A 57,671-nucleotide genomic window follows, 5' to 3' on the forward strand; every position below is an offset into this window, starting at 1 on the left:
ACAAAATAATACGTGACATATGCTGTTTAATTCCGGCTGGGTTAGCTCAGGAAGATGAATCAATGTTCCTCCACCATAACCGCCAACACCAACAGACTCAATAAAAAAGCACTGTGCACAAAAACAACAAGAGGTTGCTAAGTTATCCAATTTATTATTGGCATAGTTATTATCAAGGTTAATCACCTCTTGAAATAAGCGTGCTTGAAATCCACAAAATATACAAGTATATCTATCTCTTTGAAATACTTTTTGCTCAAACGCTTTAAATCGTTCGTCTACCTTCCTGGCTGAATATAAACGCCATGACCCCGGCGTAGCCATTAATTTTAATTTATGTTGTTGTTGATTAACTGCCATCTTCTCGGCTCGCATTTACAATAAAGTTTATTGGCAATTATTTATTTAATACCTATTAAAAGATCCTCTACCCTTTAGCAGGGAGAGGATCATAAATGAATCTTACCATTTTTGTTATACAGGCAACTTCTATGCTATTAGCTGCCGCTTGTATAAACTGTTCCTGTAGGTCCAGCAGTTGTACCACCACTGCCTCCGAACATTGTTACCCCAGTTACTCCTAAAATAGAAGGTAGGAACAATAAGGCCGCAGCGATAAAAACTAAAGCAATTGGTGTACCTATTGGAATTTGGGTCGGGTTATCTTTGTGCTGTTTAAATTTCATAATAGCACCAATTGAGAAACCCAATCCGGCCAAGTAAGAACCCGCAGTGATTAATTTTGTCAAATTTGTAAATGACGCGGTAATCGTTGATGCCATCGTTCCTACGGATATTCCTCCTGCAGCAGCATCTTGACTCACCAATGCCAATAAACTTAAACAAACAAAACTGCTTAACCAATATTTGTAACTAGATTTACTAATGACTTTGCTCTTCACCTTTTTCTCCCCAATTTAAATTACAGAAATTAACTAAAATCAAAATCGTGCCCTGCCTTGTCTCACGATGTCCCATATAAAGTATTATTAATCATCTCAAGTGTACCTACAATGTTGATTGCTAATATTCCTCCAAAAACATGCATTAAACCTTTTCCCGTTCCTCCTGGTGGCTGTCCTTGCGAAGCAGAACGCGCAATCAACACCCATCCTCTTACGAAGGCAATTAAACCGATGACCTGAATAATAATTGTCAAAGGCCTCCCCACCACACTTCCAGTACCAAATAAAGTATCAAGTGTTGGATTGCTACTACTTACTGGAGCATATTGGAGAACATTTTGATAACCAAAAGTACTCACCATTAATGATGAAAACGCCGTTGGAAAATAAATAAATATCGCGCCGACTAACAAATATACAATTGGTTCCTTCATACTAGTATTACTTGACATCATAGTCCGGGATTCACCATATGTCTTTAAACTATAGACTGCTTTGAATAAAAATGCACAGCCGATTAGGTATGCGCCTCCTGTAATCATGCGTTCTACAGGAATCAACGAATTTGCGACATTAGTTAATATATTAACTTGACCCGATATCCAGCAAGCAACTGTTCCGCCCGTACATGTTTCAGCCATACAAACACCTCAAATATCTTCTTGACTAAACCTAATTACTCGCCCTGAGCTCGTTAAAACACGACCCTGCATAGAGTCAATAAGCTTAACTACCCCATATCCTGCGATTTTTGATCCTTCTCTTACTGTAAGTGTAGAACCATTTGTGCCAATTAGCCAAGCCCGACCAGGAATTACTGCATTTATATAGTAAATTATTTGCGGAGATGCTGGTTTAATATGAATTACTCGCTTAACAGGTTTAGGTTTTGTCCGCTCTATTAATACATTAATTACTTCTGATTGCTTCACAACCTGATTATTCAAATTGCTAATCACCTGATTTAGTTTTGCAATTTGTGCGTTTAATGCGTTTACATTATTATTGATGTTGCTTACTTGCTGATTCATCGAGCTCACCTCTGACTGAACCGTTTGCTGGCTCGACTCAATAGATGCCACTTTCTGTTGTAACGCTGAACTCTCTTGAATCACTGGAGGTGGAGTCTGTTGGACTATGGGTTGTTGCACTACAGGTTGTTGCTGAATTGGTTCAGGTGGAATTTCAGGTTGAACTTCTTTCGGCTGTGGTGGTATTTCCGCTATAGGAGCAGGAGCTTCGCTCTCTTTAGGAGCAGGGGTGGGTTTAGAGAACATCCCACCGATAAATTGATACATCAACATAGCAAAAATAATTATACCCACCGCAATTAAAGCATTGCGTTTGATATTTTTTGGAGGCTCCCTTCTCCCTGCTCCCACTGGAGCAGCGCTTTTCGAATCAAACTCTGAAGTCTCCAGTGGTTCGTTCTCAAGAGAATCTAATTCAGCGAATTTATACTCATCATTTTGATCATTATCTGCCATTTTTACCTACCATCAAATTAAATAGATTTTACATCCTGAGTAAATAAAACCCCCACAGGAGTTCCTGCATAGACCTCAACAGTTGTAGGTGTATTAAATAATACTTGTGCTTGCTGCCCCCATGTCTTACCCACTGTAGCCAAACCAATTACAGCATTTTCCAGTGTAGAACGGCCCACTCCATTAGCGACAGTTACGTTATTGCCGCCACCTGTACCTCCAATGGTAACCGTGGTATTAGCAGACTGGAATGCGTTACCAAACCCTTCTAAAAACGAGGAAGCAAACAATGAACCGTATCTCAGTAAATAATGGTGATTTGTTTTACTCGAAAGAGCCGTTCTTGCCGTATTGGGATCAATTGCATAAGCAGAAATTGGAATTGTTTTTGGCGCACCCGGAATTGACATCGTATTAAATGTAATAACCATCTTATTAGCATTCGACGGTAAATTAAAACTACCAATAAGCTTGGTACCTTTAAGTCTCCCTGAAACAATACTCGCAAGAATAGGGCCTGGCTCATCACTATTAACTGAAGTATCAATTACAGCGAAAAGCACGTCACCTGTTTTAATCATATTTACTTGCGTAGTAGATACCGTAGTTGTTGAAGATTGAACACCGCCTGGCCCTCCAGGACCAGCTCCTGCAGCAGCTAGCGCTTTCTCATCTTCCTTATTTCCTGCAGTATAACTTTGTGTAGGTACGTTTTTCCATTCTGCTATTAGTTGGTTCGCAGCAGTTAGCATATCAGAAGTTTTTTGTTGAATTTTTTGTTGATATTTTTGCTCCGCTTGCTGTTGATTTTGTTTGTTGATAATGGATTGTAACTGTTGGTTACTCTCAGCAGATCCTGGCAGCAGTGCTGCAGCAGCTCCTCCTTGACCTACTGTAGGCACTCCACCAATGTTAAATGCACCTTGCTGAATATTCGGTGCTCCCAAGCCTGCAACTTGTGAACCTTCAGGAGCAGTTTGAATGTTCTGCAATTCTGCTGCACTAAATCCTGCATTTTTTAAATCAGCAGCCCCAAACCCTGCATCAGCCAACTCTTTAGCACCAAAACCAGCCGCCTTCATCTCTGCAGCTGTAAATCCTGCATCTTTTAACTCTTTGGCGCTAAATCCTGCATCTTTTAATTCTTTTGGATTAAAACCAGCGTCTTTTAAGTCTTTAGCACTAAAACCCGCATCTTTTAAATCTTTAGCACTAAAACCCGCATCTTTTAACTCTTTGGCGCTAAAGCCAGCATCTTTTAAGTCTTTAGCACTAAAGCCCGCTGCTTTTAGTTGCGCGGCTGTAAATCCGGCATCTTTCAAATCCTTAGCACTAAAACCTGCATCTTTTAAGTCTTTAGCACTAAATCCAGCGTCTTTTAATTCTTTGGCGCTAAAGCCAGCATCTTTTAACTCTTTAGCACTGAACCCCGCATCTTTTAAATCTTTGGCACTAAAACCCGCAGCCTTGAGTTCAGCCGCTGTAAACCCGGCATCTTTGAGCTCTTTAGCTGTATAACCCGCATCCTTTAGCGCCTTCGCAGAACATCCAAGCGTTTTCTTAATTGTCAACGCACTAATTCCTGCGGCGCGTGCTTTCTTCAATGCATCAACACTGCAATCTGCAACACGTGCTGCTGCAATTACCTCTGCAGGACTTAGTCCAGCATTTTGCAATTCCTGGGGAGTAAATCCTGCCGCAAGAAGTTGCGATGGAGTATAGCCAGCATCAATTAAAGATTGCGCATTATAACCCGCATTTTTTAATGCCTCCGCGCTACATCCGTTTAATTCTTTAATGCGTTTGGCAGAAACACCTGCCGTAAAGAGTTTTTTCAGGTTTTCTGGGTTACAATCTGCGGCTTTAATTTGAGCATCAGTCAATGGAGATGCAACACTAAGTCCCGCATTTTGCAATTCCTGGGGAGTAAATCCTGCCGCAAGAAGTTGCGATGGAGTATAGCCAGCATCAAGTAACGATTTCGCGTCATAACCTGCATTCTTTAACGCTTCAGCACTACATCCATTTAATTCTTTAATGCGCTTGGCCGGAACACCTGCTGCGAAAAGCTTCTTCAGATTTTCTGGATCACAACCAGCTGCTTTAATTTGTGCATCAGTAAGCGGGCTTGCAGAACCAATTTGCTGTGGAGTAAATCCAGCATTCGCTAAATCCGCATCAGTAAAGCCAGCTGCTTTTAATGCTTGGGCGCTACATCCTGCATATCTTTTAATTAACGTTGCACTAACACCCGCAAGTCTTTCCTTTTTTAACACATCAACATCACAACCCGCTTTTTTAACATCATCAGGATTAATACCCGGCGGCAATTCATTCTCTGCTGCTTTTATATCTGCTGCAGAATAGCCTGCCTTAGCAAGATCATCTGGGGTGAATCCAGCATTTAATAAATCTCTGGCAGTGAACCCTGCCGCTCTTAATTCTTCGGGAGTAAAGCCCGCTCTTTTTAGATCCGCTGCGCTAAATCCTGCATCGCGCAATTCTTTAGCAGTAAAACCAGCCGCTTTTAATTGTTCTACGCTGCATCCACTTATCCGTCTAATTGCAGAAGCAGAAACCCCTGCTTTGCGTAACTTAACCAATGCATCAACACTACATCCAGCTTTTCGTACATCTGCAGCACTTATTCCATTCGGTAAACCACTGGCTCGAGCTATCTCCTCTGGAGTATATCCAGCACCTTTCAATTCATCATCAGAAAAACCAGCATCCTTCATTTCCTGAGCAGTAAAACCTGCATTACGTAGTTCGCAAGCATTAAAACCACAATCTCTTAGCCTTGAGGCTGTATATCCTGCATCTTTAAGCTGTCTTGCATTAAATCCTGCAGCCTTTAATTCTTTACAGGGGCAAACCAGATTAAGCTCCTTTAAAGTATAACCATTATCTTTTAATTGTGCGCAGCTACATGCTCCTTTTAAATCAGTTAATTGTGCCCCTTGGCTAATAACCTGATTCATAGCAGTCTTAGAACAACCAGCGTTTTGTAGTGTTTGCAACCAAAGACTTTTTTGTGACCCCTCTTCATTCTCACGTGCTAAAGTTGCAAAACCTACTCCAGTTTGTCCACCTTGAGAACCAATAACGCCCACACCCTCACCCAAAGCTTGAGTTCTGATAATTGTTGGAATTGCGCTTCCACCAGTTTGCTCAGCTTTTTGTGCCTGGTTAATATTTTGTTCTTCTTGTAATTTGGCATATTGAGCCGTTGGGTTAAGAACACCGGGAATGGATTGAATAGCACCTGGAGTATGCCCAACAGTTGCAACTGCTGAAGGCCCGCTATTAATCGATCTTAATTTTATATACCCTACCACTATGGCAATTACGATTAATACTATTGTAAAAATGATAATAACTCGTGTCCGAGTATTAGAAAAAAGCGATTTTATATTTTCTTTTCTGCCAGCCATTTATAACCCTTCTACCTTGAGCTGCATGACCTTCCCATGCCAGGAAACTAATAACACCGGTGATTTTTGCATTTCATAAGCATGCGTCCCATCTGCGCTGGTCATACTTGCCAACCAGCCCGGTGACAATATTGTAAGATTGGTTCTAACATACATTCTGTCATTAGCTAACCATGCACGTGCATCTCCTCCAGTAATACTTAGCCGTTTACTTCCAGGAGGAGGCACACCATCTAAAACATGAAGAAGTAATTCACTAGCGGATGGTGGGATTCCGGTTTCTAGAGGCATGGTTTTAGCATTGGGTCCAAAACCTTGAACCCGCAAATCAACTCGGTAATCTACTGCTTTTTGTCCTGGTATAAGTGTTAGCATCACTGGGGTATTTAAACCTCTCAAACGGACAGCCAAATTACCATAATTGTATAATTTCATTGCTTGAATCATTATTGTATTACTTGTTTTATCCCATTGAATATTAAATGAATTTGGATCACCTAAATCATAAGCAGCAATCGGCCATGGCGCTCCGGATGAATCAAGAAAAACTAATGAAGAAACAAATCCTTGTGCCAAACGAATAACAGGGGGAGTCGAGCCAGGAGATAAATTCACAAATTGAGAAGTTGCTGTAGGCTTTGGTGGGGTTCCAGCAGGTGAGGCCTTAGCATACTCCATAGTTTCGCTTATTTGTCTTAAATGAACAATTTGTTCCGTACTCAATGGATAGATGCTTCTTGTCATATCTTTAAATGCTTTATTGTCAATGACCTCTTCATCATTTTGGCTTATTACCTGCGGTGCATTAGGATTAGGTGCTGCAGCCGGTGGAGGAGTTTGAACCGGTGGTTTATAAATATTATTTGCAAGGGGAATAGGAATATTTTGCCCTTGATTTTGGGCCGGTGGAGGAGTTTGACCGGGAACTGGGGCGGGGGCTTGTCCTGGTGGCTGATTTTGCCCTGCTGGTTGATTTTGCGATAAACGTTGTTGCAATAAGCGTAACTGTTGTAAGGCTTGCTGGGCACTATCAGTCTGATCCTGCGCATAGGAAGAACCAGGAATCCAATAGGCTATTCCATACATCAAACAAAACTTTAAAAACCAGTTCAGCTTTTTCATTAAGACACTCCACCTGCGGCAGGTCCTACAACAAATTGCGATATACCTATTCCCCTAGGAGAATTTAAGGTAGAAACACGAGTGATTAACATAGTAACCACATTATTTTGCTGACTAAATTCGCTGGCACTCTGGTATGTTACTAATATAGGCATTTGTACTCGCCATGAAAAACTTCCGTTCAATACACCTTTTTGCAAGATAATGGGAGCTCGTGTTGCTACAGCAGAAACAATCAGTTTCTTAGCTTTTACTGCATCCAGGTTATTTGATTGTTGTAAAGCGTTTAGAAATTGATCCCAACCTTCAGGTGTAAAAAACCCAGAGGAGGCTTGCAATTCATCTCTATAGTTAACGAAATTATAAGTAAATGCAGCAATAGCAGCCTGATTTGCCCATTGCAATACTGCAGAATCTGATTGGTTTGGCTCATTTAGAGGAAATAAAGGGGTAATACGACCATTAATACTCGTAGCAAAATATTTAGGGGCTGGAGGATGAGTAATCATATACACTAATAGTGCAGCTAGAATTATATTGACAATAAGAGCAATTAACAACGCAAGTATCACTTTACGTTGACTGTCTTTATAAAATTTATTTCTTAGTGCAACAACTGTCAAGGCGTCTTCAGCCATAATATCCTCTATTTATTGCTTATTGTGGTATCAATTTATCTTCCTCATTCTCTGCAGGTGGGTCAGGAGGAAGTAACGCGTTCAATGAATAATTCGGAGCAAGAAGAGGTTGCAGCTGGATAGGGGGAGCTACCCCACTTGTTGCATAAAAATCTCGCTCAGGCTCTGTTAAATGAATGTAAGCGATTAGTAATCCAAAAATGCAATTCATCAATAGAGAAATAATTAACGCGATTATCCCGCGTCTGTAAGAATTCACATAGAAATTCTTGCTACTTTTTATTACTTCCCACGCTTCACGACTCATTCTTTCCCCTATGCCACAGCTCTTCTGAAAGTAATTTCTACTCGTGCATTTATTGAATTATCACCACCTTTAGTGTATCCAATAATAGGTTTATCACTACCTAATCCTTGTGTAAAGATAAAACGACTATCTACTCCTTGAGACCAAAGGTATTCACTAACGACTCGCGATCTGGCTAAAGTCAATGCATGCTCTCTTCTTGGCGATACATATTTATTACTGTAACTGGCTACATTAATGGCAATTTTACGAAATTGTATTAGAAATGCGGCAATTTCATTTAATAATGGATAAGATTTCCATTTTAGATGTGGTGTTTCTGGTTCAAACAAATAACTAGCAGGAATGCTGATCATATAATCTTGACCGATAGTAATAACTTTCACCCCTTTTCTATTTAGTTTTTTAGCAAGCTTCATGATGGTAGCATCACAGGCACCAAGAACTTTACATGGATACTTCGGCTCGTCTTTCTCCAATGCCCAATAATCACCGTTACAGGAGGTCAACGTCAATAAGGCAATCAATCCAACAGCCTGAATTAGATTAATACGTACTGATCTCACTCACATTCCTCATATTTCAAATGACCAAAATGATTCTGACTGTAGTTCTATTATGTGTTCCATCTTTAAGAAAAGGATACAAATTATTACGTTACAATGAATTCAATAAAATAGCTATTTTTTTAAAAATTTATTTATTTCTTTACATTTTTTTGAATAAAAACAAAGCGCTAAGGTTTATTTTTTCACAATGGTAAAAAAGAACGCAACGCGGTTAAGTTACTGATTCTAACGCACGTTGCCTTTACAATAAAAGTGAGTTTTTCTTAATGGCTGTAGAAATATTAGCCATGAACATACATGGCTAAATTTCTGAGGGATACAAAGGGTTTTGACGAGAAAAAATATACTGTGAAGTCGTAGTGAGTATTGATTATTCTTCACCTTTATTCTTCGCATTTTCACGTTCACTCGCAATTTTTTCTGATAAGGTTTTTACTAAATCAGTTAATTCATCAGGAGCAATAAAATCTCTCTCTTCAGGAGGATAACTGGTTGCCAATTGGAAGTCCTTAATAAGCTCATTTGCGACCGTACCCGCATATTTATCCTTGGCACCGGCCAAACGCTCAATATTCATCATCTGATTGCGTGTTTCATTAATAGGCAGCAAGGACTCAGAAAATGCGGCTTTATCGCTCACCAAAACTGGGGGATCCCCTGGTCGTTCTCGCAAAGGACTAAATATCGTTAATGCACCTTCAACTTCTTCTTCAATTAAATCTTCAACAGGTTCAGGTTCATTATGACCATGGAACGCAATTAAAGCAGAAACACCCCGTTCTATAGGCTCCTCTATGGGTGATTCACGCAATAACTTGGAAATAAGAGTAATTTCTTCACTTTCTGTTGTTTTATTAATTGATAAATCGCCGCTTTCCAAAATTGTCTGAAATGAAGCTAATTGTTTTTGTAACCTCATTAAATAATCATCTGGTGGCGCTTCTACTTTTAAAAATTGATTTAATTTTAATTTCTTAACCGGTTTAGGGTTCGCATAAAACATACGGGCACGAACAATTTTTGACTTGAAAAATATATGCGCCTCACCTTCTGTTTGTTCTTTTAAATCCAATAGGTCAACACGAGCTCTCTTTTCAAACGAAGAACTTTTACTGTCCATGTAAGTATTGGCAATACTGGAGTCTTTAGCTTGAAATGAATCCACTTTAGTTACATAAGCCTCACCAGCTGTTTTGGTGAAGAAATCCCATGTTTCTGTAGGATCTTCCAATTTCATACAGATTTTAATGTTTGTGTTTGCACCGATGGATGCAGCTTCCTCTTTAGAAGCTTTTTGGAATGCAGGTAAATCTTGTCCAGCAAAAATCGCTGAGAATCCAAGAGAACGCGCTTGCGCAGGTACCACGGCAAACCCTTGAACTGCATAATATCCATACTCGTCCAGGATGCACATATAAGGTGTAGGTGCATTTGTTGGCTTTCTCAAGATTACATCTCGATAATCCCCTTCGACATCTTCCCCCAAACCTGCTGCCATCATTGCTTTTAATGAAGAAACGATAATTTTACCAAGGTTAGACAACTCATCGGGAGATTTTTCTAAAGCGGGTAATAATACGACCAATATCCTTCGATTCAATACCACGTCTTTAAAATCTACCTCAGCCAGATTCGTACGGACAATATGCCCATAAGTATCCGCCAAGGATGAAAACGCTCTTACCAGCTGCATGGTAATAAAACCGTGTTGCTCCAAAACTTGCGACACTTGCTTTCCTTTTTTCTCCTTGTTGTAACCTGGCAAGGTGCCTAAGTAGTTACGTAAAGGGTCCGTAACCAATTTTGGAATCTGTTCGATATTAACACTTTCCTGGTTATCACGGGGAAAGACTTTATCAACGACAATGGTTTCTAATCGAGTTAAATCAAAGTAATTACGGATGGTATCCGCATCCAAAAGGATCGCCCCCTCATCACGCATATAAACCAGAAGACGCATCAAGGCTTCTACGAAGGCGATAGCACGACCTTTCCACATGTCTCCATCACCGCCTCCTTTTGAATCACCCATCAAACTCACTACAAGCTGGGTTAACATACTGGAAGAACCTTGGGAAAAGGGATTAAACGTATTAGACAATCTTCTTTCTTGTGGGCCAATAATATCCCGCGCACCAGTCATAAAGTTAATCAGAAGCAAATCGTCTTCACGTCCCATGCTCCTGACCATGGAAAAAACTTTAGCATAAAGTGAGTTATCGCCTTTACCGTCAACATAAATAAAACCACTTCCTTGTACCAAAGCATTAAACGCGAGGGAGACCAAACATTCTGTTTTACCACTACCGGTGGATCCAAAGATTAATGCATGAGTACGCATGTCATCGTTAGCAAACCATAACTCATGTCCCGTTTTACGATCATTACCAAAAAATGCAATTCCACGAGCCATATTGGGCTTGTTAACGCCTGGTTTCATATCGTTATAATCTTTTACTCGAGAAATTAAAGGAAGGCGGAAAGGTAATTTTTGTTTGCGTGTATAGCTATAAAGAAAAGTTCCACCTCCTAAAAGCAACAGGAATGTTGCAACCTCAGAGAAATAATATGACATTGCTGATAAGGTAAAAAGTATAATTGAAATATTCGTGGGATCAGCGAAGAAATCAGCCAATCTCTGGGTGAATGTCCGGGTATCCCTTAGTAAGAGGGTAGGATCTAACTCATGACGTGAGTCAATACCGCGCATCATGGCTCTAACTCCTGCATTTGTCGGGGTGTTAACTTAACTTCTTTTATGGCGATTTCCAGAGCTTTAATCGCCTCGTCTATCATAGGCACCAAAGAACGCCGTCCCATTTCTTTCTCTGCTTTCCAATGAGCGAAAGGACCTGCGACCTCTGAAAAAGGTGTTTGTCTACCAACACAATTGAGCATATACCATAAACGCCTATCAACGGGCCTTAGCCATAAAAACTCAGAACTCGGAACAACCCCATCGTCTCGAGCTTTTTCAAGTAATGAAGCCATTACACTTAAAGTATAGGCGTGTTTTGTAACAACTTCCTGGATAATTTCTGTGTTTTTATATTTTTCTATTACGGGCCTAGCTACACTATAATCAGGCTTTCCCGCAACATAAGATTTGTCTAACGTTGATAAAATAGTGCTGGCTGCATCTCTGTCTCGGTTAATACGCGCAAGAAACACAGCTGCTAAAGCATAAGCCTGTGGTGAACAATGTTCAAAACCATCCCAATAAGGGCCTAATTGTAAAGTAAAAACTCGTTTTGCATCGCCTCGACGAACCCCTGCCGTCATCTCTTGTCCGGGTACAGGATCGTCTAATAAAATATCTTCTTTTTTTAATAAATGGTATTTACGCGCAAATTCCATTGGCGTCAGCGCCATTGCCCAAGGACCCTGATTTATATCTTGCTCTACCAAATCTTCTTTGACTATAGGCATAATTGCAGGCCAGTTAAACTGTTCCTGTTCCCGTAATTTTTTCATATCATAAACTTTACGAAATTTTAGGGTAATATTTGACTGATACAGTAAAACTGCCAAAACAAGCAGGACGAGAACCACGGGATAACGCATAAAATCACCAACAGCACGTGTTGTTTCTAACAGCTGATCCCAATTTACTGCATTGGGATCTATTGTTTGCATGATTTGAATCAAGCTTGCCAGCTGATCGCTGTGAACAAATAAATTAACAAGTTTTGCTTGCCAAATGTTGATTTGAAAAACAAACATCACGATATACTGATGTCCCATTTTCCAGATAAGAAACACAGTAATAAACAATAGTACCATAACCCATATGGGGCCCATGCCACTATCTTGACCTTGTTGTTGCGGTTGTTGTGCCATTAGCGATTACTTCAAAATAGTTTGTTTCTTTCTAAGTATATACTGCTCTAGGATAATTTTGCGAGAGATTCGCAAGTAATACTGTACGAGGCATATTAAAAAAATCATTGTTCTTTAATCAAACGGCCACGTGAATATTTATAAACACCGCTTAGATGAACAAAACGGCTAATGTTGTCTACATTTAAAGACCTATCTTTTAACGTGAGTAAGGGGCTACCTAATTTGTCAGATAGCGTTTTATCAGCAGAAAGATTAATTATATCCGTTTTATTAATGAAAATACCGACATAAGCCTCATTTTGTTTGTTTTCTTTTGATTTGATCAAAGCTTCTACCTGATCTTCATTTGCATAGATGGGGCGAGAAATCATTTGCCGAGGCAAATTAATGATTATCCTTTCCCAAGACTGAAGATTGGACCCATCTGAAGAATATAAAGAAACGAAAACCTCTTGCTGACCACTTCTTAAAGCAAGACGATTGGCTAAATGTGTATCTGATCGAATTTGTGCTTGGCTGCGCTCATTAATTTTTTTGACAAAACCATCACGAATTCCAATTAAACGATTACCAATTGACCGTAGAAAATTCGATTTATCCCAAGGGCCATTTTGAATTGCATAATCCAATGCTTTCAGAATTGCATCATTATGCTCTTTAGTGAACGTATTTTTTTCCATAAATCCAGATTAAATTTAACAATAAAACGTTCTGCAAAAAACCAATGCAGTATAATGGAGTATAACAGTAATTTCGATTATATAAAAAAGATAAAATTCACAAAGAGCTAGGAGTCTCTTTGTGAATGCGACAAAAAATGATTAATTTTTACTCGATGATTCCTAAACTCAACTACCTGAACCCATTCCAAGGCCAGTTCTCTCTTCAGCAACCTGTTCACTTTCTTGGGTGGTTTGTTCTTGTTTAGCTGCTTTAAGTTGTTCTTTAACTCCAAGAGGTTGTGGCTTCGCTTCTTGAACTTGCTGGAGCGCTTTTTCTGGTAACGCAACAACGCCATTGACTATTACTTTATCTATAATATTCAAAAAGTCGGTTGCTTCCTGAAGATCACTTGTATTCCCACCTCTTTGATCTATCGCAAATTGCATTTTTCCAACGGGCTCTATGCATTCTTTACTAAGCTTGCTCTTTATGTCTTGTTCACCGTGTTGTTCACGTTCCTTAAAAAATGCCATAACTTTACCCCTAAAACATAAAATCTTTAATTAACCTAAGTCTATCAAAATCAATTATAAATGCATCTAAAATTACCATTACTTACGATTTCTTTACAATATACGTTAATAAAACACATCTAGTCGTACATCAACTCATCCAAGGGGGTATAATCACGGCTTGGACCACCTTGAATTAATTCATTCAACACGTCAGTCATACATAACAAACGTAATACATTAGGCGTTACTTCATCAAAAACGACTCTGAGTCCTAACAGGGCTCCTTCTGCCTCATCAAATGTAGCTCCTAAACCATAGCCAAGGCATAAAGAACACAATTGATCCGCTCGTTTCGCAATTGCTGGTAACAAACCGGTATCTGCAAAAACCTCCTCATAACTTACAAATCTATCATTAAGATAGAATTTGGCATTTAAACTTGCGGCTATAACGGACATGCATTTACTAATATCACGTTCCATACTAACGCCACCACGGTTTTGAAGACTTAATCGACCCTGCCAAAGTACTCCTTATCCACCTTAAAAAAACCGGGACTGTAAAACCGTAATGTTCAATGATGCCAAAAAAAACTGCAGAGATTAAAACCAGTATCCCTGTCCAAATCCTAATATGCATTAGAAATAAAAAAATAGGAAACGCAGCTCGGGCATCAACTATAAAAAAACGAGCGCTGCGAGCTGAATCCCTCCAATGTGCAGTTTCAGAAAATCCTGCCATATTCAAGCCTCAAAAATAATACTTCTTTCTAAAAAGTATATACCTAAATTTGGGCTTTAGCATCGTTGTTTTTAGTAAAAATTAATAATATTTTTATGCCGATTTGTTCTTTTAATAAGTATTATGTTTATGAATTAGCATTTAAAACATAGTCCTCTCCAGTTGGAGAGGACTAAATGACTACGGATGATTGCTTATTTTTAATACGGATGACCACTAAATTACTTTTTATCCATAGGAGAATATCCTTTTGTCAAGGACGGTCCTAAAATGTTGCTCAGGACATTTTTCATTTCTAATTCCTCAGATGGTTTTGCAGATGGGACTAATTGAGGTACAGCAAACTCTTGTCCAACTTCCTCTATTTCCTGCGAGACTTCCTTATGACGGGAATTACTCTGTCCAGCAGCTAGTTTTCCTAACATTTTAGAAGTACTGTATTGACTCATCTGAACTCCTCTTATTACACCTATAATACTAAATTAGCATATCCAACTTAAGGAATTATTAACACAATTATTTTTTTTATAAAAAATACTATTGAGTAGTGAGTCTGTTTTACGTTATGTTAAAACTGCCTATAAGAAAATAGGTTCAATTGTCATTTATGGATGAATGCAATTGCTCACCTGACAGAAAAAGTCAGAGCGATTGAGAAACGATGGAGTCTAGGTCATGAGACTCCGGAAAAGGAGGAAATATGGCTAAAGGTGAAGTAAAATGGTTTAATAATGCCAAAGGTTGGGGATTTATTATTCCAGAAAATGGTGGCGATGATATTTTTGTTCATTTCTCATCGATTCATGGTACAGGCTATAAAACATTAGTTCCCGGACAAGTAGTCAATTATGATGTGGAACAAGGTGACAAAGGCCTACACGCAGCTAATGTAATTGTGCTCAATGAAAATGCTGAGGCTGAAACGGCTTGATTAAATTAACGCAGTATCATCGTGGTGCTGCGTCCATAAAAGCCATTTTAGACTAAATTTTGAACAAGTACTGAATTAAAAACCGTCTTCATGTATGATGGCCATATTCTATTTAAGGTCAGTAATTCCTGATGAAGCGTGGTTTATTACTTATAAATCTTGGGACCCCTAATAGTACAGATACTTCATCTGTCAGGAGTTATTTGCGCGAATTTCTTACCGATAAGCGAGTCATCGATCTTTCCCCCTTGCTTCGCTATATATTGGTTTATCTGTTTATTTTACCTTTCCGTTCAAAGCGTTCTGCCCAAGCTTATCAATCCATATGGACTGAACAGGGTTCTCCCTTACTATTATATAGCCAGAATTTAGTAAACGAGGTACAAAAAGAAGTTGGATCAGAATACATAATTGCTCTGGGTATGCGTTATGGGAACCCTTCTATCACCACGGCTTTAAATCAGTTAAAGCAATGCGAATCCATTACTATTTTGCCTTTATATCCACAATATTCATCAGCGGCTAATGGATCATCCATTGCTGAGGCCATGCGTGTTCTCGGCTCCTGGGATCTGTTCCCCTCAATCAAAATCATAAGTGATTTTTTTCAACATCCAGCGTACCTTAAAGCGCAAGCTCAAACTATTAAAACTTATCTCCGAGAGCAAACACATGTTCTTTTTAGTTATCACGGAATTCCTGAACGCCAAATTACAAAAAGTAGTTGCAAATCAATTTGTACAGAAGCTTGTCCCACTTTAACAGATAGTATCCAGAAATGTTATAGGGCTCAATGTCATCAGAGCAGTCGTTTATTAGCATGCGAACTGGGCTTATCTACGAATAGTTACAGTACAGCTTTTCAATCAAGATTGGGTAAAACACCATGGATAAAACCATATACCGATCACATTCTTGCTGAATTGATTGCTAAAGGGATTAAAAAACTAGTTATTGTTTGTCCTTCTTTTGTTGCTGATTGTTTGGAAACACTGGAAGAAATAGGCATACGTCTTAAAAAACAATGGCTAACAATTGGCGGTGAAGAATTAATTATTGTTCCTAGTATGAATAGTGAGCCTTTATGGATCAAAGCCATAATCACAATAGCACAAATGCAATCCGATTCCCAATTTAGGAGTATTTCGTGAATCTGCAATTAATCATCTCCCAAATAAGGAATACTCTATGCTCGAAATATAAGATTATTGGATTATCGAGTATACTTCTTACCGCCTTAGGCATTTATTATCTTTTTTATTATCACGCAAAATCCTCCCCTCCTCCAGCCCCTAAAATAGTCGAAACAGTGACTGTAACACCGACTACAATTGAAAAAACAATAAAACTCATAGGAACCATCCGTCCCAAACATGCAACTGTCCTTGTTGCTAAAGGGTCTGGAATGCTTGATACACTCATCAGTTCAGGGCAAACAGTCGAAAAAGGAGATTTAATTGCTAAAATAATTAATCCAGACATTGAAAAAAGCTACCAACTCTCTAAAGAAACAGAACAGCTGGAAAACACTCAATACCAACGTCTTAAAAACTTGCAAAAACCAGGATTTGTGAGTGCAAGAGAGGTAGAAGAGAAAAAAAGAATCTGGATCGACTCACAAAAAGAAAAATCCAGAACCAAAATCGAACTCAAAAACATGCGTTTTTATGCGCCATTTAACGGAGTAATTGGTGCATTTAAAATTAAGGAAGGAGCTCAAGTCACCGAAGGCGCGCCGGTAGTGAGCATTTATGATCCTAACTCATTAACAGTTGAAATTGATGTACCCTGCACTAATAATCATTCAATTAAAGAAAACCAACCAATTTATATATTGAACCAACTTTATCATTTAAATCATGTACAAAAAATGATAGATGATGAAACACATATGTGTCCTGCGGACGTCGATATCCAATGCACTCGCTGTTTAGTTGGTGCAAATGTATCCGGTCTGCTCGTAGTGAATAGAAAAACAGGAGCATTGGTCATTCCAACACAGGCCTTATTTCTCAAACAAGGCAAAACACATGTTTATAAGGTAGTTAATAAAAAAATAGAACTTGTTGCTGTCAAAACAGGGATACAAGAAAAAGATAAAGTAGAAATTATTTCGGGATTAAAATCCGGAGAGCAGATAGTGAGTAAGAACCCGGAACGATTATATCCAGGTCTGGAAGTATCAATTTATAAAGGTTAGCCGCCCTCTTATGAAATTTACAAGCTATTTTTTAAAACATCCAGTGATTGCCATTATTCTCAATAGCATGATCCTGCTCTTGGGAATATTATGCTTTCATTCATTATCCCTGAGAGAATATCCCGATATCAGTTTTCCAGTCATTACGGTGAATACTCATTATCCTAATGCCAGCCCTGAATTAGTTGAATCTGTGGTCACGAATGTACTTGAGGATCAACTTGCTGGTGTAGAAGGATTGGAGTTAATGACTTCACGCTCTAATCCAGGAAAGTCACACATTACCTTACGCTTTCGTCCAGGAACTTCCATGGACAAAGCCCTAAATGCCACGCATGAAGCAGCACGCTTAGCACAACTTCCAACAACAGTAGAAGCACCCTTAATTGAACGACAAAGGCAAGCGGATGGCTTACCTTTTATAGGCATTGCTTTGGAATCTTCTTCTTTAAACTTCGGTGAACTGACCCATTATGCCAATTTGAATTTAAAAAATGTGTTCCGGAGTCTTAAAGGAGTTGCCTCAGTTGATGTATGGGGACAGCCCTTTACTTATTCCATTCAATTAGATCAAAAGAAATTATATGCATTTGGAATTAATGTGGATGAAGTCGCCAATGCAATTGCCAATAACCGCTTATCTTTGCCTGCAGGTAATTATCAAAACAAAATCCCAACGACACTTGATTTTGAATTAAAAACTCCTGAAGACTATGAAAATTTGATTATCAAAACCCACAACCATTATCCTGTCTTTCTTAAATCTTTAGCTCAAATTCAACTAACTACAGACAATAACCAATTCCGAGTGAAGGTCAATGGCCATTCAGGTTTGGTGCTTGCGATTAACCGTGCGAATGATGCAAATCCCATCGAGGTATCCCAAAGTGTGCGCAAGGAACTGAATGCTTTAAAAAAAGGTTTGCCCGATGACATTAAAACGAAAATTATTATTGACCAATCCGAATTCATTAAAGCATCTCTTAAAAACATCCAATCTTCTATTCTCGAATCTATTTTCTTAGTCTTAGTCATTATTTTTATCTTTTTGCGGAATATACGCGCCACAATCATTCCATTAATTGCAATTCCGATTTCACTTTTAGGTTCTTTATTATTTTTGAAAATTGCAGGCTTTACTATAAATCAAATGACTCTTCTGGCGATGGTATTGGCTGTTGGTTTGGTAGTAGACGATGCAATTATTGTTCTTGAGAATATATGGCGTCATATCGAAGATGATTTATCCCCCATGGACGCAGCACTTAAAGGATCAAAACAAATAGGTTTTGCTATCGTTGCCATGACCTTAACTTTAACCAGCGTTTATGCACCTATCGCTTTAATTGATGGCATGATTGGTCAATTATTTATAGAATTTGCAGTTGCCCTGGCAGGTAGTGTGTTCATTTCAGGAGTAGTTGCCCTGACACTTTCTCCTTTGATGTGCGCTACATTCCTGCATAAAAATACAAAACATTTATGGCCTGCCATAGATAGATTCCTGAGTAAACTAACACAGTATTACTATAAGTTGCTGAGTATAATTATTTATCGAAAAAAAACCACCCTTCTCCTACTCATACTATCTTTAAGCCTAAGCCTGCTCTTTTATAAAGTAATGCCTGGTGAAACAGCACCAAAAGAAGATCGCGGTTTAGTAGGAATCTATACTCCACCTTTATCTGGAGATAACTTAGATACGCTAGAAGCCAATACAAAACGCGTGCAACAGTCCATAGGAAAAGTCCCCGAAGCCAAAAATACGTTAACCTTTTTAGGAAATTGGGGTAGTAGTATCGTCATGCCTTTGGAAGCTCATAAGCAAAGAAATCGTTCTGCAGAGCAAATTGTAAATTCATTAAAACCCAAAACAGAGCAATTACCTTCAGTCGATGCCTCAGTCTGGAGCTGGGACTCCGGATTACCTGGAGTAGAGGATGCCCGCAACAATTCGGAATTGGAGCTTGTCATTTCTACCACTGAAAATTTCCGGCAATTATTTGATGCAACAGAACATTTTAAAAAAATACTGGATCAAAGCAAAGAATTTGCCTCTACGCACTATGACTTACGCCTTGACTCCATGGGGTACTCTATAAATATAGATAAGAATGCCTTAGCTCAGTTAGGATTAACTCCCGCGCAATTAGCTAAAACAATCGAAGTTTTTTTCAGTGGTGATAAATCCATGTCTTTTCAAAAAGATGGCGTATCTTATAACCTAACATTAGAAGGTTCTTCTAAGCCCTGGACTTTAAACGAGCTTTATCTTACAACCCCTTCTGGAAAACGCATTTCTTTAGGTGCAGTGGCTCAAATGAAAAGACGTGCACAACCAACTGCATTAGAGCATGTTAACCAAATGCGTTCTACCACTTTATATGCCCAGTTACCTGAAAAACAATCCTTTAAGAAAGGAATGAATAGACTCTTAAAACTGGCAAAAGAAAACTTTCCCAACCAATATAAATTGAGTTGGGCAGGCGCTGCTAAAGCATATACTGAATCATCGTACACAATGGTATTGTTATTCACCTTATCAATACTCTTTATTTACGCTATTCTTGCAGCACAATTTGAGAACTTCGTTTACCCGTTTATTATTTTGTTCACAGTACCCTTAGCTTGTTTTGGGGCCTTACTTTTTGCTTACTTATTTGGCCAATCCTTAAATATTTTTACTCAAATTGGCCTGGTTACTTTAGTAGGGTTAATCAGTAAGCATGGTATTTTAATTGTAGAGTTTGCCAACCAATTGCAAAAAGAAGGCTTTACCTTAGCTGAGGCGATAAAAAAATCGTGTTCATTAAGGTTACGTCCTATTCTCATGACTACCGGTGCCATGGTTTTTGGTGCCATTCCCTTAGTGCTCTCGCATGATGCTGGAGCCGAAGCAAGGCATGCTATAGGTACTGTGCTTATTGGGGGCTTATGCATTGGTACATTGTTTACTTTATTTGTACTGCCTGCCGTTTATTTTATGATCTCGAAAATAATAAACAGGACTGGGAAAGCCTAGTCCCTAGCCATTGTAGCTTCGCTGTACTCAGACTACATATTTCTTAATAAATACTTCTTGAAATTTCCTATACTCTGCTCACCTAATTTGAGGTACTATGAAAAAGTTTGTCTTTTTTATAGGGAGATTACGTTGAAAAGGATATGTTTTTTAATGATTTTTTTTGTTTCTCAAGCAATAAGTTCTGTATTTAGTTTAGAGGATGTACAAAAGCTGCGACAGCATTTTTTTGCAAATATTCAATCGAATGGCGCAATAGTTGCCGCGCCCTCCAAACAAAATCCAGATTATTATTATGACTGGATTCGTGATTCTGCAATTGCCATGGATTTGATTGAAACATGGTATGAATCCTCAGAGGCCTTTGGATACAAAGAACGCTTATTTAATTATGTTTCCTGGACACGAAAGCTTCAGCATCAGCATGATCCATCACCTGGCCAAGATATATTGGGAGAGCCTAAATTTTATATGGATGGTTATCCTTTCGAAGGCCCTTGGGGAAGACCACAAAATGATGGCCCGGCTCTAAGAGCCTCGGTTCTGATTCGTTTTGCCCAGCACTTATTAGATAATAATGAAACAGAGTATGTTCAAGCTAATCTGTATAATAATAATCTGGATCCGCATTCAATGGGCGTAATTAAAATGGATTTGGAATACACTGCCCATCATTGGTCTGATAAAAATTATGATCTTTGGGAAGAGGTTTTTGGAGATCATTTTTTTACCGCGATGGCACAACAGAAAGCACTCTTTGAAGGTGCTGCTCTTGCTCGTCGTCTCAACGATAATGAGGCGGCAGTTTATTATGAACGCCAAGCAAGATTAATCAATACACGTTTGAATCAGCATTTTGATTCAGATCATAAGACAATTCAAGCAACGCTTTCACCCCATCCTGGTCCTCAAAAAACTTTAGAACTTGATTCCTCAGTAATTTTGGGAATTTTATTTAATCCACAAAAGAATGGGGATTTGTCTCCCAGTAGTACTTATGTCAAAAACACAGTAAAAGCTTTATACGATCAGTTCAATTCAATGTTCCCAATCAATAATAAGCACTCGGGAGAAATTTTGTTCGGTCGCTATCCTGGAGACACTTATGATGGATATCAAACCAACAGCATAGGCAACCCCTGGTTTATTTTAACTGCAACCATGGCTGAATATCACTATACACTCGCTGATCACTTACCTTTAATAAATCAAAGTGAAATAACAAAAAATATTCAAACTGGGGATAACTATTTAAAACTTATAAAAAAATATGCTCCCGATATGAAATTAAGCGAACAAATTAATTTAAATACAGGAGTCCAACAAGGAGCCCCTTCGCTTACCTGGAGTTATGTAGCTGTTTTACGTGCTATTGAGCTAAGAGATAAACTAACAAGTAAATTAAACCATTCTTCACGAGAAATGGTTAACTAGACTTCCATCCCCCTTTGCAACCCCTATGATTGTTCGAGGGGTTGTCTACTTGTTCCAAAGCTCTTCTGTGGATATGGCTCTGGCAGGCAAGCCCTGGGTAATGTAACTTAGGTAGATGCTAAACAGGATGATTCTTTTTTACTAATGTCTTCGGTAGAAGATATCTCTTCACGGCCTAATAAACGTAACGATTTACCAGACATAATGTAATTCTCTATTTGTTCCAGACTGATGCCCTTTGTCTCAGGCATATAAAAATAGGCGTAGATGAGTCCTAAAAGACAGATCACTGCATATAGAGCAAAGGTATATTCAATACCCATCATTTTCTCCAAAAGCGGGAAACTAAAAATGACTACTGTATTAAAAGTCCAGTTACTCATCGCAGAGAATCCCATGCCGGCACCCCGCACATGCAAAGGAAATATTTCTGCCATTGCAATATGCGGTATTGGTCCCACACTCACTGCGAAAGAACAGATATAAAGGATCAAACAAGCAACCGATAGAAACGGAAGCCAAACAACTTGATATAATGAAAACACACATAAAGCCAGTAAACTAAAAAACATTCCAGAAAAACCATACAGCAAAAGGTTACGACGTCCTACTTTATCAACACTAAGTATCGCAATAACCGTCACCAATAAATTAACCATACCAATGCCGATCGTTGCCAATATTTGTCCTGTAATACTGTTCATCCCTAAATTTTTAAAAATTTCAGGTGCGAAGTAGATAATTACATTAATTCCACTCAATTGTTGCAAACAAAATAACACTGTACCGAGCAGCAAAACTGGCAATAAAGGACTCTTAAATAACAACAGCCAACTTCCCTTTTTAGGTTCATTTGCCAATGTCCTTTCAATATCTGTCAACTCATGTTGGATTGAATGGCTTTTACGCAGCTTTTTTAAAGCCTTAGATGCTGCATTACGACGCCCTACACTACACAACCATCTAGGAGATTCTGGCATGAGTAAAATTCCAATACTTAAAATCAGGGCTGGGATAGCACTTGACGCAAACATCGCGCGCCAATCATTATTCTCAAGAAACAAGTAATTGACTGAATAAGAACAGACGATTCCTACAGTCATTGCCAATTGATAAATAGCAACTACAGCTCCTCTTGTCTCATAAGTTGCTGTTTCAGCCAAATACAAAGGCGCCATGACCGAAGCCACACCAATTGCCAGGCCAAGAACTAATCGTGAGATAACAAGCACCACAATAGAATCAGCGAATCCAGCACCTAATGCGCCAAAAAAGAACAACACACCAGCAAAAGACAGTAAGGTACGGCGGCCAAAACGTTTGGCTCCTTTTGAGGCCGTAATCGCACCAATCAGCATGGAACCAAAAAGGGCACCAAAAGGCAAAGCGGATGCCATTACACCAATATGTGTTGCATTTAAATTGAAATGATTTTTGACCAAATCCAAAGAGCCAGCAATGATCCCCTCATCATAACCAAACAAAAAACCAGCAACCGAACCAATAACTGCAACAATCCATGTCATAGTTGAACTCCTTAATCGATAATTCAAAAAATCGGCATAAAGCGCACATTCGTGTGAGCTGTCCATTGTCTTTTTAATTTATTATGCTGGGCTTGGATGATACTTCGCGGTTTTTCAGCGAAATCATATCGAGTCCCATCCCCTTACACTTTGGCGCACAGCATAAGATAAATCAGTAATTAATGACCAATTCCCTTTTTTAATTGCTTCTTCGGGTACGATCCAGGATCCTCCAACACACAAAACATTAGGTAGCGCCAAGTAATCAGAAAAATTCATTTCATTAATACCACCCGTAGGACAAAATTTTGCCTGGGGAAATGGTCCATGCATTGCACGCAACATATTGATTCCACCCACAGCTGCTGCGGGGAAAAACTTAAAATGGGTATACCCCAAAATTAATCCTTCCATTAACTCAGAAACACTGGATATACCAGGAATTAAAGGGATATGGGAAGTAAGTCCAGCAACTAATAGGGCCTGAGTTTTCCCAGGACTTAGTGCGAATTTTGCACCGAGATCTGCAACCTGTTTTAATTGCTCTGGCGTAGTTACAGTACCCACACCAATTAAAGCTTCAGGAAAGGTTTTTATCAGTAACTTAACAGCATCTAAAGCGATGGGGGTTCTTAGTGCAACTTCGATTACATGAATTCCTCCTGCAAACAACGCAGTAGCCAAAGGGACAGCTTGTTCTATTTCTTTAATCACAACAACCGGAACTACAGGTGATGTGCTCAACACAACTTCTGGTTGCACCATCCAATTTTGAAAAGACATAAACCTCTCCTTGTCACCAACTGTGCCCTAGATATAGCGCACCCGATTAATAGGATTTTATTTAGACCACGATTGCTTTAAATAAACTGCAGCCCCTAATATCCCTGGCTGCTCGGCAGTAATCACATAGGTCGGTATTTTTGCATTAAACGCTTTAAAACGACCTTTTTCTTCAAAACACGATCTAAAATCACTGCGGTCCAGCATTGAAATAAGCCGTGGCACAAGACCACCAGCGATATAAACCCCGCCCAAAGCTGCAAAAATTAATGCCAAATCCCCTGCATAAGAGCCTAGAATTGCAAAAAATTGCGCTACTGCCGCTTCGGCGACAGTACATTGGCGTGCTAAGGCCAATGTAATAATTTCTGAGGCAGGAGCATACGCTTTTTTTTGCTGGTGGAAAGCACTCAATGCTTGATACAAATTTTCCAAACCATGGCCTGACAATAAGCGCTCATAGGATACATGATCATACTTTTCCTTCAGATAACAATAAATGAACCACTCCTGCTCTGTTTTTGCACCCCAGCTCGTATGCCCACCTTCCCCTGCTTGGGCAGAATATCCGTCTTGATTTGATGCGAGGAAAGCAACACCCAATCCTGTTCCCGCCCCCAATACCGCTCTTGCACCATTTTTCTCTGCAGTGCCTCTTCCTATCTGGAGTAGTTGTTGGTCTGATAAGACAGGCAAGCTCATGGCAATCGCATTAAAATCATTCAAAACCTTGAGCTCTGTCAGACCTAATTTATGTTTTAATTCACTAATGGAGAAGCGCCAATGTGCGTTAGTCATACAAATAACATCATCAAGCACTGGACATGCAATCGCCAGAGCTGCGTGCTTTATTTCTTTTAATTCGTGTTTTGCCTTATAAGCTAATAAAACTGATTCAAGACTGTCGTATGCGGCACATGAATAAATTTCAATTTTATCCATTACCAAATTTTCTAAATTAACTCGACTGAAACGCGCAAAAGTTCCACCAATATCAGCAACAATCGCATAAGATGTTGAATCATCAAAAATCATAACAAGACTCTTTTCCCTGAAACAAACTACACGCTCCCTGTTCAGCCCCAGTAAACTGTACTCTTAGGCTGGTAAACAGCTCTCGGCCAATGCCCCGATTGAATTCCGCTTCATTTAAAACAGCACGGCTCCTTAGCCCCAATGCATAATCAGTAACTAATAATTGCAATATCCCTTGCTCAGCATCAATTAAAATCATATCTCCTGTTTCGATACGGCTTAACACTTCATTATCGATTGCCTCAGGGGTAACATGAATCGCCGCAGGAACTTTACCTGAAGCACCAGACATACGTCCATCAGTTACTAAAGCAACATGATATCCTTTATCCATGAGAACCCCAAGCTTGGGTGTTAATTGGTGTAATTCAGGCATTCCACAGGCTTTAGGTCCCTGAAAGCGAAGTACAACCACACAATCTTGCTCCAAAATACCTTTTTGAAACAATTGCTCAAATTCTTCTTGGCTGGAGCAAACCACCGCCGGAGCCTTAATCTTACTTTTCCCCGCGGCAAGTCCTGAGGTTTTAATTACAGCACGCCCTATGTTTCCGCTTAATACTTGCAATCCACCTTGAGCCCTAAAGGGAGTTTTAGTTGAAGTTAATACGCTTTCATCATTTGAAACAGAGGGTCCAGAAATCCATAGTAATTGCTCATTATCCAATAAGGGTTGTTGCGTATATCGTTGCAAACCATAGCCTATTACTGTATGCACGTCTTCATGCACTAATTGAGCATCCAGTAATGCGTGAATAAAATATGCCATTCCACCAGCTCGTTGAAAATGATTGATGTCCGCATGTCCATTAGGATAAATTTTGGCAATCAAAGGAGTTACTGCAGATAATTGAGCAAAGTCATCCCAATTTATCGAGTAACCCGCCATGGCAGCTACCGCAATTAGGTGCATTGTATGATTGGTTGAACCACCCGATGCCAACAATGCGACAATCCCATTAACAATATTTTTAACATCCATCAGTTGGCCAATAGGTAAATAATCTTCACCTAAATCAGTTAAAGAGAGAATCTGTTGTGCCGCAGCCCAGGTTAGCGCATCACGCAACGGTGTACCAGGGTTGATAAACGAGGAACCAGGAAGTTGTAATCCCATAGTTTCAATAATTAATTGATTGGAATTCGCAGTGCCATAAAAAGTGCATGTCCCTGGAGAATGATAGGAGGCAGCTTCTGCCTCAAGCAATGCATTTTTATCTGCCTTTCCTTCTGCATACAATTGACGTATACGCGCTTTTTCCTGATTGGATATACCCGACGGCATGGGGCCTGCGGGAATAAAAATAAACGGCAAATGCCCAAAGCTCAAAGCAGCCATCAATAATCCAGGGACTATTTTATCGCAAATCCCCAGCATGAGGCCGCCATCAAACATGTTATGCGACAAACCTATAGCCGCTGACATGGCAATTACATCACGGCTTAACAAGCTTAACTCCATTCCTATTTGGCCTTGAGTAATCCCATCACACATTGCTGGAACGCCTCCTGCAAATTGTGCCACACCTCCGGCAGCAGAAATGGCATCTTTGATTAAAGATGGATAATTCCAATAAGGTTGATGTGCAGATAGCATGTCGTTATAGGCAGAAACAATAGCTATATTTGCTTTGGTCATCCCGCTCAGATTTGCTTTATCCATCTTCGCACAAGCGGCAAAGCCATGTGCTAAATTACCGCAGTGAAGCATACTGCGCTGAGGGCCTTTCATACGCAATTTTTCTATATGTTTCAGGTATAAATCTCTGTTATGCGCACTACGTTCACGGATGCGATCTGTAACTTGAACTACAACGGGATGCATTCTTTTTCCTTAAGGTGCATACATCACCTGAACGTCATTATTAAAGTTATTTAAAAAAGCACTAACTGGCATAATCATCGGATCGTGCTCTGCCATTGCTTGATGCAATATAGTCAATTTTTTCTGACCCAGCACATGAAAAAAAATCTTGCGGCTGTTTAATAGTCTTTTTTTGGATAAACTTATTCGCTTATGGGGTGCTGTCTTCGGACTGACAAGAACTACTGCTGAAGCATTATCATCCATCCCCATTGCAAGCTCATCAGCGCAAGGAAATAAAGATGCAATATGCCCATCCTCGCCCATCCCTAACACAACCGCATCAAAAGTAGGTAAAGAAGCGATTATATGCTCTGTTTGCTCTAATGTATGGCCTTCTTTATATAAACTCAAAAAATGGGCTTTGGATGCATCATGCTGAAGTAAAAAATGTCGAACTAACCGCTCATTTCTATCCGGATCATCTGCAGGGACACAACGCTCATCGGTTAAAGTTACAGTAATTTTCTCCCAGGGAATATGAGTTTTTGCCAGTGCCTTGAATAAATCAACAGGAGTTTTTCCACCGGAAACTGCTAAATAAGCATGACCACGATATTCTATGGCCTCACAAAGAATTTGCTTTAGCTGACTCACTAAGTCATCAGTTAATAAAGGGGCTTCACTAAAACTACGTAACCGCATTTTGCTCCCCCCATACATGTGCTTTGCCATTATATAAACGAATTACTTCCAAAGGTCCCCAAGTACCCGATGGATAAGTATAGAGAGGGGTATCTTGTCTTTTCCATGCTTGCTCAATTTCATCAATCCATTTCCATGCTTGCTCTACTTCTTCGCGGCTAACAAAGAGATATTGGTGTCCCAACATCACTTCCAACAATAAGCGCTCGTATGCATCAGCAATTCTTTGTGAATTAAATAGATGATTGAAATTTAAATCCAACTTACTGTCCCTTAATTGCATGCTTTCACTCAGGCCAGGAATTTTATTCATCATTCGCAGTTCTACGCCTTCATCGGGTTGCAAACGAATAATGAGTTGGTTAGGAGAAAGTTCTTGTTTGAATTGTTTAAAAATATTGTAGGGTTGAGGCTTAAAGTAAATTACCACTTCACTTTGTTTTTTTGATAGTCGCTTACCTGTTAATAAATAAAAAGGAACTCCAGACCAGCGCCAATTATCTATGTATGCTTTAATCGCTACAAAAGTTTCAGTAGTTGACCCTTTATGAGCACCTTCCTCATTTAAATATCCAGGTAGCTGTTGGCCTTTAATCATGTTTCCCGCATATTGAGCCCGCACTGTATGTTCGTGAACATGTGTATCAGAAATAGGTCGTAATGACTTTAATACTTTTAACTTTTCACTACGAATACATTCAGCAGATAAGCTCATTGGCGGTTCCATCGCCAAAAGAGACAATATTTGTAATAAATGATTTTGCAGCATATCCCTTACTTGACCTGATTTATCATAATAAGCCCACCGTCCTTCAACTCCTACCTCTTCTGCAACGGTAATTTCAACCTTATCGATTGCCTTATTATCCCAATTTGAGGAAAAGATCGCATTAGCAAAGCGCAGTACCAGAAGATTCAAGACCGTTTCTTTACCTAAATAATGATCAATTCGATAAATCTGATCCTCAGCAAAAAAGTGAGCGACTTCATTATTAATTGCAATAGAGGAAGGCAAATCGTGGCCAATTGGTTTTTCTAAAACGACACGAGACGGTTGCCTGGTTAAACCAATACTTGAAAGACCCTGGCAGGTTTGTGCGTACAATGAAGGAGGAATCGCAAAATATGAAATAGTAATCCGCTCTGCACGATTTACATAATCCATTATTTTTGTATAGTCCTCAGGCTTTGTAAGATCGAGCGGGCAATAAGCCATCCTTTGAATAAGACGTGACCAAACCTCATCCTCCAGTTCCTCGCCAAGAAACATTTGTATTTTAGATTTTATTAACCCAGCACAGTCCATTAATGTTAATGAGTCGCGTGCACATCCTATAATACGTGTATTCGCGTGAAGCAAATGTGCACGTTCTAGCTGATATAAAGCGGGAAATAATTTACGACAGGAAAGATCCCCTAAAGCACCGAATATAATTAAATCACATGGATACTTTACAGTGACTTCTTCAATCATGTTCATCCTACACAATCCTATTTTTGAGGTTCAATACTAAATTGAAAGACCGTACAGATCAACTCCAATCAAATCATTGGGAAAATCAGTCACAATGTGCATGAAAAATTTTTAATGTGCTAATTTTCAGGGGTAATCATTGCAAAACCTTTTTTTTATGCTATATGAAATAAATAAGATAGCCGTTCGCTTCTGCCTGACATCCAATGGCTTAGCTATGGAGCGATGACTTAGATGAGTAATTTGTATGTACTTACCTTAACTAAATCATTATTAGGAGAAGCAGATGCTTAATAAGAGATTTTCAGAAAGACTTAATAAGGAGCTTGATAATATCGGTGCGCCCGAATCAAGTGCAGAGCGCATTGAAGTATTATCAAAGCTGGTTAAGATTCCCAAATTTAAAGCAGAAGCATTACTTAATGGTGCCACAAGCCCAGATGAAAAGCTGCTCAACGCATTAGCACAAGAATTCGAAGTCAGTGCTGATTGGTTAGTTGGTAAAAGCGATAAAAGCGATTCATCTCATTAATAACATTTCGCACTATTGCTCGCATAAAACATTTATTGACTATAATTAAAGCAAAAATAGAGTAATTATGGGATATTGAATTATGCAAGCAATAATAGATTCCTCAACTGTAACTTCATTACAGAAACAAATCGGAAAATACACGTCCCAAGGACCATTTTGTATTGGCTTAGAGGGGGAACACGAATTATATAAAGGGATAAGTGATTATGACAACGGGCATATGCAACAAGTTCACGACTATAAATCAACCTATAAGAAAGAAGACAGTTTTGAAGAAGACAGTTTTGAAGAAGACAGTTTTTTAGAGTCTACTGATCCTCAATTTTTTAGAAAAAAATTCATAGAATATATTCAGATGTATTCCTTTCCTGAATACGACGGAGACCCTGAGACAAGGACAACTCATCCGGAAGAAGCAACCATAAGTATGTCAAAATTTCTTGGCGTACAAGGACTTGAATTATTTCAGCTGGCTTTAGAAGAAGAAATGTATAGCAAAGAATTCAGAGAGGCAGTAGTAATACAATCAACGTCGCATTTTGAGGGTCCTAAATGGCAAGAGCGTCCTGTAGTGATCGTCGCAGGCCCTTCAGGAAGTGGAAAATCATATGCTGCTAAAGCAGCAGTGGAAAAAGCGAATCAACTTTTATCAGTGAGTTCTGATCTAAGCGGAAATTATGTTATGGCTGCTGATGGAGGAATTATTCGTGAAGTGTCTCAAATGCGCAAGCTCGCAATTCAATTAGCGAATAATCAGGGATTTACCGGAATAAAAGATTTACATGATCAATGTAAAATTTTAGACAAAGTTAAAAAAAGGATGCGAAAAGCGGCTTTTCTAACCCCTGACTTAGGGGTGGTTATTCCAGAGACATTTTCCAAATGGAGAGATCCGCGGAGCAACATTCAAAGTTTAATGAAAAAAATTGATATGTTGGATAATACAAAACAGATTTTTACACGTGTAGAAGGCCATGATCCGGATAATTTTCGAAAAGTTGTTGCCTTTATGGGTTCCAGGAGAGCCTGGAAAACAAAGGACTTTGATCTGCAAGACTTCGATTTGAATAAAACAGGGCTATCAGAGTCCAAAGAGTATAACCAATTTGGATTTTCCTTCGGCGAAAGTGGATCAAAAGCTGCAGAAGCTTGGTTTATGGCGCATAGTAAAGACAAATTGCACATGATAATAACTAATGACTTGATTCTGTTAAAGCCCGATTCTGCACAACCAGGAAACTGGGTTGCTGCAACCCAAGATGACGAGGGTGCACGTCTATTCCCTGAGAACCTTTATAAACAATGGGAACAATTACAACACAAACCTGATCTGATTGACTACTGTAAATTAAATTCCAAAACTCAAATTGCAACCTCCGCCCACCTAGACTTTGCTATAGCAAAAAATATAGTTCTAGAAAGAATTGGGGCATGTCATAAAAAAATAGAGAAAACAATAAAACAAGAACCGCCTGATGAAGAACGCCTTCATTATCTGCAAGCACGACTTGATTTATTAGAAACACTTGCTCAGTTTCCAGCAGAGAGTTTAGGAAGTTACGATGAAATACAGAAAATGCAACGTGATGTTGATAATCGAGTTCTGATAATAAAAGAACAGCTTGGAGATAACTGGTCACGCGTTTTTACAAAAAAAACAGACAGAGCATTAAATGAGTTTAGAGCTGCGCTGGATAAGGCTACTTATGCTATTGAGAACACCCCAATATATTATGTAAGTCTTTCAGATACTTCTTCGAACTTTAAAAATAAATATAACGAAGTTATAAATAAGGATTCAGTTGAGGAAGCGACGGACCAAGATAAAGAAGGTACTGGAGCATGTCCAACATCCTAAAAGCATTTCTTCTTTTTAATTTGGAGACACTTCAGGATTCATTATCAATCCTGAAGTGTTCGCCTTTCTTTTTCATAAAACATTAAACGATCATTTTGATATTTTTCAATTCAATTAAATTGGTTGATGATAAAAATCATAAACGATAAACCCAAATATAAAGCACATAGAGACAAAAGACGTCGCATACAAAAGGAGGATAATGCGAGCTTTTGTAACACCAAAAATTTTATTCCTTGTTTTAAAATAGATATTACTTTACAATTTTTCCGCATAATTTGGTTAAAATTTACCTTTTCTAGATTTTTTTAAAACATAATCACTAGGATGAAACGTGTCTAAAGTCAATAGTTATCAATATAAATGGTATGCTTTTATTGGAATCGCCTTGCTCTCTTTTGGGTGTTATCTCGATTATACAGTCGTTAATGTTGCCTTACCCACCATACAACAGGAACTCCAAGCAAACCTTGTCTCAATGCAATGGGTAATGAATATTTACTTTCTCGCATTATGCGTTTTAGCGACAGTTATGGGAGGCTTTGGTGATTTATATGGCCGCCGGCGTTGTTTATATCTTGGTAGCGCAATTTTTGTTATTGCGTCGATTATCGCTGGTCTTTCTTCCGATATCCATTGGTTAATTTTGGGTCGACTACTCCAAGGAGTCGGAGCTGCAATCATCTTCCCTCTAGGCCTTTCATTGCTACCACAGTTTTTTCCTGAAGAAGAACGAGGTAAAGCCGTAGCATGGTTTGGTAGTATAGGGGGTATTGCTTTGGCTTTAGGCCCTCTTTTAGGTGGACTTATTGTCACTTATTTAGGATGGAGATGGATTTTTTTCATTAATATCCCTATCTGTTTATTAGGGTACTTATTTTGTTTCAAATCGGTTTCAGAATCGCAAACAAATGCTCATCAACTTGCTTTAGATATAAAAGGCATGTTCTTACTTGCATTTACTATGAGTGGCATAGTCCTTGGTTTAATTTATAGCCAAACCTATGGTTGGACTGCATCCCTTACTTTAATCTGTTTTGCAGTAGCCATTATTACAGGTATCTTATTAATTAAAGCTGAAGAGAATCACCCTAATCCCCTTATTGATTTTAAAGTTTATTCCAACTTGCTCTTTTCGGCAGGAGCTATTCTCTGCTTTTTAGCGGGAGTGTTAAGCTCTGTTACTTTGTTTTTTGATCCCCAATATTTACAAATCATAAAAAATCAATCTGCAGAATTATCCGGATTTATTTTATTCGCTATTCCTGTCTCTGTTTTTTTAATAGCATTTTTTGTAGGAAAACTTATTAGTCGTCTGGGATTATTACATACCATATTATTAGGATTGTTTTTGGCATGTTGTGCTACACTATTACAGGTGTTCTTTACCAGTACTATCTCACTATTTTATGTTATTTTTGCATTTATTTGTCTTGGTAGCATGTGGGCACTGGGCAACACTGTTTCAGTCATTGCAGCACAAACCGCTGTAGGTCCTGAACGTGCAAGCGTGGCAACAGGCTCTATGGTCACTTTGTTTAACATCGGGGGGTCTATAGGCTTAACACTTGCAATTGTTATTTATAATTATGTAACGAATAATGTTTTAACGAAAACTAATGAATTAAACGAATCACAGATTTCCAGTTTAAAGGATTTCATCGCAAATCCTACGCATTCGCTACAACTTCCTGAAAATGATGTAATTCATCAATTGTTTAATAAAATATTCATGAATGGTTTTATTGGGGTGATGGCTTTTTTATTCATCTCTTCCCTTATTGCATTCGTAGTGGTTTGGCGAGGTAAACGAGTTGAACGCAGAATTAAAGTAAATACCCTTGCCAATGTTAAGCGCAACGGTTCTATCGCCTAATCAATTATAATCCAGTTGGCTCTTTTGCCACTGTCTCTTGGTCCCATTCAGCCTAGGCCCTGCGGCTTGGGACCAGTGTTTTTAGCACCATCCTCTGGACCCCCGGCCAAGCCGCGGGACATCGGAGCAGAGTTGGACTGGGTTTCAGGGATGCGTAGAAGATTCAGTTGTAAATAACCGGGCACATGAGAATCTCATGGCATTTACCGTTAACCATGGAACCGATCATTAGCACTAATCGGTTTTGCATGCTTCTCAATATATTCAATAATTTTTCCAGCAATATTAATTCCAGTAGCCTTTTCTACGCCTTCAAGACCAGGGGACGAATTAATTTCCAAAACCAAAGGCCCATGATTCGAGCGAATTAAATCCACACCGGCAACTTTTAAGCCCATCGTTTTAGCGGCGCTGACTGCAATTGAGCGCTCTTGTGGCGATAGTTTTACTTTGAGGGCTTTTCCGCCTTGATGTACATTCGCACGAAACTCTCCATCTTTTGCTTGGCGTTTTACAGCCGCAACTACTTTCTCCCCTACAACAAAACAACGAATATCGACACCCTTTGATTCTTCAATAAATTCCTGCACCAGAATGTTGGCATGCATTTCTTTAAACGCATTAATGATACTCACCGCGGATTGATGACTGTCTGCCAGGATTACGCCTTTGCCTTGTGTGCCTTCCAATAACTTAATCACTAAGGGGGCCCCGCCAACCATGCGAACTAAATCCTCGGTGTCATCAGGTGATTGAGCAAAGCTAGTTAATGGCATAGGAATACCTTTGCGTGCTAATAACTGTAAGGAACGAAATTTATCTCGAGAGCGTGCAATCGCTAAAGATTCATTTAAAGGATACATGCCCATCGTTTCCATATGACGCAACACTGCAGTTCCATAATAAGTATTCGATGCTCCAATCCTTGGAATTACTGCATCAAAATGCGGCAAAGGAGACCCGCCCCGATAATGCACCTTAGGACAGGAGGCAGCGACATTCATATAACAATATAAAGGATTAATAATTTTAATTTCATGGCCAGCAGCTTCTCCCTCTTCCTTCAGACGCTTATGGGAGTACAAATGTGGGTTGGTGGCCAATATTGCAATTTTCATGAAAAACGCATTCCTCAACTTTTTTTATTTTTATTATTAGAAATTCCTGGGCTACTAAAAACCTTATTTACAACTGGTTCATATAAATAAAGCCTAGTCTAAAAAATGGAAATTCACATTGGAAAAACGAAAATATGTTTATAAAAAAATCCTCTATATCAAGAAACCAATAACAGGTAATCCTTGGCTAATAAATCAGCATGATGCGGCGTAGTAAAAAATGCATTAAGTTTTCCTTGAGGGTTAAATAGCATTAAAGCTCCACTATGCTGAATATCATAATTTGTTGAATCATTTCCATTCTCAATGACTTTAGCATAAGCAATACCCATTTCCCGAGTCATCGATTTAATAGATTCTTCATCTCCTCGTGCTCCGTAAAAATCAGGATGGAAAGAAGTTACATAACTAGCTAATTTTTCCTGGTGATCACGTTCAGGATCGATTGATATCATCACAATGCGTGGTAAATTCTTTACACCCTTATCTTCAAGAAGATGATACATTTTTGTTAATTCTGCCATCGTAGTTGGGCAAACATAACCACAGTTTGTAAAGCCAAAAAACATTACAGTCCATTTTCCTTTTAAGCTGTTATTATCAAATGATTTCGCATCAATTCCTGTCAAACTGAATCGATTAACTGGCCGCGGATTTTCAAGGTAGGTACCATGAAAAGTCGACACATCGATTTTTTTCTTAAAATGGACATGTTGGCCCACAAAAATTCCCGAAAATAATCCTGCAAGGGCCAGCAGAACAACTACTGTAAACGTAACGCTTTTAGCCTTCAAACTCATTTTATCTCCTTAGAGGAACGTATGAAACAACTCTCAAAAATCGATTTTCATAAGAATATCGATTCATATTGTTTTAGAGCTTATTTTCAGTAACTATTCCTATAAATAATGATCAATCAATAAAAAAACAAACAATAACATTAAATACACTATTGAAAATCTGAATGTTTGCATTGCTACCACAGGTTTATCTGTCCGATAGAGTTTATGCGACCAAAACAAAAATCGCGAACCAAGCACTAACGCACCAAGTAAATAAAATAAACCACTCATACCAATAACAAAGGGCAATAGGCTGACTACCAGTAATAAAATGGTATATAAATAAACATTCAATTTAGTAAATGCGATGCCATGGGTTACAGGCAACATAGGAATTTGTGCATGTTGATACTCTTCATAACGATAAATAGCCAAGGCCCAAAAATGAGGGGGTGTCCAAATAAAAATAATTAACACCAGCAATAAAGCTTGAGGATCCAGTTGATTTGTCACTGCGGTCCAACCAAGCAATGGTGGCGCAGCACCGGCTAATCCGCCTATGACTATGTTTTGTGAAGTAGCCCTTTTTAAATAGCCTGTATAAATACCTGCATAGCCAATCAATGTAACAAAAGTCAATACTGCAGTTAATTGATTAACAAAAACAACTAAAACAGTCAGCCCCAGAGTTCCTATGATTAAAGCAAACAATAAAGCTTGACCTACTGAAACTTGACCACTGGCAACAGGTCTTTTTTTGGTTCTCGCCATAATGGCATCGATTCGTTTATCCACCAAATGATTAATTGCAGCAGCGCTTCCTGCGCATAATCCAATTCCGAGTAATGAAAAAAGCAATAAAGGCAGACTAACCCATCCCGGCGTCGCCAAATACATGCCGACAATTACCGTCAATAACATGAGTAATACTACTCGCGGCTTACATAACTCAAGATAATCACGCCAAGCAGTTGACGAGGATTGAACTACATGATCAGCGCGCATCATTTTGCCCCTTACGCGTAAAATGCAGTGTACTAAATAGTGTTGCTAATAATAGTGCTGCGCCCCCATTATGAGCTACAGCAACACCAATTGGGAGTAAATAAATCACATTCAAGATACCTAAAGTAAATTGAACCAACACAAGTAACAACATCACTACGGCTGCTGTTTTAAGATAATTAAAATCGCTTCTTACTAAGATCCATAACGCGAGCACAAGTATATAAGCTGCGGTGATTATTGCTCCCAATCGGTGAATGAATTGAATTGTTACTCGGACCTCATGATCAAGTAAACCCCCTTGATAATTAGCTCCTACGGGTGAAAATAAATTAAATCCTTGCGCAAAATGCAAATCCGGTATCCATACCCCATTACACATAGGGAAACCAATACATGAAATCCCTGCATAATTTGAGCTTACCCAACCACCTAAAGCAATTTGTAGAAAAACGATAATCGCTCCAAGACGTAGCCAAAAACGCCATTGTGCTAAGTCTTTCCCCTTTAGCGAACTGATTTGTAAGCGAAAACGGCTTAAACATGCAACGATAAGCATCCCACCTAAAAGATGGCCCATAACTACCACAGGCAACAGTTTCAAGGTTACTGTCCACATACCCAAAGCAGCTTGAAACAGGACCAGTATGATTAATGCTGCAGGTAAATGCCAAGGCAAATCATTACCCTGTATACGCTTACGTACCACATAAAAACAGATAAAGAAGATTAACAATGCCAAAGAACCTGCGGCATAACGATGAACCATTTCTGTCCATGCTTTTCTAGACTCAATAGGAATTTGGGGGTATTGAGTTTGTGCCGCCTGCAATTTTTCCTTGGCACTGGGAAGGACCATCTGGCCATAACAACCAGGCCAATCAGGACAACCCAAACCTGCATCAGTCAAGCGTGTATATGCGCCCAGCATGACAACTAATAAGGATAAAAGCACAGCAAATGTTACGGCATATCGTAATAACTTATTCTGCATCAGACTAATCACTCTTGTTTTCCGTTGCATTGAGCAACAACTTTAAATCTTTATATACATCCTCAGGATTAGCTTGAGATGCATAGCTGAGAATTAAATAATTACCTGGATCAGCAATAAACACTTTTGCTTTAGACAATAAAGCATCTTTAGTAATCAAGTCAGCTGCAGATAATTTCGCCACTTTAAAATCAACTTCCTTTAAAAAGGCTTTTTGTTCTTGCGATAAAGAAGGTGATTTATCGCTGATAAGAAGCCACTGATCTACCTGGTACAATTTACGCCCTAATGCCAGGCGAATTCGGGCTAGAACATCCAACTGTTTCATGCATATCTGGTCGCAAGCTGCTGGACTCCAAAAAATGATACGCCATTTGCGCTTTTCGTCCAGAACACTCAACTTTACTGGGGGATTCAGTAAATCCCCTTTATTGACCCGTGAGGATCCCAGCCAGGAAGGATGCTGGTAAAATAGATATGCAGCTACTCCAGGAGCGACAAATATTATAACCAACAACAATAAAATATAATATTTACTAACTTGTTTTCTCATTTTCTTTCTTCAGATTTAATCCCACAAATATAATTAGTATCACCAATGCCATCACAAACCATTGTAAAGCATAAGCTAAATGGCGCTGTGGCGGCATGGATACCGTCTCCCACTCCCGCACAAATCCATTTGCATCATGCCTGTCGAGGCGAATAATAAACGGAGAGACTGATTTTTGCAAAATTTGACTTATCAATTGATCATCCACACGCTCCAAAATAATTATTTTATTCTCTTTTTCTTCCAAAGCAGGGCCCAAAACCCATTGATTTTTACTGGGAAAGTATGCCGAGCCCTGCAAATTTATCATTCCTTTGGGAGACTGAATGTTTGGGAGAACGCGACGTGTCAATTCGCCTGGAACCCAACCTCTATCTATAATAATGATAGAGCCATCAGATAATTCCAAAGGTGATAACACATCGTAACCAAATTGATGATTATGATGCTGGTTATCCAGTAAAAAAACCTGAGATAAATACCGGCCTTTGATTACTATACGTTCATATTGCAAAGGCAATTTTTCCTTTGCAGTCCAGGGAACCGGTTTTTGCTTCTCTTGTGTCTTTTGTGCAACAATCATTTTTGTTTTTTCATCAGCACGATGAATTTGCCAAAAACCAAGGCGTACAAATAAAGAAAAAAATAAGAGGGCAAGAATCAACATCGACCAGCTTGGGGTGAAACGAAATTTAAAACAGGTTAAACTAGGCATCATATTAATTGTTCAAATGTTAGTCATGATAAGACAGCAATTTCGGGAGTATAACAAATGATCACTAAAATTATCATCATCTGCGTCATGATTATCATCGCCGGCTCTCTAGCAAGCGGTCTTTTTTTTCTTATTCGAGACTCAGGTAATTCCAAACGCACTGTTAAAGCGTTAACTATAAGAATAACTATTTCGGTGAGTTTATTTATATTTTTATTAATTGCTTTTAAACTGGGTTTAATTAAGCCACATGGCATTTAATTAACGTAAGTTCAAAATAAAAAGTTTTATTTTGCTAAACGAACGTTATCCCGTAAAAATGCGAAGCATTTTGTATGGGATCCATTCTAAATAACCTGACTTTAAGGATATATTATGCGTATCTTGTTAATCAGTTTTCTATTTGTCTGTAATTGGATACATGCCGACACGATAAAAAACTATATGAGCATTGCTGATAATATTCCACAGATGGAAATTAAAGCAGATCCCCAAGCTCAGGCATGGGCCCGGTCAGCTCGTCATGTTTTAACCATAACGTGCGAAAGCATCGCAGAAACAATGATTCATGCAAATGAAATTGCAAAAAATCAAGGTAACCCTATATTTTGTTTGCCAGCAGGGGTACAACTTAATGCCTTTACTCTTTGCGAGTTGATTCAGCAAACTTATAAGGAATTATCAAGCCAGCAAAGCGATAAAGATTCCATGACTGTATCACAGGTGGCCTGGTTAGGCGCGAGTAAACATTACCCCTGTCAACAAGCTAAAAATGCAATATCTCATGTTTCTGCGGCATTCGGACGACCTTCAGATCAGCATTAATCGAATGGCTGTATTTGCCGCATCTTGTGAGAAAATTGGAACGAAAGCATAGCAGCCTGGATTTTATTTCATTATCGCCCCCAGGCTACTTTAGGCATTACGTCAATTATTTGCTAAATTCTTCAAAAGCTTCTAAAGCTTCAGCAGCATACATTAAAGATGGGCCGCCACCCATGTATATAGCCATACCTAAGGTTTCCAAAAGTTCTTCGCGCGTTGTTTGTAATTTAACTAGGGTTTGAGAATGAAATCCGATACAGCCTGGGCATTGTTTCGCAACGGCCAAAGCCATAGCAATTAATTCCTTGGTTTTTTTATCTAATGCACCATCTTTAGTCGCTGCTTGAGCCAACGCTGAAAATCCAGACATTACTTCTGGCATTTCCTTACGCATTTTCGCTAATTGGGTACTGATATCTTTGGTGACTTGAGAAAATTTATCTGACATTAAGAAACTCCTTTTTGAAACCACTTATTTATATTTCATCTTTTTTATTATTCATGAGTTAACAAGTAAATGGTTTAATTTAAATTATTTTTAATAATAAATACCGAGAAGGAACTCTCGGGGCCTATTTACATTTCTACTATCTTGCCAACCTAGCGAAATGAAAACAGGTTCTAAATTTACCGCATTACGTTGTTTAGAAAAAGATTATTAATTAAGAAACAGCACGATTTAATGTTTCTTTTGCTAAGGTCAGGCGACGTTCTACTTCCCCTAATTCTGCTTTTAAATGCAAAATTGCACTTGAATTATGATTATGTTTCAAATGTTCCAAGGTCTTGGTCATTGCCTGCTGTTGTTCTAAAAGCGTATGAATTTCCATTTCAAGATCATTTATCCATTGTTGTCTGGTACTCAACATTTTTATGCCAAAATAAACTTTTTCCTTGGGTTTATTTTTGCCTTGATGCATTTGGCATAAAACGACTAAGACATTAATTTTTTGTCTGATCCGCTCTGCCAAATAAAAAGCACTGTGCCTGTTCGACTGTTTGGACAACGCATGAATGTCCGCCTTAATTTCTGCAATGCATGCAGAACCACTTGCGTCTGCATCAAAACGAAATAAGCCCTTAGGTAACTGGTGACTTGAAAAAAATGAGCCGAGCTCGCTAATTTTCCATTCCAACTCAGGTAATCGTTCCATTAACTGGCTCAGTAATTCATTCGATGCTTCTACGGGTATATCCATACTTTATCTCAAATGCCCTTAACTCGGGACTTTCTCTTAGGCACAATTCACCGAAAAGCTCTGTTTGGCGCGCCTTGGGTGCAAATGATTTAATCGGGAAGAGCAACCTCCAATACAGCTGTTTTTCTTTGTGACCAAGTACTTATAAACGGTGGTACACACATTAAAATTAAACCCCCAATTAAGGTCAACTCATAACGTGACAGGCTACCTACATTAATCCCTTCTGGTGGGATAAAACTCACTGCCAAGGTGGCACATACACCAATAATGCCTACACCTGCAACAAATAACATACCGATTAAACCGCCGGGAATTTGAAAAGGACGATGATGATGCGGCTCTGCAAATCGCAATTTAATTGCGGCTGCAAACATAATGAAATACATTAACATGTACAATTGTGCAGCTAAAGCCGTTAATAACCAATAAGAGCCATTCACGCTAGGCATAAACAAGAATAAGCCAGACAATACAGTAACAATGCTTGCTTGAGTGTAAAGCATGACAACTGGCGCACCTTTTGCATTAGTGCGTTGGAAATATTCAGGTAAATTGCCATCTTCCGCAGCAACCAATAATCCTTTTGTCGGTGCAATTATCCAGTTACTGACACCACCAAGTCCCCCTAAAACCAGCATTACCGCAACTACAGGCATCATCCAAAACAAGTGATACCTGGAAAAAAATGCTTCGAATGCTTGCATAATTCCTGCTACCAAATTAATGTCCTTTCCGGGTAAAACAATTGCTATGGCCAAAGATCCCAGAATTAAGGTACTTAAAATAATTCCTACTGAATAGATTAAGACTTTAGGAAATGTATGCTGCGGGTTGTCGACATCATTAGCATGAACTGTAGCAATTTCGATACCACAAAATGACATGATAATTGCAGTTAGGGAAACCCACATGGATTTATCATTTAAATGTGGCACGATGCTCGGAATATCAAATTGGATTTGCAAAGGATTACCTTGAGTAACCCAAACAACTCCAAGACCGATAATCAGCGACATGGGTAACAACAAACCTGCAAGAGAACATAGATTACTGAATGCGGCTGAAGATTTCATGCCACGCAAGTTTAATATCGTAGCTCCCCAAAACGAACTCACGATAATCGCCCAGAGAAAATAAGGATTACTTGTCAATGTCGGATTAATTAAATAGCCGATCGTTCCTGCGACAAATGATAAAATCGTTGGGTACCAAATTACATTTTCTATCCACTGTAGCCAAATGGCTAAAAAACCCATTTTTTTGCCGAATGCCTGTTTGACCCAAATGTAAATCCCACCCTGTTTTGCCCATCCTGAAGCCAGTTCAGCTGAAACCAAGGCTGTTGGGATTAGAAAAAATAAAGCACCTAAAACAAAATAAAAGATTAATTGACTACCAAATAAGGCTGTAGCAGGCAAATTACGTATGCTATCTACAGAACCAACTGTAATCATAGTCAAACTGAAAAGTGTCAGTGAATGTTTTTTATCGATCATCGCATTCCTTCAGTGCAGTTTTGGGCATGCAGAAGCCTAATTATATAGAAATTAGCTTAAGAAACCCTTAATAATAGGGTAATAATTAAACAAAATGTCCCTTAATTTCATTTACCAACCCACAAGCTTTTAGCGTGCACTGTAAAATAACATGATTTAATCAGAAAATCTCTGCCTTTTTTCCTGTCTTTATGCACAAAATCATTTACTCCGCTGGGAGGTGAACAACATCAAAAACTTGCTGCTAAATTAAAAAATTATCTATTTGCAGAAAATACCGACTTCGCTTGAAAAAGAAAAATCTCCGGTTAGCTCTCGCCTACCCAATTAAATATTCACGCACTGAAAAAATCATTTAAAAGCCTAATTTGAGCAAATTTTGCCAACCTTCATTATACTAATACCTATGGACTTAATCCTTAAGATTGTAGCTAGGATAGTAACCTTAACCTACTTCAAATTGGATGATGGGCTGGATAGTTTCATATCATAGCTTCTCTGTGCTATAGTTCCTATTTTTTTCGGGCAACATATCATGTTTGAAACCTTAACCGAACGTTTGACCCGCACCTTCAAAAATCTACGAGGGAAGGGTCGATTAACTGAAGATAACGTACAACACGCCTTGCGTGAAGTCAGGCTTTCACTGCTGGAAGCAGATGTTGCCTTACCTGTCATTAAAGAATTTATAGACCAGGTGAAGCAGAGGGCTTTAGGGCAAGAAGTTTTAACCGAATTAAATCCCGATCAAGCCTTTATTAAAATTGTTCATGATGAATTAATCCATATCATGGGCGATGAGCGTGCTGAACTTAACTTTAAAACCCAACCTCCTGCAGTATTTCTAATGGCTGGATTACAAGGTTCGGGAAAAACCACCAGTACTGCAAAACTCGCCCGTTATTTGAAAGAGTCTGAAAATAAAAAAGTAATGGTAGTCAGTGTCGACGTTTATCGACCCGCTGCAATCCAACAGCTTAAAGTATTAGCAGAACAAATAGATGTCACTTTTTTCCCGGCAGAAGCAAACGAAGAACCTCTCGCTATTGCAAAAAAAGCACTTGATACCGCGAAAAAGCAATACATGGATGTGTTGCTGATCGATACAGCGGGTCGTTTACATATCGATACCGATATGATGAACGAAATTAAAAGCTTAAATCAGGAACTGCATCCGATTGAAACCTTATTTGTTGTAGACAGCATGACTGGACAAGATGCTGCAAATACAGCAAAAGCCTTTCATGAAGCGTTACCATTAACAGGGGTCATTCTGACTAAAACAGATGGTGATGCGCGTGGGGGCGCTGCTCTGTCTGTAAGGCAGATTACAGGAAAACCAATAAAATTTATTGGTAGCGGTGAGAAAATAGAAGCTTTAGAGCCATTTCATCCTGAGCGAATTGCCTCAAGAATTCTTGGTATGGGTGATATTCTTACCCTTATTGAAGAGGTCGAACGCAAAGCTGACAAGCAGGCGAGTGAAAAACTGGCTAAAAAGCTGAAAAAAGGCAAAGGTTTTGATCTGGAAGATTTCAAACAACAATTACTGCAAATGAATAATATGGGTGGTATTGCTGGTATGATGAGCAAGCTACCGGGTGTCAGCCAAATGATGCCGCAACAGGCAATGAATCAAGTGAGTGATAAAGCCATGGCACAAACCATTGCGATTATCAATTCCATGACTCCCAAAGAACGCCGCATTCCCAAACTCATTGTGGGTTCACGCAAAAAACGTATTGCCTTGGGTTCAGGAACACAGATACAAGACGTGAATAAGTTATTAAAGCAATTTGAACAAATGCAAAAAATGATGAAAAAATTTACCAAACCCGGTGGGATGCAAAAAATGATGCGTGGAATTGGTGGTATGGCTGGGTTAAAAGGCATATTACCCGATGATTTTAAATAATTCGCAAGAATTACTTCACATGCTGAATTAATTTTCGTACAATACACGGCATTTTTACGTAACCACTCTAAAGTAGAGGAAAACAATGGTCGTTATACGTTTATCAAGAGGTGGCGCCAAAAAGCGTCCGTTTTATCATATGGTCGTTACTGACAGCCGCAAACGTCGCGATGGCAGCTATATTGAGCGCATCGGTTATTTTAACCCTATAGCACGTGGGCAAGAAGTACGGCTGCATATTGATACAGAAAAATTGAGTCACTGGCAAAAAGTGGGTGCGCAATTATCCGATCGCGTCAGTGCTTTAATTAAAGAATTTAATAAAAAAGGCGAAGCTGCTTAATAACGTGAATAATCAGGAAAACTGGATAGTGATTGCCCGTTTCGGGCGGCCTCATGGTGTTAAAGGTTTTGTTACGGTTCATTCCTTTACAGAGCCTCGTGATAATGTTCTAAAGTATGCAGATTGGCATGCATTTATTAACAATAAATGGCAACCAATCAAATTATTGCATGCCGAAGTACAAAATAAATCCATCATAGCCCAAATTGAAGGTTATCCTGAACGTGAACTCGTAGCAAACCTCACTAATATAGAAATTGCAGTTCAACAGGGGCAACTGGAAAATCTAGAACCTGGTGAATATTACTGGCACCAACTCATAGGGATGAATGTGATCAACCAACAAGGTGAACCTTTTGGAAAAGTCATTGAAATAATTCCTACAGGTGCCAATGATGTGCTGGTGATAGAAGGTAGCGAAAGACATTTAATACCTTATTTACCCGGCAAATTTATATTAGATATTGATACCAAGCAGCAAGTAATTACTGTTGATTGGGATATGGATTTTTAAGTGGTACTTCATCTTGGAGTTATCAGCTTAATACCTGAAATACTTAATGCCCTGAATTATGGGATTACGGGAAGGGCAATTGAGCAGGGATTAGTAAAAATTGATTACTGGAATCCCAGAGATTGGTCTTCTAGGCCCTACAGGCAGGTTGATGATAAGCCTTATGGGGGCGGTCCAGGAATGGTTATGATGTATGAGCCCTTAAAAGGGGCTATTATGCAGGCACGTAGTCAAATGCCGAGTCATTGCAAAACGATTTATCTAAGTCCTCAGGGTAAGGTAATCCGGCAAAATGACTTGAATCAAGTAGTAAATGACAAACAGCCCCTGCTTTTCATTTCTGGACGATATGAAGGAATTGATGAACGTGTTCTTCAACATTATGTGGATGAAGAATGGTCTCTTGGAGATTTTGTTTTAAGTGGCGGCGAGCTGGCAGCCACGGTATTTATCGATGCAATTATTCGCTTAATACCGGGTAGCTTAGGACATCTTGGTTCAGCAGAACAAGATTCATTTATGAATGGTTTACTGGATTGTCCTCATTATACACGACCAGCAACCGTTGATGGATTAGAGGTACCACCTGTTTTACTTGGTGGTAATCATAGAGATATAGAACTGTGGCGAAGAAAGCAATCTCTGGGTAAAACCTGGCTTAAACGTCCAGATTTACTTGAAAAAATACAGTTAAGTGAAACAGATAAGCAATTGCTTGCTGAGTTTAAGTATGAACACGGTGATTCCTAGAGGATGAACCAATTTGAGGAGTAGTCCATGACTAATATAATTGACCAACTGAATGCTGAGCAAATGCAAGGCAAGGAAATTCCTGAATTCAATTCTGGTGATACTGTTTTGGTTCAAGTGAAAGTAATCGAAGGTACCCGTGAGCGTTTGCAGGCTTTTGAAGGTATTGTTATAGCAAAGCGTAATCGTGGTTTAAACTCTGCATTCACTGTTCGTAAAATTTCACACGGCGTTGGTGTTGAGCGTGTATTCCAAACTTACAGTCCTATTGTTGATAGTATTACTGTAAAAAGACGTGGTGATGTACGTCGCGCTAAACTTTATTACCTGCGTAATTTGGCTGGCCGCGCAGCACGTATCAAAGAAAAATTAACCGCTAAAAAAGCAGATTAATATTTAATTTCTTTCTGTTCTAGATTCAATTTGTCCCCGCGCATGCGGGGATTTATTTTTAAGCTATTTCAGTAATAGTCCTATCTTCCCTATCCATTTTAATCCAGAGTTTTTCTAAAAATCAAAGTACCCAAAATTACAATAAATAAGGTAAATAAAATAATTGGCAACACATCGGGCCATAGAATATTAAAATCCGCGCCTTTCAACATAATATTGCGGGTAATTCTAATAAAATGAGTCAATGGGAGTATTTGACCGATGTATTGTGCCCAAATTGGCATTCCACTAAATGGAAATAAAAAGCCAGAGGTCATCACTGCAACTAATATGCATCCACTAATTGCTGCAACAGCTTGAAATTGTGTTTTAGCAAATGCTGAGATAACAAGTCCTAAGGACAGATTGCTAATAGCATAAAATGCCATGATGAATAGATAAAGGGGGATACTTCCATAAAATGGAACTGCGAAAACAAAAGAAGAAATCATGAGTAAAACAAATAAAATAAAATAACCAGCAATAAAATGGGGAATCACTTTTCCAAAAATGATATTTGTTGCACTAAGAGGAGTGATTAATAGCGTTTCAAAGGTTCCAATTTCATATTCTGAGGTAATTGACATTGCAGTAAGAAGAGTAAGGGTGGTAAAAATTAACACAGAAATTAGGCCTGGTACAATATTATATTGTGAAATACCTTCAGGGTTAAATTTAGCATGAATATCAAATGCAAAAGGTGGTCCTTTCGAAACAAGATAATCTAAAGAGCCACGCAACTCGCGTTCAAATACTTTAGAAGGGAGTTCAGATGCAGCTCGGAATGCATTTGATATCGAAATTGGATCGGATGCATCTGCTTCAATTAATACATGTGGCTTTTTTCCCCGTATTAAATCCCTTGAAAAATTAGGAGGGATATTAACCACAAAAAGTCCTTTTCCACTAAGCAATAACTTGTCTGCAGCTTTTTCTGACGCTGCAATAAATTTCAGGGAAAAATAGTCTGTGTGTTTAAGACCTTCAAGCAACGTACGCGTAAAGGAGTTCTCTTCGGAAGAAATCACCGCAGTAGGTAAATATTTCGGATTCGTATTAATCATGAATCCAAATAAAAGTATTTGCATTACAGGAATTAAGAACAATAATAAAAAAGTTGGACTATTTCGTTTGATTTGAATAAATTCTTTTTTAGCAACTGAAAAAACTCGCCAAAGTTCCATTTTTATCATTTATAATCTCTGTGCACCAAATGTTGCGAGCCAAACAAATGCATCTTCTAAAGTTGAATCAATTTCATTTCCATAAAAAAATTCATTATTAATGTAAGGTTGTATCGCCTGAGATAATTCTTCGCGATTTTTACCACTCACGTGCAAAGTATTATGGAATCGTAAAACTTGATCCACTCCCTCTGTTGCTTCTAATTGATGTGCCAACATTGCTAAATTGACTCCCTTTATAGCCCAAGTAGTCAAGTCCACTGTTCTTAAAATTTCTTCAATAGTTCCAGACATCAAAGTACGACCATAATACATGTATGCAATCTTGTCACACTTATCCACTTCATCCAAATTATGTGAGCTCAATAAAATGGTAATACCTTCTCTTGATAACTGATGCATAAGCTCCCAAAATTCACGCCTGGCTTTAGGATCAATATTTGCTGTAGGTTCATCCAATAATAACAACAAAGGATCGTGCAACAAAGAAACCGCAAGGGAGAGACGTTGCTTCCAGCCTCCTGATAATGTACCTGCAATTTGATGTTTATGCTTGTATAAATCAAATTTGTGCAAATATTTTTCAATCTGATTTTTTCTATCGATGACTCCATATATTTCTGCAAAAAAAAGCATATTTTCGTAAACGGTAAGATCTTTATATAGGCCAAAATTTTGTGACATATACCCAACTAAGGTTTTGATCTGACGTGATTCAGTTAAAATATCAAAACCAACACATTGCCCTACCCCTGAATCAGGAGTAATAAGACCGCATAACATCCTTATCGAGGTAGTTTTTCCTGCTCCATTTGGACCAATAAAACCAAAGATATCACCATATTCCACTTTCAGTTCAAGATCCTTAACTGCATAATTTTTATTAAATCTTTTGGTAAGGTGGCTTACGTCAATGATATAATTGCTTTTATCCATAAAAATCCTATAAAGATTTTGAAAAACGGAGGCTATTTGTTTTTTCTAAGTTTAGAAACCATTTTTTGAAATAGTGATGATGGTTCATCAGCGAAAAAATTCTTAACAATCTCAGCTTCCATAATTAATACCTCACTGTCATATCTTGCATAGGCGCTTTCTTTTCTTCTCATGTTGGTTAAAAACTCACTGTCACCAAACATTTGATTTATTGCAACTGTGGTAGAGCTACTCTCTTTTAAATCTAAAAGAACGACTTCTCCATTTAGAAGATAATAACAGGTATCCGCTATATCTCCTTCTTTATACAAACATGTCCCTTCAGAAATCTTAATATTACGCGCTGTCTTTACCATAGTCTGTATTTTTTCATGGGAAAGATTTTGAAAGGTATGATGAGAACGAATAAATTGGATTAAAAGAAACGCTTCACTCAATTTTTTTAAATTGGGATATCTTATTTGAGGTTGTTTTAAAAATTGCAGAAAATCATAAAGACTTATTTTAAGTAAATGCATCCTGGTAAGCGCATTTACCGAGGCAGCATGCAGACCAGTAGTTGATGCAAAACCCTCTGATGATAAACCAATAATCTTTCCTTCCTTCAATTCAGCAATACGCATTTCCCTATGTTTTCCCAAGGTATGGACTGAGCGTGTTACTTCTGCTCTTCCTGAAACAATAAGGTAAATGCAATCAATCGGATCTCCATCCACTACGATGTGTCCCTCTTCTATAAATTCAGGTTTCGAGTACTTTAGCAACTGCTGAGCACTCTGATAATCAAGCAGGCAAAAAAGCGGATGATGTAAAATAAGATTTGCATAATGTTCTGAATTCATCTTCATAGATACCCGTACCTTTCAAATTCGGATTTTTTTAGCATCGTTTTCATTAGTCTAACGTTCTTCTAAACAGGAGGATGGCTAAAAAAATAATGAATACGGTAAAAAGAATTATTGGCCAAGTATCTGGCCATAAAATATCTAAATCAGCCCCTTTTAACATACTGTTTCGCGTTATTCTTAAAAAATGAGTCAGCGGCATAATCTGGCTGAAATATTGTGCCCAATGAGGTATTCCATTAAATGGGAATAAAAATCCAGAAATTAAAGTTGCAATAAGAATATATGCATTTGATAAACTCACCGCAGTAAATTGTGATTTGGTAAGTGCGGAAATAGCAAGCCCAGTCCCTATATTGGATATTGAGTAAGGAGCCAATAACAACAAATAGAGAGGTAAACTGCCATAAAAAGGAATCGAAAAAATAAAATAAGCAATTGCTAAGAGCACAAAAAAAAGCAAATAAGCCAAAATAAAATGAGGTATCACTTTTCCAAAGATAATATTTCCGGGTGTTAATGGGGTAATTAATAACGTTTCAAAAGTACCTCGTTCAAATTCGGAGTTAATGGATACCGCCGTTAGAACAGTAAAGGTTGCAAAAATTAAATAGGCGATTAATCCCGGGATAGTATTATACTGAGGAATATTTTCAGGATTGAATTTAGCATGGATTTCAAAGTCAAAAGCACCTTCCTCAGGGGCTAGGTATTCAAGAGCACCATGCAAATCACGCTCAAATACTCGTGCAGGAAGTTCAGACGCAGCGCGGAATGCATTTGCCACAGTGAGTGGATCTGAGGCATCTGCTTCAATTAATACATGTGGATATTTTTCTCGAATGATGTCTCGAGAAAAATTAGGTGGAATATTAATAATAAATAATGACTTACCACTAAGTAATAATCGCTCTGCTGTTTTTTCATCTTTGGCTGCTGTGTCAATTGAAAAATAATGAGTGTTTTTCAATCCCTCCAATAAACTTCGTGTAAAAGGGGTATCTTCTGAAGAAATAATTGTTGTCGGTAAGTTTTTCGGATCCGTATTGATGATAAAGCCAAATAAAAGAATTTGGATCGCAGGAGCAAATAATAGCCATAAAAAAACGACTCTATCCCTACGAATTTGGATAAACTCTTTTTTTGCAATACCCCAAACTCGAAGGAACGTATCCTCTATCATTAATTTTCCTTAATATCGAACCTAAAAAACTTCCAAATATTTAACTCAATATGAAAACCACTTCATGAAAATTATTTTGCTGATATCAGTTCAATTTCTTCATGTAATTCAAACAAGAAAAATTGATTTTGCTGCGCAAGTGCAAGAAGAATTCAGTATGAATATACTATCTTAATAGTAACCGTACTGACAATTATTGATTCTGGCAAAGCGATATATTTACCTTTTAGATCAGATACTTTACCGTTTAGCTTCTTGTCAATTATTGTCAATTGATGATAATTTTCTAATCTTACCTATTGGAATGCTTAAATGAATAATGAGATCATATGCAACAGTTCTTCCTAAGATGGTTGATCGTTTCAATCTTATGCCTGCCGCTTATTGCGTGTAAAGAGGAAAAAAACTCGCTGCAAGGATACGTTGATGCGGATTATACCTACATCTCAAGCAATTTTTCAGGAAATCTCATTAGCTTAGATACCACTAAAGGGACTTTGGTCCAAAAAGGGGAGCTTTTATTTACGCTGGATGTGCAACCACAAGAATCCCAACTTAAAAAAGCCAAAGCAAATCTTACCCAAGCCATGGTTCTAACTGAATTAAAACAATCTAATCTTGACTATCAAAATAATTTATTACAAAGGTATCAAAAATTAATAACTTCAGGGGGGGTAAGTCGAGAGCAACTTGAAGAAGTAAAAAACAATTACCGTCATGCCAAAGCCTCATTAACAGCTCAGGAGGCGGCCGTTGAGTCTTCTATGGCGGAACTGACCCAAGCTCAATGGAGTAAGTCAAATAAAAAGGTATACTCTTCAATTTCAGGATATATATACGACACCTATTTTACAGTTGGCGAATTGGTGGGGAAGGAACGTCCTGTTTTATCGATTCTTGCTCCTGAAAACCTCAAAGTTATTTTTTATGTGCCAGAGCCTTTACTTGCAAAACTAAAATTAAAAAATCAGGTCATGATCAGTTGTGATGGATGTAGAGAGACTTACCCGGCAACAGTAAGTTATATTTCTTCTAAAACGGAATATACGCCTCCTTATATATTTAGCGAAACCTCAAGAACAAAATTTGTGTACCGCATCGAAGCCAAACCAGCCATTACAGCGATTAAATATTTACACCCTGGTCAACCTGTAAGTATTTATTTGAATCATGATTCGGCACCTATTTGAACTGAAGTAGATTGAATTGTGGTACGGTGTAACGTGGAATTTATTTTATAAGAAGACTAAATGCAAAAAATTTCTTTATTTTTATGCACATTGCTACTCCTTACAAACTGTAGGGTTGGACCTAATTTTCATTCTCCTGAAGCGCCCCATACTAGTCGTTATAATAATGGTCGGCTCATCACAAAAACAGCAAGCGCCCCCAATCCTGCAGGAAAATCGCAGCATTTGCATTACAATCGCGATATTTCCAATTCCTGGTGGGTTCTTTTTCATTCTCAAGAATTAAATGCTCTTATTGAACAAGGATTAAAAAACAATCCTACAGTAGAGATGAGTAAAGCAAATATTCGTAAAGCTCAAGCCAATTTGCGTGTTGTTGCTGGTCCAAAATTGTTCCCTACTGCCGATACTCAATTTTTTGGAAGTCGTGAGAGGAATACTTTACTTGCTACAGGAATAAACCTTGCACCTCTTCCTGGACAAAAACTTCCATTTTCCATTAGGAATCAATTCGATCTTTATAACGCATCAGTTAATGTTTCTTATAATTTAGACTTATTTGGCGGCAATAAGCGACAAGTGGAGGCTTTGCGTGCTGCGATTGATTATGAACGTTTTGAATTAGAAGCGGCTTATTTAACTTTAACAGCAAATATAGTTACCACGAGCATCACGATAGCATCGCTACAGGATCAGTTAAAAACGACACAAGCCCTCATCAACTGTCAAAAAAAATTATTAAGAATGACAATAAATAATTATAAACTAGGACATCTTTCTCGTCTTGATGTACTGAACCGCGAAAATCGCCTTAAAAAAACTTTAGCAACGTTACCACCTATTAAAAGTAATTTAGCCCAAAAATACAATGCTCTTGCTGTACTTGTTGGATCATTACCTAGCGAGAATCATCTGCCTCATTTTAATCTAAGAAGTTTTCACTTACCTACAGAATTACCAGTAAGTCTCCCCTCTCAACTTGTAAAGCAACGTCCTGATATACGGAGTGCTGAATCGATATTACATGAAGCCAGTGCAGAGATTGGCGTTGCAACAGCGGACCTATTTCCTAAATTTAATATATTAGGTAATTATGGATGGTTCTCAACAACATTAAGTACTTTATTTAATCCTATGAACAATGTATGGAATTATGGGGGGCAAATCGCACAAACCCTACTTAAAGGAGGTGCTTTACGTGCAAAAAGAAGAATGGCAATTGCAGAATACGAATATGCATTCGCCCGATATAAAAAAATTATGCTTGAAGCGTTTTTTGACGTAGCGGATGTATTGCATGCACTTGAGTTTGATGCGGAACTTCTTCACGCACAAGTGGGCGCAGAACAAAATACACAAGCTCGATTAAATCTCATCACCAATCAATACCAACTGGGTAAAACAAATTATATATCCGTCTTAAGTGCAAAGGAGGCTTATCTGCATGCTCATTTAAATGTAATTCAGGCAGAAGCAGCACGTTACAGTGATACTGCAGCACTTTTTCAGTCCTTGGGAGGAGGATGGTGGAATAATCCCATCCCAGGTTAATTTGTAATAAGCTTACTCTGTTGATGCAAATAACAACCTAAGAAGAGTGCCTCCCAGCAATTTCTTATTATTAATCTATAATTTTAAATTATAGTTTTTTCGTTTTCTTTAATCGACAGTATCATTCAAAGGTTTGTAAATGAAACCCATTGCTTGGATTACTGGTGCTGCTTCTGGTATAGGTGAAGCAGTAGCCAAAGAAATGTTTGCTCGCGGTTATCAGCTTATTCTTTCTGACTGTAATCAAACAGCCTTGAAGCAGGTAGCCTCTAGTACTCAAGCTGATATTTTTGTTTTTGACGTAAGAAAAAGAAGTCAAAATTTAAAAGCAGGAACGAAAATAAAAGAAAAATACGGTTATGTTGATGTTGTATTTCTTAATGCAGGTAAGTACGAAGCTGTTGATGTAAAAAATTTTGACAGCATGATTGTTGAAGAAATTATACAAACCAATTTCTTAAGTATGATTTATGGTGTTGAGGCAGCCCTTCCTCTTTTACGAGCTAGCAAACAACCACATCTTGTAGGCATGAGTAGCGCCATGTCCAATATTTGTTTGCCAAGAGCAGAAGCCTATGGAGCAAGTAAAGCTGCAGTTCGTAGTTTTTTTCAAGGATTAAGAATTGAATTGGCAAAGGAAAAAATTGCTGTCTCAACGATCCTGCCTACCTTTATAAAAACCCCCTTAACAGAAAAACTTAAAATCCCCCAATTCTTTCTTTACAATACAACAAAAGCTGCAAAAAAAATCTTAAATGGGATTGAACGAAAAAAAGCAGAAATCAAAATCCCTCCATTACTGGTCAATGTCACTAATTTATTGAAATATCTCCCAGATAAGTTCATTTTGTTCTTAATTAATCAGCTTAGTTAGCGTGAATATTTAGATAAACATCCTTTTATCCTCTCTGTATGGGACAAATTACACCATCCCTTCCTCAATTGCTCAAAAGTTAAACTATACTATAAAAATTATGGTCGTCCTTTCGTCCATAATTCTAAAGAGGAGGACAAATTGGAAAAACATGGGTAGTAACTGCTGGATATGTGCAATTTCTAAAGTTTATCTCAAGAGTACCTGGAGAAGGGAGTTCTTGAATTTTTTTAGGTACTGTCTAAAGTTGTAGAAGGTGTTTGCCATGAAAAAATCTAATTCAGCTCTAATTGAATCGATTATTCTCTCAATTATTGTATTAGGAAGTACGTGGTCATTGGCCATAATATATCCCTCATTGAGAGAAGGTCTTTTAGGAATAAATTGGTTATATATTTCAATCTTCTTTATATTTTCCTTACACTTAACTGAGATTATCATGACGATTTACTTACATCGAGGAGAGTCTCATAGAGCAGTGAAATATCACCCTTTGTTGACCCATTTTTTCAGATTCTGGATGTGGTTAACGACAGGTATCTCAAGAAGCAAATGGGTAGCAACTCATCATCTCCATCATAAATACACGGATACTGCAAAAGATCCGCATTCACCCATTATTTTTGGACTCAAAAATATGTTTTTTTATGGCATAGAAATTACTCATTTATCACGAACTAATGAAATGGTGCGTAACTTCAATGACATTCGTGATAATGACTTTTTAGAGAAACAATTATATGAAAAACATTCAAATAAAGGCCCCTTTGTTTATTTTTTCTTAGAATTTCTAGCCATAGGACTTTGGGCTGTCCCCGTATGGAGCGCTCAATTGATTCTTGAGACATTTATTGCAACATTTTATGTTAATGGCATTGCTCATAGCAAAGGCTATACTAATTTTGCAATTGATAATACATCCAAAAATGTTACCCGATGGGGTATTTTCGCTTGTGGTGAAGAATTGCACAATAATCATCATGCTAATCCTGCAAGTGCCCAATTTTCTTTTAGAAATGATGAATTCGATCTCGGTTGGTTTTACATCAAGAAGCTCGAATCACTTAATCTTGCAAGGGTACGAAAAGAATAGGTGCAAACCTCAGCTGAAAACACCTTGTATCGATGTGATGCTTTTAAAAGCATCACATCGACGCATTTAAAAGGGCATTCATATTATTAATAGCATTGATTGAAGCATACAGAATTATTTTAGATCGTGTAAACAATATGAATTGGTCTTTATGAATACGTTGATTAACCAGACAACGCTACACTTTATTTGACGTCAAAGAGGTTTTCATCAGTTGTTTTTTTGCTCGCTTACCTTGCTCTTTTTTAATTCCAATGGAACCTTGTTAATTTCATAAATAACTTTAATCTTTTCTAAGCCGCATAATAAATAATAAGTGATGTCTATTTGCCACCAACGAAATCCCTGGCTAGTAGAGCGTGGATAATAGTGATGGTTATTGTGCCATCCCTCACCCATAGTAAGTAACGCCAGAAGAAAGTTATTACGGCTCTTATCTTCCGTTTGAAATGTTTGTGTACCCCATAAGTGCGAAACGGAATTAATAGAAAAGGTAGCATGAAATAGGGCAACAGTTGAAATAAAAAAGCCCCAAATCACTAACTGCATTCCGCTGGTATGCAGGTCTGGGTAATAAGCTTCTAATAAAGTGCCTACTGCAAATAGTATCAATATCAAACAAATAGGCACGATATTATCGTATCGATTCAACCAAAGCAATTCTGGATATTTTGCAAAATCCCGTACCGATTTGTAATCTGTTTTAAAATTATCTGAATAAAAAATCCATCCAACATGACTCCATAAAAAACCGTGTTGGATTGGAGAATGCGGATCTTGTTGTTCTTCGGTATAGCGATGATGCAGACGATGATGCCCTGCCCACCAAAGTGGACCACGTTGAGCTGCTGAATTACCTAATACAGCGAAAATAAATTGCCAAAAGCGGTTCATTTTAAACGTTTTATGTGAAAAATAACGATGATAAAAACCTGTAATAGCAAACATCCTAAGATAAAAAAGGAATATCGCAGTAAAAACTGCGGTAAAACTCCACCCAACCCAAAAAACTGCAAAACAACATAAATGGACTAATATAAAAAGAAAAGCTCTAGCCCAATGTATCGTTCCTTGTTTTAAATTTTTTTCTTTTAAACCACTATCAAACCATCCATGTACGGAGAACATTAACGATTTGAATTTCATTTTTACCTCTTCGAAATATATGAAAAGAACTAATCGTGAAAATATTAAAGTAGGCGAGAGTCTGTATATCGAGTTAGATTTACAAACCCTACCTCTTATCTTTTCCGATATAGAGATACGTGATTTTAAGTGTAGCAGAAATGAACAATGCAGTGGAAAATACTAACGACAAGACTAAAAAATTACCAAATCTTAACTAAATTTCCATAAAAACTCTTTTGCTTGGACAATTTATTTTTTTAGTTCAGAATTAATTGTGTCAATTGAATTAATCGTCATAGTTGACCCGGTAATTAAATCACCAGGTGTTTTCTCATGTAAAACAATACTAAAAAAACTCATTCCTATTCCTGTTACCCACCTCCAGGTATGAACCAGAATGGAAGGAGGTGAAATTTCATCCAACCGCTCTACCTCTCCTTTCCCCGGGTGCAATTCACGAAGTGAGTTAACGTAAGTAGCAATTACCTCCGTCACCTCTGCGGTCAATTCAGTTTGTTCATATAAATAACCCAGAAAACGTCGAGCCATACTTAATCGAGTAGCATAAAGCTGATCATCTTTTAATTTGATACGTTCCAAGTGTAAAATATAATCCTCAAGAAGATATCTCGGTTTCGTAATAGCATCCACCTTTTGAAAAACATCAGTCTTTTCCTTTGCATCAACATGTTCTACCCATTGATAAAACCGAGTTTGCGTCCCTTCCAAACGTTCCTGATAAATAAATTGATTCACCTTCCTGAGACTTCTTTCAATGAGTGGATTTACGGTATCCCTCTTTACTTTTTCCTCTGAAGGCAACGTGACATCAACACCGGATTTCTGAAAAACCATACAGATAAGTAAAGCCATCGTAATGATTTTGAGCGAATACTCTAACTTTCCTTGTAATGGTCTAGACTCCAAATCACATACCGCTTGCAGGACAGCTAATTTTTTAGCATCTTCTTCTAAATAACCATTGTTTAACCATTCAAAAATCAAAAAATTCACTGTGTCATCTGCATCCTCAAGCGCATAAGTACGGGTAATAAAATCAGTCCATCCTAAAAATTGAAGATATTTTCCTTCGCGCAGAGCTTGAATGTATTCAGAACTGGATGAGAGCATAACGATCCTTTAATGCTTTTTTTGAATCTTATCCTATACTTAAAAAACATAAACATGCAAATGGTGCACACTATGAAAAGGAAATGGTATGTTACTTTTGCTGTATCTCTTTTACCCTTTAATCTTGCTTTTGCAAATTGCGATTTAACCCAATTTCGTTGGGAATGTGATTTGCCGGTACACGTTAAACCTAAGCCTGGAGCCACATCACTTGTATATTGTGGTAACTCCTATGGCTATATTACAAAACAACAATACGACATATTGGCTCGATATCAACGTGCCAATGTGAATATGGTTTTGGATATTAATGGCGAGTATATTGACAGTCCTTGTATCGGAGCGCAGAGATAGTACAATAGCTTGGATTTGGCTCCCTTATTAACTTTTGGGGAGTTATTATGGCCTGAGCGCAGTGCAGCAAAGCTTGGGTTTTCTGAAGCTTAGCGATTGGGGTTCTGCTGCGCTGCACCCAGGCTACACGTAGTTGAATGAGATGATCATT

Annotated in this window: 58 protein-coding genes (2 of these 58 cut by a window edge); 21 read left to right on the plus strand and 37 right to left on the minus strand. The window is 38.3% G+C overall.

The genetic code is table 11. The features are described 5' to 3' along the window. The 16 genes from icmJ to LXO92_RS16395 all read right to left on the minus strand — a co-directional run. Positions 1–360, minus strand: partial view of a type IVB secretion system protein IcmJDotN gene (icmJ, locus tag LXO92_RS16320; protein WP_182350594.1) — the 5' portion only. It extends 267 nt beyond the left edge of the window; the window shows 360 of its 627 coding nt (coding positions 1–360); the start codon lies at positions 358–360; its stop codon lies beyond the left edge, outside the window. Positions 361–497: 137 nt separating this feature from the next. Next, the gene (locus LXO92_RS16325) at positions 498–902 is read right to left on the minus strand and encodes a type IV secretion protein IcmD (protein WP_182350595.1); all 405 of its coding nucleotides are present in this window, start codon (positions 900–902) and stop codon (positions 498–500) included. A gap of 62 nt (positions 903–964) precedes the next feature. Beyond that, positions 965–1,546 (minus strand): type IV secretion protein IcmC, encoded by a 582-nt coding sequence (locus LXO92_RS16330; protein WP_182350596.1) that lies wholly within the window; start codon positions 1,544–1,546, stop codon positions 965–967. 9 nt (positions 1,547–1,555) lie between these two features. Further along, positions 1,556–2,392: a type IVB secretion system protein IcmG/DotF gene (gene icmG / locus LXO92_RS16335; protein WP_232891320.1), complete on the minus strand. Its 837-nt coding sequence runs from the start codon at positions 2,390–2,392 to the stop codon at positions 1,556–1,558. 17 nt (positions 2,393–2,409) lie between these two features. Continuing rightward, a complete protein-coding gene (dotG, locus tag LXO92_RS16340) occupies positions 2,410–5,826 on the minus strand; it encodes a type IVB secretion system protein DotG/IcmE (protein ID WP_182350598.1) in 3,417 nt (1,138 codons plus the stop codon). Beyond that, positions 5,827–6,948 (minus strand): DotH/IcmK family type IV secretion protein, encoded by a 1,122-nt coding sequence (locus LXO92_RS16345; RefSeq protein ID WP_232891321.1) that lies wholly within the window; start codon positions 6,946–6,948, stop codon positions 5,827–5,829. It abuts the gene before it with no gap. Beyond that, a complete protein-coding gene (locus LXO92_RS16350) occupies positions 6,948–7,586 on the minus strand; it encodes a type IVB secretion system apparatus protein IcmL/DotI (protein ID WP_182350600.1) in 639 nt (212 codons plus the stop codon). Before LXO92_RS16350 ends, LXO92_RS16345 begins: the two co-directional genes overlap by 1 nt. A gap of 19 nt (positions 7,587–7,605) precedes the next feature. Next, on the minus strand, positions 7,606–7,893 hold the full coding sequence (gene icmM, locus LXO92_RS16355) for a type IVB secretion system protein IcmM/DotJ (protein WP_182350601.1): 288 nt from the start codon (positions 7,891–7,893) through the stop codon (positions 7,606–7,608). Between the two features lie 8 nt (positions 7,894–7,901). Further along, positions 7,902–8,459: a type IVB secretion system protein IcmN/DotK gene (gene icmN / locus LXO92_RS16360; RefSeq protein WP_019233482.1), complete on the minus strand. Its 558-nt coding sequence runs from the start codon at positions 8,457–8,459 to the stop codon at positions 7,902–7,904. A gap of 373 nt (positions 8,460–8,832) precedes the next feature. Further along, positions 8,833–11,175 (minus strand): TraM recognition domain-containing protein, encoded by a 2,343-nt coding sequence (locus LXO92_RS16365; protein ID WP_182350602.1) that lies wholly within the window; start codon positions 11,173–11,175, stop codon positions 8,833–8,835. After that, positions 11,172–12,302: a type IVB secretion system coupling complex protein DotM/IcmP gene (icmP, locus tag LXO92_RS16370; protein ID WP_182350603.1), complete on the minus strand. Its 1,131-nt coding sequence runs from the start codon at positions 12,300–12,302 to the stop codon at positions 11,172–11,174. The genes LXO92_RS16365 and icmP overlap by 4 nt, the downstream gene beginning before the upstream one ends. A 104-nt stretch (positions 12,303–12,406) precedes the next feature. Then, a complete protein-coding gene (gene icmQ / locus LXO92_RS16375) occupies positions 12,407–12,985 on the minus strand; it encodes a Dot/Icm secretion system protein IcmQ (RefSeq protein ID WP_182350604.1) in 579 nt (192 codons plus the stop codon). A gap of 168 nt (positions 12,986–13,153) precedes the next feature. Then, on the minus strand, positions 13,154–13,501 hold the full coding sequence (locus LXO92_RS16380) for a hypothetical protein (protein WP_182350605.1): 348 nt from the start codon (positions 13,499–13,501) through the stop codon (positions 13,154–13,156). A 119-nt stretch (positions 13,502–13,620) separates the two neighbouring features. Continuing rightward, complete coding sequence (locus tag LXO92_RS16385) at positions 13,621–13,965, minus strand: type IV secretion IcmS family protein (protein ID WP_019233476.1); 345 nt, start codon at positions 13,963–13,965, stop codon at positions 13,621–13,623. A 1-nt stretch (position 13,966) separates the two neighbouring features. Then, positions 13,967–14,224 (minus strand): IcmT/TraK family protein, encoded by a 258-nt coding sequence (icmT, locus tag LXO92_RS16390; protein WP_220471040.1) that lies wholly within the window; start codon positions 14,222–14,224, stop codon positions 13,967–13,969. Between the two features lie 221 nt (positions 14,225–14,445). Continuing rightward, positions 14,446–14,673, minus strand: coding sequence for a hypothetical protein (locus LXO92_RS16395; protein ID WP_182350606.1), 228 nt, complete (start codon positions 14,671–14,673; stop codon positions 14,446–14,448). Positions 14,674–14,924: 251 nt separating this feature from the next. Here LXO92_RS16395 and LXO92_RS16400 point away from each other — a divergent pair, with 251 nt between their 5' ends. The 5 genes from LXO92_RS16400 to LXO92_RS16420 all read left to right on the plus strand — a co-directional run bounded on the left by LXO92_RS16400 (position 14,925) and on the right by LXO92_RS16420 (position 21,811). After that, positions 14,925–15,155 (plus strand): cold-shock protein, encoded by a 231-nt coding sequence (locus tag LXO92_RS16400; protein WP_019233473.1) that lies wholly within the window; start codon positions 14,925–14,927, stop codon positions 15,153–15,155. A 131-nt stretch (positions 15,156–15,286) separates the two neighbouring features. Continuing rightward, positions 15,287–16,306 carry a ferrochelatase gene (gene hemH, locus LXO92_RS16405; RefSeq protein WP_182350607.1) on the plus strand — a complete coding sequence of 340 codons (1,020 nt, stop codon included), beginning with the start codon at positions 15,287–15,289 and terminating at the stop codon, positions 16,304–16,306. Continuing rightward, positions 16,303–17,355 carry an efflux RND transporter periplasmic adaptor subunit gene (locus LXO92_RS16410; RefSeq protein WP_182350608.1) on the plus strand — a complete coding sequence of 351 codons (1,053 nt, stop codon included), beginning with the start codon at positions 16,303–16,305 and terminating at the stop codon, positions 17,353–17,355. Before hemH ends, LXO92_RS16410 begins: the two co-directional genes overlap by 4 nt. Before the next feature lie 10 nt (positions 17,356–17,365). Next, complete coding sequence (locus LXO92_RS16415) at positions 17,366–20,377, plus strand: efflux RND transporter permease subunit (RefSeq protein WP_232891322.1); 3,012 nt, start codon at positions 17,366–17,368, stop codon at positions 20,375–20,377. Between the two features lie 153 nt (positions 20,378–20,530). Then, a complete protein-coding gene (locus tag LXO92_RS16420; protein WP_232891323.1) occupies positions 20,531–21,811 on the plus strand; it encodes a glycoside hydrolase family 15 protein in 1,281 nt (426 codons plus the stop codon). A 107-nt stretch (positions 21,812–21,918) separates the two neighbouring features. Here the strand turns inward: LXO92_RS16420 and LXO92_RS16425 are convergent, their stop codons facing one another. Genes LXO92_RS16425 through zwf form a run of 6 tightly spaced genes read right to left on the minus strand, consistent with a single transcriptional unit; the run spans position 21,919 to position 29,138 of the window. After that, positions 21,919–23,403 (minus strand): sugar porter family MFS transporter, encoded by a 1,485-nt coding sequence (locus LXO92_RS16425; protein ID WP_255465995.1) that lies wholly within the window; start codon positions 23,401–23,403, stop codon positions 21,919–21,921. A 57-nt stretch (positions 23,404–23,460) separates the two neighbouring features. Next, a complete protein-coding gene (locus LXO92_RS16430) occupies positions 23,461–24,120 on the minus strand; it encodes a bifunctional 4-hydroxy-2-oxoglutarate aldolase/2-dehydro-3-deoxy-phosphogluconate aldolase (protein WP_182350612.1) in 660 nt (219 codons plus the stop codon). Positions 24,121–24,177: 57 nt separating this feature from the next. Then, positions 24,178–25,155 carry a glucokinase gene (gene glk / locus LXO92_RS16435; protein ID WP_182350613.1) on the minus strand — a complete coding sequence of 326 codons (978 nt, stop codon included), beginning with the start codon at positions 25,153–25,155 and terminating at the stop codon, positions 24,178–24,180. Continuing rightward, positions 25,145–26,980 (minus strand): phosphogluconate dehydratase, encoded by a 1,836-nt coding sequence (edd, locus tag LXO92_RS16440; protein ID WP_182350614.1) that lies wholly within the window; start codon positions 26,978–26,980, stop codon positions 25,145–25,147. The genes glk and edd overlap by 11 nt, the downstream gene beginning before the upstream one ends. Before the next feature lie 9 nt (positions 26,981–26,989). Then, positions 26,990–27,664, minus strand: coding sequence for a 6-phosphogluconolactonase (pgl, locus tag LXO92_RS16445; protein ID WP_182350615.1), 675 nt, complete (start codon positions 27,662–27,664; stop codon positions 26,990–26,992). Continuing rightward, entirely contained in the window at positions 27,651–29,138 is a 1,488-nt protein-coding gene (zwf, locus tag LXO92_RS16450) for a glucose-6-phosphate dehydrogenase (protein ID WP_182352878.1), read from the minus strand. The genes pgl and zwf overlap by 14 nt, the downstream gene beginning before the upstream one ends. A gap of 286 nt (positions 29,139–29,424) precedes the next feature. Here zwf and LXO92_RS16455 point away from each other — a divergent pair, with 286 nt between their 5' ends. From LXO92_RS16455 to LXO92_RS16465, 3 genes are all read left to right on the plus strand, one after another. Beyond that, positions 29,425–29,670: a hypothetical protein gene (locus LXO92_RS16455; RefSeq protein ID WP_019233460.1), complete on the plus strand. Its 246-nt coding sequence runs from the start codon at positions 29,425–29,427 to the stop codon at positions 29,668–29,670. 82 nt (positions 29,671–29,752) lie between these two features. Further along, entirely contained in the window at positions 29,753–31,531 is a 1,779-nt protein-coding gene (locus tag LXO92_RS16460) for a hypothetical protein (protein ID WP_232891324.1), read from the plus strand. Between the two features lie 334 nt (positions 31,532–31,865). Next, positions 31,866–33,407: an MFS transporter gene (locus tag LXO92_RS16465; RefSeq protein WP_182350617.1), complete on the plus strand. Its 1,542-nt coding sequence runs from the start codon at positions 31,866–31,868 to the stop codon at positions 33,405–33,407. A gap of 209 nt (positions 33,408–33,616) precedes the next feature. Here the strand turns inward: LXO92_RS16465 and rimK are convergent, their stop codons facing one another. From rimK to LXO92_RS16495, 6 genes are all read right to left on the minus strand, one after another. Further along, a complete protein-coding gene (gene rimK, locus LXO92_RS16470) occupies positions 33,617–34,525 on the minus strand; it encodes a 30S ribosomal protein S6--L-glutamate ligase (RefSeq protein ID WP_182350618.1) in 909 nt (302 codons plus the stop codon). 158 nt (positions 34,526–34,683) lie between these two features. Further along, entirely contained in the window at positions 34,684–35,325 is a 642-nt protein-coding gene (locus LXO92_RS16475) for an SCO family protein (protein ID WP_182350619.1), read from the minus strand. Between the two features lie 99 nt (positions 35,326–35,424). After that, a complete protein-coding gene (gene cyoE / locus LXO92_RS16480; RefSeq protein ID WP_182352879.1) occupies positions 35,425–36,312 on the minus strand; it encodes a heme o synthase in 888 nt (295 codons plus the stop codon). Then, entirely contained in the window at positions 36,302–37,306 is a 1,005-nt protein-coding gene (locus tag LXO92_RS16485) for a COX15/CtaA family protein (RefSeq protein ID WP_182352880.1), read from the minus strand. Before LXO92_RS16485 ends, cyoE begins: the two co-directional genes overlap by 11 nt. A 4-nt stretch (positions 37,307–37,310) precedes the next feature. Further along, on the minus strand, positions 37,311–37,859 hold the full coding sequence (locus LXO92_RS16490) for a hypothetical protein (RefSeq protein WP_232891325.1): 549 nt from the start codon (positions 37,857–37,859) through the stop codon (positions 37,311–37,313). Next, the gene (locus tag LXO92_RS16495; protein WP_232891337.1) at positions 37,843–38,574 is read right to left on the minus strand and encodes an SURF1 family protein; all 732 of its coding nucleotides are present in this window, start codon (positions 38,572–38,574) and stop codon (positions 37,843–37,845) included. The genes LXO92_RS16490 and LXO92_RS16495 overlap by 17 nt, the downstream gene beginning before the upstream one ends. Positions 38,575–38,631: 57 nt before the next feature. Here LXO92_RS16495 and LXO92_RS16500 point away from each other — a divergent pair, with 57 nt between their 5' ends. Then, on the plus strand, positions 38,632–38,835 hold the full coding sequence (locus tag LXO92_RS16500) for a twin transmembrane helix small protein (protein ID WP_019233451.1): 204 nt from the start codon (positions 38,632–38,634) through the stop codon (positions 38,833–38,835). Between the two features lie 114 nt (positions 38,836–38,949). Further along, positions 38,950–39,399 carry a phosphatase gene (locus tag LXO92_RS16505; protein ID WP_182350621.1) on the plus strand — a complete coding sequence of 150 codons (450 nt, stop codon included), beginning with the start codon at positions 38,950–38,952 and terminating at the stop codon, positions 39,397–39,399. Positions 39,400–39,505: 106 nt separating this feature from the next. Here the strand turns inward: LXO92_RS16505 and LXO92_RS16510 are convergent, their stop codons facing one another. The 3 genes from LXO92_RS16510 to LXO92_RS16520 form a co-directional block, all read right to left on the minus strand. Next, entirely contained in the window at positions 39,506–39,847 is a 342-nt protein-coding gene (locus tag LXO92_RS16510) for a carboxymuconolactone decarboxylase family protein (protein ID WP_182350622.1), read from the minus strand. 214 nt (positions 39,848–40,061) lie between these two features. Then, positions 40,062–40,598: a hypothetical protein gene (locus LXO92_RS16515; protein WP_182350623.1), complete on the minus strand. Its 537-nt coding sequence runs from the start codon at positions 40,596–40,598 to the stop codon at positions 40,062–40,064. Positions 40,599–40,687: 89 nt separating this feature from the next. Continuing rightward, positions 40,688–42,097: an APC family permease gene (locus tag LXO92_RS16520; RefSeq protein ID WP_182350624.1), complete on the minus strand. Its 1,410-nt coding sequence runs from the start codon at positions 42,095–42,097 to the stop codon at positions 40,688–40,690. Between the two features lie 535 nt (positions 42,098–42,632). Between LXO92_RS16520 and ffh the strand changes: the two genes are divergently transcribed. From ffh to rplS, 5 genes are all read left to right on the plus strand, one after another. Next, on the plus strand, positions 42,633–44,012 hold the full coding sequence (gene ffh, locus LXO92_RS16525) for a signal recognition particle protein (RefSeq protein ID WP_182350625.1): 1,380 nt from the start codon (positions 42,633–42,635) through the stop codon (positions 44,010–44,012). 85 nt (positions 44,013–44,097) lie between these two features. Continuing rightward, positions 44,098–44,355, plus strand: coding sequence for a 30S ribosomal protein S16 (gene rpsP, locus LXO92_RS16530; protein WP_058458735.1), 258 nt, complete (start codon positions 44,098–44,100; stop codon positions 44,353–44,355). 4 nt (positions 44,356–44,359) lie between these two features. Next, positions 44,360–44,869, plus strand: coding sequence for a ribosome maturation factor RimM (rimM, locus tag LXO92_RS16535; protein ID WP_182350626.1), 510 nt, complete (start codon positions 44,360–44,362; stop codon positions 44,867–44,869). Further along, positions 44,870–45,619, plus strand: a complete 750-nt coding sequence (gene trmD, locus LXO92_RS16540; RefSeq protein WP_182350627.1) for a tRNA (guanosine(37)-N1)-methyltransferase TrmD — start codon at positions 44,870–44,872, stop codon at positions 45,617–45,619. Between the two features lie 27 nt (positions 45,620–45,646). Further along, positions 45,647–46,012 carry a 50S ribosomal protein L19 gene (gene rplS / locus LXO92_RS16545; protein ID WP_182350628.1) on the plus strand — a complete coding sequence of 122 codons (366 nt, stop codon included), beginning with the start codon at positions 45,647–45,649 and terminating at the stop codon, positions 46,010–46,012. 98 nt (positions 46,013–46,110) lie between these two features. On the opposite strand, the gene LXO92_RS16550 is transcribed toward rplS, so the two are convergent. The 4 genes from LXO92_RS16550 to LXO92_RS16565 are packed head-to-tail and all read right to left on the minus strand — an operon-like array spanning position 46,111 to position 50,199. Then, complete coding sequence (locus tag LXO92_RS16550; RefSeq protein ID WP_182350629.1) at positions 46,111–47,244, minus strand: ABC transporter permease; 1,134 nt, start codon at positions 47,242–47,244, stop codon at positions 46,111–46,113. Next, positions 47,245–48,171 carry an ABC transporter ATP-binding protein gene (locus LXO92_RS16555; RefSeq protein ID WP_182350630.1) on the minus strand — a complete coding sequence of 309 codons (927 nt, stop codon included), beginning with the start codon at positions 48,169–48,171 and terminating at the stop codon, positions 47,245–47,247. A gap of 32 nt (positions 48,172–48,203) precedes the next feature. After that, entirely contained in the window at positions 48,204–49,019 is an 816-nt protein-coding gene (locus LXO92_RS16560; RefSeq protein ID WP_182350631.1) for a cyclic nucleotide-binding domain-containing protein, read from the minus strand. A gap of 46 nt (positions 49,020–49,065) precedes the next feature. Continuing rightward, positions 49,066–50,199: an ABC transporter permease gene (locus LXO92_RS16565; RefSeq protein WP_182350632.1), complete on the minus strand. Its 1,134-nt coding sequence runs from the start codon at positions 50,197–50,199 to the stop codon at positions 49,066–49,068. Between the two features lie 329 nt (positions 50,200–50,528). Between LXO92_RS16565 and LXO92_RS16570 the strand changes: the two genes are divergently transcribed. The 4 genes from LXO92_RS16570 to LXO92_RS16585 all read left to right on the plus strand — a co-directional run bounded on the left by LXO92_RS16570 (position 50,529) and on the right by LXO92_RS16585 (position 54,907). Continuing rightward, positions 50,529–51,389 (plus strand): HlyD family secretion protein, encoded by an 861-nt coding sequence (locus LXO92_RS16570; protein ID WP_182350633.1) that lies wholly within the window; start codon positions 50,529–50,531, stop codon positions 51,387–51,389. A 60-nt stretch (positions 51,390–51,449) separates the two neighbouring features. Next, positions 51,450–52,940: an efflux transporter outer membrane subunit gene (locus LXO92_RS16575; RefSeq protein WP_182350634.1), complete on the plus strand. Its 1,491-nt coding sequence runs from the start codon at positions 51,450–51,452 to the stop codon at positions 52,938–52,940. A 139-nt stretch (positions 52,941–53,079) separates the two neighbouring features. Further along, the gene (locus LXO92_RS16580) at positions 53,080–53,814 is read left to right on the plus strand and encodes an SDR family NAD(P)-dependent oxidoreductase (protein WP_182350635.1); all 735 of its coding nucleotides are present in this window, start codon (positions 53,080–53,082) and stop codon (positions 53,812–53,814) included. 265 nt (positions 53,815–54,079) lie between these two features. Beyond that, entirely contained in the window at positions 54,080–54,907 is an 828-nt protein-coding gene (locus LXO92_RS16585; protein WP_182350636.1) for an acyl-CoA desaturase, read from the plus strand. Positions 54,908–55,117: 210 nt separating this feature from the next. Here the strand turns inward: LXO92_RS16585 and LXO92_RS16590 are convergent, their stop codons facing one another. Beyond that, positions 55,118–56,053: an acyl-CoA desaturase gene (locus LXO92_RS16590; protein WP_182350637.1), complete on the minus strand. Its 936-nt coding sequence runs from the start codon at positions 56,051–56,053 to the stop codon at positions 55,118–55,120. A 231-nt stretch (positions 56,054–56,284) separates the two neighbouring features. Then, positions 56,285–57,166, minus strand: a complete 882-nt coding sequence (locus LXO92_RS16595) for a helical bundle domain-containing protein (RefSeq protein WP_232891326.1) — start codon at positions 57,164–57,166, stop codon at positions 56,285–56,287. Between the two features lie 72 nt (positions 57,167–57,238). Here LXO92_RS16595 and LXO92_RS16600 point away from each other — a divergent pair, with 72 nt between their 5' ends. Together LXO92_RS16600 and LXO92_RS16605 are read left to right on the plus strand one after the other, a co-directional pair. Next, positions 57,239–57,520: a hypothetical protein gene (locus LXO92_RS16600; protein WP_019233437.1), complete on the plus strand. Its 282-nt coding sequence runs from the start codon at positions 57,239–57,241 to the stop codon at positions 57,518–57,520. Positions 57,521–57,662: 142 nt separating this feature from the next. After that, a protein-coding gene (locus LXO92_RS16605; protein ID WP_232891327.1) for a M48 family metallopeptidase crosses the window boundary here: on the plus strand, positions 57,663–57,671 show its beginning. It continues 681 nt past the right edge of the window; the window shows 9 of its 690 coding nt (coding positions 1–9); its start codon is at positions 57,663–57,665; its stop codon lies beyond the right edge, outside the window.

It is taken from the genome of Legionella resiliens (genome assembly GCF_021344005.1).
In the GTDB taxonomy this organism is placed as follows: domain Bacteria; phylum Pseudomonadota; class Gammaproteobacteria; order Legionellales; family Legionellaceae; genus Legionella; species Legionella resiliens.

Bases quoted from the DNA above. Each gene is read 5' to 3' on its own strand.
- LXO92_RS16460 (WP_232891324.1), top strand. From the start codon at position 29,753: ATGCAAGCAATAATAGATTCCTCAACTGTAACTTCATTACAGAAACAA.
- LXO92_RS16500 (WP_019233451.1), top strand. From the start codon at position 38,632: ATGATCACTAAAATTATCATCATCTGCGTCATGATTATCATCGCCGGC.
- edd (WP_182350614.1), bottom strand. From the start codon at position 26,980: ATGCATCCCGTTGTAGTTCAAGTTACAGATCGCATCCGTGAACGTAGT.
- LXO92_RS16510 (WP_182350622.1), bottom strand. From the start codon at position 39,847: ATGTCAGATAAATTTTCTCAAGTCACCAAAGATATCAGTACCCAATTA.
- LXO92_RS16425 (WP_255465995.1), bottom strand. From the start codon at position 23,403: ATGGACAGCTCACACGAATGTGCGCTTTATGCCGATTTTTTGAATTAT.
- icmG (WP_232891320.1), bottom strand. From the start codon at position 2,392: ATGGCAGATAATGATCAAAATGATGAGTATAAATTCGCTGAATTAGAT.
- LXO92_RS16455 (WP_019233460.1), top strand. From the start codon at position 29,425: ATGCTTAATAAGAGATTTTCAGAAAGACTTAATAAGGAGCTTGATAAT.
- icmQ (WP_182350604.1), bottom strand. From the start codon at position 12,985: ATGGAAAAAAATACGTTCACTAAAGAGCATAATGATGCAATTCTGAAA.
- LXO92_RS16420 (WP_232891323.1), top strand. From the start codon at position 20,531: ATGATTTTTTTTGTTTCTCAAGCAATAAGTTCTGTATTTAGTTTAGAG.
- LXO92_RS16505 (WP_182350621.1), top strand. From the start codon at position 38,950: ATGCGTATCTTGTTAATCAGTTTTCTATTTGTCTGTAATTGGATACAT.
- LXO92_RS16495 (WP_232891337.1), bottom strand. From the start codon at position 38,574: ATGCCTAGTTTAACCTGTTTTAAATTTCGTTTCACCCCAAGCTGGTCG.
- LXO92_RS16595 (WP_232891326.1), bottom strand. From the start codon at position 57,166: ATGCTCTCATCCAGTTCTGAATACATTCAAGCTCTGCGCGAAGGAAAA.
- LXO92_RS16580 (WP_182350635.1), top strand. From the start codon at position 53,080: ATGAAACCCATTGCTTGGATTACTGGTGCTGCTTCTGGTATAGGTGAA.
- LXO92_RS16385 (WP_019233476.1), bottom strand. From the start codon at position 13,965: ATGGAACGTGATATTAGTAAATGCATGTCCGTTATAGCCGCAAGTTTA.
- LXO92_RS16415 (WP_232891322.1), top strand. From the start codon at position 17,366: ATGAAATTTACAAGCTATTTTTTAAAACATCCAGTGATTGCCATTATT.
- LXO92_RS16490 (WP_232891325.1), bottom strand. From the start codon at position 37,859: ATGAGAAAACAAGTTAGTAAATATTATATTTTATTGTTGTTGGTTATA.
- LXO92_RS16565 (WP_182350632.1), bottom strand. From the start codon at position 50,199: ATGATAGAGGATACGTTCCTTCGAGTTTGGGGTATTGCAAAAAAAGAG.
- pgl (WP_182350615.1), bottom strand. From the start codon at position 27,664: ATGCGGTTACGTAGTTTTAGTGAAGCCCCTTTATTAACTGATGACTTA.
- LXO92_RS16555 (WP_182350630.1), bottom strand. From the start codon at position 48,171: ATGGATAAAAGCAATTATATCATTGACGTAAGCCACCTTACCAAAAGA.
- LXO92_RS16330 (WP_182350596.1), bottom strand. From the start codon at position 1,546: ATGGCTGAAACATGTACGGGCGGAACAGTTGCTTGCTGGATATCGGGT.
- LXO92_RS16400 (WP_019233473.1), top strand. From the start codon at position 14,925: ATGGCTAAAGGTGAAGTAAAATGGTTTAATAATGCCAAAGGTTGGGGA.
- LXO92_RS16380 (WP_182350605.1), bottom strand. From the start codon at position 13,501: ATGGCATTTTTTAAGGAACGTGAACAACACGGTGAACAAGACATAAAG.
- rplS (WP_182350628.1), top strand. From the start codon at position 45,647: ATGACTAATATAATTGACCAACTGAATGCTGAGCAAATGCAAGGCAAG.
- ffh (WP_182350625.1), top strand. From the start codon at position 42,633: ATGTTTGAAACCTTAACCGAACGTTTGACCCGCACCTTCAAAAATCTA.
- rpsP (WP_058458735.1), top strand. From the start codon at position 44,098: ATGGTCGTTATACGTTTATCAAGAGGTGGCGCCAAAAAGCGTCCGTTT.
- LXO92_RS16350 (WP_182350600.1), bottom strand. From the start codon at position 7,586: ATGGCTGAAGACGCCTTGACAGTTGTTGCACTAAGAAATAAATTTTAT.
- LXO92_RS16485 (WP_182352880.1), bottom strand. From the start codon at position 37,306: ATGCAGAATAAGTTATTACGATATGCCGTAACATTTGCTGTGCTTTTA.
- LXO92_RS16550 (WP_182350629.1), bottom strand. From the start codon at position 47,244: ATGATAAAAATGGAACTTTGGCGAGTTTTTTCAGTTGCTAAAAAAGAA.
- LXO92_RS16395 (WP_182350606.1), bottom strand. From the start codon at position 14,673: ATGAGTCAATACAGTACTTCTAAAATGTTAGGAAAACTAGCTGCTGGA.
- LXO92_RS16365 (WP_182350602.1), bottom strand. From the start codon at position 11,175: ATGATGCGCGGTATTGACTCACGTCATGAGTTAGATCCTACCCTCTTA.
- glk (WP_182350613.1), bottom strand. From the start codon at position 25,155: ATGATTTTTGATGATTCAACATCTTATGCGATTGTTGCTGATATTGGT.
- LXO92_RS16520 (WP_182350624.1), bottom strand. From the start codon at position 42,097: ATGATCGATAAAAAACATTCACTGACACTTTTCAGTTTGACTATGATT.
- cyoE (WP_182352879.1), bottom strand. From the start codon at position 36,312: ATGCGCGCTGATCATGTAGTTCAATCCTCGTCAACTGCTTGGCGTGAT.
- zwf (WP_182352878.1), bottom strand. From the start codon at position 29,138: ATGATTGAAGAAGTCACTGTAAAGTATCCATGTGATTTAATTATATTC.
- LXO92_RS16560 (WP_182350631.1), bottom strand. From the start codon at position 49,019: ATGAAGATGAATTCAGAACATTATGCAAATCTTATTTTACATCATCCG.
- LXO92_RS16585 (WP_182350636.1), top strand. From the start codon at position 54,080: ATGAAAAAATCTAATTCAGCTCTAATTGAATCGATTATTCTCTCAATT.
- LXO92_RS16570 (WP_182350633.1), top strand. From the start codon at position 50,529: ATGCAACAGTTCTTCCTAAGATGGTTGATCGTTTCAATCTTATGCCTG.
- LXO92_RS16475 (WP_182350619.1), bottom strand. From the start codon at position 35,325: ATGAGTTTGAAGGCTAAAAGCGTTACGTTTACAGTAGTTGTTCTGCTG.
- icmM (WP_182350601.1), bottom strand. From the start codon at position 7,893: ATGAGTCGTGAAGCGTGGGAAGTAATAAAAAGTAGCAAGAATTTCTAT.
- rimK (WP_182350618.1), bottom strand. From the start codon at position 34,525: ATGAAAATTGCAATATTGGCCACCAACCCACATTTGTACTCCCATAAG.
- dotG (WP_182350598.1), bottom strand. From the start codon at position 5,826: ATGGCTGGCAGAAAAGAAAATATAAAATCGCTTTTTTCTAATACTCGG.
- icmT (WP_220471040.1), bottom strand. From the start codon at position 14,224: ATGGCAGGATTTTCTGAAACTGCACATTGGAGGGATTCAGCTCGCAGC.
- LXO92_RS16430 (WP_182350612.1), bottom strand. From the start codon at position 24,120: ATGTCTTTTCAAAATTGGATGGTGCAACCAGAAGTTGTGTTGAGCACA.
- LXO92_RS16590 (WP_182350637.1), bottom strand. From the start codon at position 56,053: ATGAAATTCAAATCGTTAATGTTCTCCGTACATGGATGGTTTGATAGT.
- LXO92_RS16515 (WP_182350623.1), bottom strand. From the start codon at position 40,598: ATGGATATACCCGTAGAAGCATCGAATGAATTACTGAGCCAGTTAATG.
- LXO92_RS16600 (WP_019233437.1), top strand. From the start codon at position 57,239: ATGAAAAGGAAATGGTATGTTACTTTTGCTGTATCTCTTTTACCCTTT.
- icmP (WP_182350603.1), bottom strand. From the start codon at position 12,302: ATGGCACAACAACCGCAACAACAAGGTCAAGATAGTGGCATGGGCCCC.
- LXO92_RS16345 (WP_232891321.1), bottom strand. From the start codon at position 6,948: ATGAAAAAGCTGAACTGGTTTTTAAAGTTTTGTTTGATGTATGGAATA.
- hemH (WP_182350607.1), top strand. From the start codon at position 15,287: ATGAAGCGTGGTTTATTACTTATAAATCTTGGGACCCCTAATAGTACA.
- LXO92_RS16575 (WP_182350634.1), top strand. From the start codon at position 51,450: ATGCAAAAAATTTCTTTATTTTTATGCACATTGCTACTCCTTACAAAC.